The organism is Thiomonas islandica, assembly GCF_055383445.1.
Window position 1 is genome coordinate 2,820,495 of the sequence record NZ_AP042391.1, and the last position, 57,671, is coordinate 2,878,165.

47 protein-coding genes and 2 tRNA genes (2 of these 49 cut by a window edge) are annotated in these 57,671 nt (G+C 67.4%); 27 read left to right on the plus strand and 22 right to left on the minus strand.

The window, feature by feature from the left end; all coding sequences use genetic code 11:
- The 7 genes from ACZ47F_RS13660 to ACZ47F_RS13690 all read right to left on the minus strand — a co-directional run.
- Positions 1–264, minus strand: the start of a protein-coding gene (locus ACZ47F_RS13660; protein ID WP_464925210.1) for a tyrosine-type recombinase/integrase. 915 nt of this gene lie to the left of the window's left edge; 264 of the gene's 1,179 nt are visible here — the first part of the coding sequence; it begins with the start codon at positions 262–264; the stop codon falls past the left edge of the window.
- Positions 265–424: 160 nt separating this feature from the next.
- A tRNA-Ser gene (locus tag ACZ47F_RS13665) sits at positions 425–512 on the minus strand.
- A gap of 51 nt (positions 513–563) precedes the next feature.
- A complete protein-coding gene (gene hemW / locus ACZ47F_RS13670; RefSeq protein ID WP_464925211.1) occupies positions 564–1,832 on the minus strand; it encodes a radical SAM family heme chaperone HemW in 1,269 nt (422 codons plus the stop codon).
- A 28-nt stretch (positions 1,833–1,860) separates the two neighbouring features.
- A complete protein-coding gene (gene rdgB, locus ACZ47F_RS13675; RefSeq protein ID WP_464925212.1) occupies positions 1,861–2,490 on the minus strand; it encodes an RdgB/HAM1 family non-canonical purine NTP pyrophosphatase in 630 nt (209 codons plus the stop codon).
- Positions 2,491–2,492: 2 nt separating this feature from the next.
- Positions 2,493–3,227, minus strand: a complete 735-nt coding sequence (rph, locus tag ACZ47F_RS13680) for a ribonuclease PH (protein ID WP_464925213.1) — start codon at positions 3,225–3,227, stop codon at positions 2,493–2,495.
- 10 nt (positions 3,228–3,237) lie between these two features.
- Positions 3,238–4,161: a PP2C family protein-serine/threonine phosphatase gene (locus tag ACZ47F_RS13685; protein ID WP_464925214.1), complete on the minus strand. Its 924-nt coding sequence runs from the start codon at positions 4,159–4,161 to the stop codon at positions 3,238–3,240.
- Entirely contained in the window at positions 4,158–5,225 is a 1,068-nt protein-coding gene (locus ACZ47F_RS13690; RefSeq protein ID WP_464925215.1) for a serine/threonine protein kinase, read from the minus strand. Before ACZ47F_RS13690 ends, ACZ47F_RS13685 begins: the two co-directional genes overlap by 4 nt.
- Positions 5,226–5,307: 82 nt before the next feature.
- Between ACZ47F_RS13690 and ACZ47F_RS13695 the strand changes: the two genes are divergently transcribed.
- The 4 genes from ACZ47F_RS13695 to ACZ47F_RS13710 are packed head-to-tail and all read left to right on the plus strand — an operon-like array spanning position 5,308 to position 9,459.
- Positions 5,308–6,186, plus strand: coding sequence for a YicC/YloC family endoribonuclease (locus ACZ47F_RS13695; RefSeq protein ID WP_464925216.1), 879 nt, complete (start codon positions 5,308–5,310; stop codon positions 6,184–6,186).
- Positions 6,183–6,827, plus strand: coding sequence for a guanylate kinase (gene gmk / locus ACZ47F_RS13700; protein WP_464925217.1), 645 nt, complete (start codon positions 6,183–6,185; stop codon positions 6,825–6,827). The genes ACZ47F_RS13695 and gmk overlap by 4 nt, the downstream gene beginning before the upstream one ends.
- A 17-nt stretch (positions 6,828–6,844) precedes the next feature.
- The gene (gene rpoZ / locus ACZ47F_RS13705) at positions 6,845–7,048 is read left to right on the plus strand and encodes a DNA-directed RNA polymerase subunit omega (protein WP_464925218.1); all 204 of its coding nucleotides are present in this window, start codon (positions 6,845–6,847) and stop codon (positions 7,046–7,048) included.
- A gap of 8 nt (positions 7,049–7,056) precedes the next feature.
- The gene (locus tag ACZ47F_RS13710; protein WP_464925219.1) at positions 7,057–9,459 is read left to right on the plus strand and encodes a RelA/SpoT family protein; all 2,403 of its coding nucleotides are present in this window, start codon (positions 7,057–7,059) and stop codon (positions 9,457–9,459) included.
- A gap of 8 nt (positions 9,460–9,467) precedes the next feature.
- On the opposite strand, the gene greB is transcribed toward ACZ47F_RS13710, so the two are convergent.
- The 5 genes from greB to ACZ47F_RS13735 form a co-directional block, all read right to left on the minus strand.
- Entirely contained in the window at positions 9,468–10,028 is a 561-nt protein-coding gene (greB, locus tag ACZ47F_RS13715; RefSeq protein WP_464925220.1) for a transcription elongation factor GreB, read from the minus strand.
- Positions 10,025–11,986, minus strand: a complete 1,962-nt coding sequence (gene recD / locus ACZ47F_RS13720) for an exodeoxyribonuclease V subunit alpha (protein ID WP_464925221.1) — start codon at positions 11,984–11,986, stop codon at positions 10,025–10,027. The genes greB and recD overlap by 4 nt, the downstream gene beginning before the upstream one ends.
- Positions 11,983–15,564 carry an exodeoxyribonuclease V subunit beta gene (recB, locus tag ACZ47F_RS13725; protein WP_464925222.1) on the minus strand — a complete coding sequence of 1,194 codons (3,582 nt, stop codon included), beginning with the start codon at positions 15,562–15,564 and terminating at the stop codon, positions 11,983–11,985. The genes recD and recB overlap by 4 nt, the downstream gene beginning before the upstream one ends.
- A complete protein-coding gene (recC, locus tag ACZ47F_RS13730) occupies positions 15,561–18,989 on the minus strand; it encodes an exodeoxyribonuclease V subunit gamma (protein ID WP_464925223.1) in 3,429 nt (1,142 codons plus the stop codon). Before recC ends, recB begins: the two co-directional genes overlap by 4 nt.
- 107 nt (positions 18,990–19,096) lie before the next feature.
- Positions 19,097–19,174: transfer RNA gene (locus ACZ47F_RS13735), tRNA-Arg, on the minus strand.
- A 72-nt stretch (positions 19,175–19,246) separates the two neighbouring features.
- On the opposite strand from ACZ47F_RS13735, the gene ACZ47F_RS13740 reads away from it, so the two are divergent.
- From ACZ47F_RS13740 to minE, 15 genes are all read left to right on the plus strand, one after another.
- Complete coding sequence (locus ACZ47F_RS13740) at positions 19,247–20,737, plus strand: lipid II flippase MurJ (protein ID WP_464925224.1); 1,491 nt, start codon at positions 19,247–19,249, stop codon at positions 20,735–20,737.
- Positions 20,738–20,810: 73 nt separating this feature from the next.
- Positions 20,811–21,638 carry an aldolase/citrate lyase family protein gene (locus ACZ47F_RS13745; protein ID WP_464925225.1) on the plus strand — a complete coding sequence of 276 codons (828 nt, stop codon included), beginning with the start codon at positions 20,811–20,813 and terminating at the stop codon, positions 21,636–21,638.
- Positions 21,639–21,659: 21 nt separating this feature from the next.
- Complete coding sequence (locus tag ACZ47F_RS13750; protein WP_464925226.1) at positions 21,660–22,217, plus strand: sugar transferase; 558 nt, start codon at positions 21,660–21,662, stop codon at positions 22,215–22,217.
- A 19-nt stretch (positions 22,218–22,236) separates the two neighbouring features.
- Positions 22,237–24,039 carry an asparagine synthase (glutamine-hydrolyzing) gene (gene asnB, locus ACZ47F_RS13755; RefSeq protein ID WP_464925227.1) on the plus strand — a complete coding sequence of 601 codons (1,803 nt, stop codon included), beginning with the start codon at positions 22,237–22,239 and terminating at the stop codon, positions 24,037–24,039.
- Positions 24,036–25,322, plus strand: coding sequence for a UDP-glycosyltransferase (locus ACZ47F_RS13760; protein WP_464925228.1), 1,287 nt, complete (start codon positions 24,036–24,038; stop codon positions 25,320–25,322). Before asnB ends, ACZ47F_RS13760 begins: the two co-directional genes overlap by 4 nt.
- Entirely contained in the window at positions 25,319–26,038 is a 720-nt protein-coding gene (locus ACZ47F_RS13765) for an acylneuraminate cytidylyltransferase family protein (RefSeq protein WP_464925229.1), read from the plus strand. The genes ACZ47F_RS13760 and ACZ47F_RS13765 overlap by 4 nt, the downstream gene beginning before the upstream one ends.
- Positions 26,035–27,156 (plus strand): N-acetylneuraminate synthase, encoded by a 1,122-nt coding sequence (neuB, locus tag ACZ47F_RS13770; protein WP_464925230.1) that lies wholly within the window; start codon positions 26,035–26,037, stop codon positions 27,154–27,156. The genes ACZ47F_RS13765 and neuB overlap by 4 nt, the downstream gene beginning before the upstream one ends.
- A gap of 64 nt (positions 27,157–27,220) precedes the next feature.
- Complete coding sequence (gene neuC, locus ACZ47F_RS13775; RefSeq protein ID WP_464925231.1) at positions 27,221–28,423, plus strand: UDP-N-acetylglucosamine 2-epimerase; 1,203 nt, start codon at positions 27,221–27,223, stop codon at positions 28,421–28,423.
- Positions 28,424–28,448: 25 nt separating this feature from the next.
- Positions 28,449–29,102 carry a NeuD/PglB/VioB family sugar acetyltransferase gene (locus tag ACZ47F_RS13780; protein ID WP_464925232.1) on the plus strand — a complete coding sequence of 218 codons (654 nt, stop codon included), beginning with the start codon at positions 28,449–28,451 and terminating at the stop codon, positions 29,100–29,102.
- Complete coding sequence (locus ACZ47F_RS13785) at positions 29,099–30,601, plus strand: aminotransferase class I/II-fold pyridoxal phosphate-dependent enzyme (protein WP_464925233.1); 1,503 nt, start codon at positions 29,099–29,101, stop codon at positions 30,599–30,601. The genes ACZ47F_RS13780 and ACZ47F_RS13785 overlap by 4 nt, the downstream gene beginning before the upstream one ends.
- Positions 30,598–32,433: a polysaccharide biosynthesis protein gene (locus ACZ47F_RS13790; protein ID WP_464925234.1), complete on the plus strand. Its 1,836-nt coding sequence runs from the start codon at positions 30,598–30,600 to the stop codon at positions 32,431–32,433. The genes ACZ47F_RS13785 and ACZ47F_RS13790 overlap by 4 nt, the downstream gene beginning before the upstream one ends.
- A gap of 17 nt (positions 32,434–32,450) precedes the next feature.
- Positions 32,451–33,131 carry an ABC transporter ATP-binding protein gene (locus ACZ47F_RS13795; RefSeq protein ID WP_464925235.1) on the plus strand — a complete coding sequence of 227 codons (681 nt, stop codon included), beginning with the start codon at positions 32,451–32,453 and terminating at the stop codon, positions 33,129–33,131.
- A 94-nt stretch (positions 33,132–33,225) separates the two neighbouring features.
- Positions 33,226–33,996 (plus strand): septum site-determining protein MinC, encoded by a 771-nt coding sequence (gene minC / locus ACZ47F_RS13800; protein WP_464925236.1) that lies wholly within the window; start codon positions 33,226–33,228, stop codon positions 33,994–33,996.
- Between the two features lie 19 nt (positions 33,997–34,015).
- Positions 34,016–34,828: a septum site-determining protein MinD gene (gene minD / locus ACZ47F_RS13805; protein ID WP_464925237.1), complete on the plus strand. Its 813-nt coding sequence runs from the start codon at positions 34,016–34,018 to the stop codon at positions 34,826–34,828.
- Between the two features lie 12 nt (positions 34,829–34,840).
- Positions 34,841–35,107, plus strand: a complete 267-nt coding sequence (gene minE / locus ACZ47F_RS13810; RefSeq protein ID WP_464925238.1) for a cell division topological specificity factor MinE — start codon at positions 34,841–34,843, stop codon at positions 35,105–35,107.
- Between the two features lie 64 nt (positions 35,108–35,171).
- On the opposite strand, the gene ACZ47F_RS13815 is transcribed toward minE, so the two are convergent.
- The 9 genes from ACZ47F_RS13815 to ACZ47F_RS13855 form a co-directional block, all read right to left on the minus strand.
- Entirely contained in the window at positions 35,172–37,604 is a 2,433-nt protein-coding gene (locus tag ACZ47F_RS13815; protein WP_464925239.1) for an adenosylcobalamin-dependent ribonucleoside-diphosphate reductase, read from the minus strand.
- Positions 37,605–37,636: 32 nt separating this feature from the next.
- Positions 37,637–39,166: a DNA recombination protein RmuC gene (locus ACZ47F_RS13820; protein ID WP_464925240.1), complete on the minus strand. Its 1,530-nt coding sequence runs from the start codon at positions 39,164–39,166 to the stop codon at positions 37,637–37,639.
- Between the two features lie 4 nt (positions 39,167–39,170).
- Complete coding sequence (locus ACZ47F_RS13825; RefSeq protein ID WP_464925241.1) at positions 39,171–40,157, minus strand: 2-hydroxyacid dehydrogenase; 987 nt, start codon at positions 40,155–40,157, stop codon at positions 39,171–39,173.
- On the minus strand, positions 40,154–41,584 hold the full coding sequence (locus tag ACZ47F_RS13830) for a sodium:proton antiporter (RefSeq protein WP_464925242.1): 1,431 nt from the start codon (positions 41,582–41,584) through the stop codon (positions 40,154–40,156). The genes ACZ47F_RS13825 and ACZ47F_RS13830 overlap by 4 nt, the downstream gene beginning before the upstream one ends.
- Positions 41,574–42,236, minus strand: coding sequence for a LutC/YkgG family protein (locus ACZ47F_RS13835; protein ID WP_464925243.1), 663 nt, complete (start codon positions 42,234–42,236; stop codon positions 41,574–41,576). Before ACZ47F_RS13835 ends, ACZ47F_RS13830 begins: the two co-directional genes overlap by 11 nt.
- Before the next feature lie 35 nt (positions 42,237–42,271).
- Positions 42,272–43,489: a nicotinate phosphoribosyltransferase gene (pncB, locus tag ACZ47F_RS13840; protein WP_464925244.1), complete on the minus strand. Its 1,218-nt coding sequence runs from the start codon at positions 43,487–43,489 to the stop codon at positions 42,272–42,274.
- Positions 43,486–43,755 (minus strand): DnaJ family domain-containing protein, encoded by a 270-nt coding sequence (locus tag ACZ47F_RS13845; RefSeq protein ID WP_464925245.1) that lies wholly within the window; start codon positions 43,753–43,755, stop codon positions 43,486–43,488. Before ACZ47F_RS13845 ends, pncB begins: the two co-directional genes overlap by 4 nt.
- Entirely contained in the window at positions 43,752–44,510 is a 759-nt protein-coding gene (locus ACZ47F_RS13850) for a nitroreductase (protein WP_464925246.1), read from the minus strand. Before ACZ47F_RS13850 ends, ACZ47F_RS13845 begins: the two co-directional genes overlap by 4 nt.
- Before the next feature lie 105 nt (positions 44,511–44,615).
- Entirely contained in the window at positions 44,616–48,410 is a 3,795-nt protein-coding gene (locus ACZ47F_RS13855) for a DUF748 domain-containing protein (RefSeq protein ID WP_464925247.1), read from the minus strand.
- A 108-nt stretch (positions 48,411–48,518) separates the two neighbouring features.
- Here ACZ47F_RS13855 and ACZ47F_RS13860 point away from each other — a divergent pair, with 108 nt between their 5' ends.
- Positions 48,519–49,796, plus strand: a complete 1,278-nt coding sequence (locus tag ACZ47F_RS13860) for a putative Na+/H+ antiporter (RefSeq protein WP_464925248.1) — start codon at positions 48,519–48,521, stop codon at positions 49,794–49,796.
- 25 nt (positions 49,797–49,821) lie between these two features.
- A complete protein-coding gene (locus ACZ47F_RS13865) occupies positions 49,822–50,727 on the plus strand; it encodes an NAD(P)-dependent oxidoreductase (protein WP_464925249.1) in 906 nt (301 codons plus the stop codon).
- A 125-nt stretch (positions 50,728–50,852) separates the two neighbouring features.
- On the opposite strand, the gene ACZ47F_RS13870 is transcribed toward ACZ47F_RS13865, so the two are convergent.
- A complete protein-coding gene (locus tag ACZ47F_RS13870) occupies positions 50,853–51,704 on the minus strand; it encodes a DMT family transporter (RefSeq protein ID WP_464925250.1) in 852 nt (283 codons plus the stop codon).
- 345 nt (positions 51,705–52,049) lie between these two features.
- Here ACZ47F_RS13870 and ACZ47F_RS13875 point away from each other — a divergent pair, with 345 nt between their 5' ends.
- The 6 genes from ACZ47F_RS13875 to ACZ47F_RS13900 all read left to right on the plus strand — a co-directional run.
- Positions 52,050–52,472, plus strand: a complete 423-nt coding sequence (locus ACZ47F_RS13875) for a winged helix-turn-helix domain-containing protein (protein WP_464925251.1) — start codon at positions 52,050–52,052, stop codon at positions 52,470–52,472.
- A gap of 151 nt (positions 52,473–52,623) precedes the next feature.
- Complete coding sequence (locus ACZ47F_RS13880; protein WP_464925252.1) at positions 52,624–54,969, plus strand: TonB-dependent receptor; 2,346 nt, start codon at positions 52,624–52,626, stop codon at positions 54,967–54,969.
- 90 nt (positions 54,970–55,059) lie between these two features.
- Entirely contained in the window at positions 55,060–55,776 is a 717-nt protein-coding gene (locus tag ACZ47F_RS13885; RefSeq protein WP_464925253.1) for a MotA/TolQ/ExbB proton channel family protein, read from the plus strand.
- A 92-nt stretch (positions 55,777–55,868) separates the two neighbouring features.
- Positions 55,869–56,276, plus strand: a complete 408-nt coding sequence (locus tag ACZ47F_RS13890; RefSeq protein WP_013122684.1) for an ExbD/TolR family protein — start codon at positions 55,869–55,871, stop codon at positions 56,274–56,276.
- Positions 56,273–57,037, plus strand: coding sequence for an energy transducer TonB (locus tag ACZ47F_RS13895; RefSeq protein ID WP_464925254.1), 765 nt, complete (start codon positions 56,273–56,275; stop codon positions 57,035–57,037). Before ACZ47F_RS13890 ends, ACZ47F_RS13895 begins: the two co-directional genes overlap by 4 nt.
- On the plus strand, positions 57,037–57,671 hold the 5' portion of the coding sequence (locus tag ACZ47F_RS13900) for an ABC transporter substrate-binding protein (protein ID WP_464925255.1). The gene runs 397 nt beyond the window's last position; 635 of the gene's 1,032 nt are visible here — the first part of the coding sequence; the start codon lies at positions 57,037–57,039; its stop codon lies beyond the right edge, outside the window. Before ACZ47F_RS13895 ends, ACZ47F_RS13900 begins: the two co-directional genes overlap by 1 nt.

A 57,671-nucleotide genomic window follows, 5' to 3' on the forward strand; every position in this document is an offset into this window, starting at 1 on the left:
TGCGATCTTCGCCGCTGGCCTGTCGGCCGAGACCGAGGCTGGCGCGGCTTTGGCCTGCGCATGCGCAGCGCGGGCTTGCGCCAACGTCATGGCCGGGTAGCGGCCATAGGTTCGCGTGCGCTGTTTGCCGCCCACCATGTAGTTGGCACGCCAGCTTTTCAGCCCGGTGGGCGCCACAAAGAGGTACAGGCCGCCGCCGTCGGTGAGTTTGTAGGGCCGCTCCTGCGGCTTGGCGGCCTCGACAGCCTTCACGGTAAGACTCATGGTATCGCCCTTCTGAATGCCATGGACGATACCACGATTGGCACCTGGCTGGCGTGGTATCACCCCGGATGCAATGGGACGATTTGGGACACTCCGCCCAATGAAAAAGCCCCGCCGCTGGGATTGCGTGGGGCTTTGATGGATCAACTTGGATGAATTCTGGCGGAAGCGGTGAGATTCGAACTCACGAACGGTTGCCCGTTGCCGGTTTTCAAGACCGGTGCAATCGACCACTCTGCCACGCTTCCGTTGCTGGCCTCGGTTTTGGCCGAGGCCGCATTCTAAGCAAGCGGGGCCTGTCACTGCGGCAAAAAGCGCTCGAGCAGGTCGTTGAGCATGTCGAAACCAAGGGGTGTGGCCTGCAGCACCGCAGGATCGAGCACCAGCAGGCTCTTGTCCCGTAGAGTCTGCAACGGCTGGGCGATGGCGGAGGGTGCAAGCCCGGTGCGCTCGGTGAACAGTGTGGCTGGCACGCCGTCGCGCAGGCGCAGGGCGTTGAGCATGAATTCGAACGGCAAGTCACGACGTTTGACGTCGTGCTCGTTCTCGATCGCGTTGCCCCGCATTGCCAGGTCGATGTAGCGCTGAGGATGGCGCCAGCGCACCTGCCGCACGATGCGGTGTGCGAAGCTAATCTTGGAATGCGCGCCAGCGCCAATACCCAGATAGTCGCCGAACTGCCAGTAGTTGAGGTTGTGGCGACAGCGGTGGCCGGCGATGGCGTAGGCAGACACTTCATAGCGCTGCAATCCCGCGGTCTGCGCCAGTGCGGCCACACGCTGTTGCATGTCGGCGCTCAGGTCCGCGTCGGGCAATGGCGGCGGGTGGACGGCGAACAGGGTATTGGGTTCGAGGGTGAGCTGATAGAGCGACAAATGCGGTGGCTGATGCGCCAGCGCGGCATGCAAGTCGGCCTCGCAGGCGGCCATGTCCTGCTGCGGCAACGCGAACATGAGATCGAGGTTGAAGGTCGGAAAGTGCCGGGCCGCCTCATCCACTGCGGCGTGGGCCTGGCGCGCGTCGTGCACGCGGCCCAGATCCCGCAGTCGCGCGTCGTCGAAGCTCTGCACGCCAATCGACAGGCGGTTGACCCCTGCCTGTGCGAACGCCGCGAAACGGTCGCGCTCGAAGGTCCCGGGGTTGGCCTCGAGGGTGATTTCCACATCGGGCACCAGCTGCAGCCGCGCACGCACGTCGGCGAGTAGCTGGTCGATCGCGTCGGGCGAGAACAGGCTGGGCGTGCCGCCGCCGATGAACACCGAGATCACCCGCCGTCCCCAGATCAATGGCAAGGCGGCATCGAGGTCGGCGCGCAAGGCGGCGAGGTAAGCCTGCTCGGGAATCGTGCTGCTGTTGCGCCATGTATGCGAGTTGAAATCGCAATAGGGACATTTTTTCAGGCACCAAGGCAGGTGCACATACAGGCTCAGCGGCGGCAAGGCTGACAACTGCAGGATTCCGGGGCGCATGTAATGCAGCAGGCTCTGCGCCGCCTGCTGTAGCGCCGCATCGCCGCCTGGAGTGGCTGACGATGCAAGCGGTGTGATCGGGATGCGCGGGGAGGTCATGCAGCGATGCGCGAGGCAAGGCACCCCATCAGGCCGTGCCGTCGCGCGCCCAGACGCTTTGCAGCAGCGGCAGCAGCGCGCGCATGGCCTGGGCGCGGTGGCTGATGCGGTTTTTTTCCCGCGCGTCGCACTGCGCAAGCGTGCGTCCATCCGGTAGCACGAACAGCGGGTCGTAGCCGAAACCGCCCTGCCCTTGCGGCGACAGGCCGATCTGGCCGGTGAGCTCTCCGGTGGCAATCAGCGGCTCTGGATCCGCGGCGTGGCGCAGTGCGACGATCACACAGACAAATCGCGCTACCCGGCTAGACGCGGTGCCCAGTTGCCGCAGCAGCAAGGCGTTGTTGGCTGCGTCTTGTTGCGAGCGCGTGGCGTCGACCAGCGGCGCAAATCGGGCGGAACGCACTCCAGGCAGCCCGCCCAGGGCCTCGACGCACAGCCCGGAATCGTCGGCCAGCGCGGGCAAGCCGGTGTGAAAACTGGCGTGGCGCGCCTTGGCCAGTGCGTTTTCGACAAAGGTGGGGTGCGGCTCGTCGGCCTCCGCGAGCTGGAACGCGCTTTGCGGCTGCACCTGCCAGCCGAGCGACGACAGCAGCGCGGACAGTTCGGCCAGCTTGCCCGGGTTGCCCGAGGCGAGAACGATGCGCCGGACCTGCGACATGCTCACAGCCCGAGGGCGGCGCGTTGCAAGGCGATGAGCTCGGCAATACCCTGCTGTGCCAGATTGACCAGCGCGTCGAGCTGCGGCCGGGTAAACGGGGCGCCCTCGGCGGTGCCCTGCACTTCGATCAGCGCGCCGCTGGCGGTGCCGACCACGTTCATGTCGGTGTCGCACTGGCTGTCCTCGGCGTAATCGAGGTCGAGGCGGTATTCGCCGCTGGTCAGGCCGACCGATACCGCAGCGACCAGCTCGCGCATCGGGTGCTGGGTGACACGACCGGTGTCGATCAGCCACTGGCAGGCATCCCAGGCAGCCACGGCAGCACCGGTGATCGCTGCGGTGCGTGTGCCGCCGTCGGCCTGCAGCACATCACAGTCCAGGGTGATCTGGCGTTCGCCCAGCGCGGCGAAATCGAACACCGCGCGCAGCGAGCGCCCGATGAGCCGCTGGATTTCCTCGGTACGGCCCTGCTGCTTACCGCGCTTGGCCTCGCGCTCGCTGCGGGTGTGCGTGGCGCGCGGCAGCATGCCGTATTCCGCGGTGACCCAGCCCGTGCCGGTGCCGCGACGATGCGGGGGCACGCGTTCCTCGACCGAGGCCGTGCACAGCACGCGCGTCTGCCCAAAGGCAATCAGCACCGAGCCCTCGGCATGGCGGGTGAAATGGCGATCGATGGTCACGGCGCGCAAGGCGTGGGGCCCGCGCCCCTCGCGCGCGGGAGAGGAGATCTGTGTCATGCTCAAACGGTCATTTGCGCCCCGCGCTCTGGCGGATGGCGGCGTTGATTTCGGCGATCGAGCGCTCGATCGCGGCGTCGTCCATTTCCTCGACCTGCAGATCGACGAGTCCGCTCTGGATGGTGGACTTGAAAGCGCCTTGCTGCATGCTTTCGGTTTCGATGCGCAGCGCGGTTTCCAGTTCTTCCGGGTCGGCCTCCCACTCCACACCCAGCGCCGTGACGTTGTCCGAGTCGGCCCCGCCCTGGCGCAGCGCCATTTCGACCACCTCGGGCACCGCATCGGATAGCACCTGCTGGCCGAACTGCCGCACCAGCACCGACTCGGGAATCTGCCCCCACAACCCGTCGGAACACAGCAAGATGATGTCGCCGCGCCGCATGGCCTGCGGCAGGCCGACCTCGATCATCGGCAACTGCGTCGAGCCTAGGCAAGTGAACAGCATATTGCGGGTCGGGCCCTCGGGCTGCAGCAGCGCCAGACCGTGCATCTCGTCTTTCCTGTGCTGCTGCTCGACATGCGAGTGATCGCGGGTGCGGGTGAGCATCGCGCCGTTGCGAATGAAGTACAGCCGCGAATCGCCGACATGCGCCCAGTGCGCCGCACCGTTTTGCAGCACGCACGCCACGACGGTGGTGCGCGGCGAATCGCTGAGCCTTTGTTCCTGCGCATAGCGCTGGATCTGCTCGTGCGCACGGAAAATGGAGCGCCGCAGGAATTCCTGCGGGTCGCGCAAGGCCGGGCGCGCCTCACGCTGAAAGATGTTGGCAATGGTCTGCAGCGCCAGATGCGCGGCCACCTCGCCCCGCGGGTGCCCGCCCAGCCCGTCGGCTAGGGCGAACAAGGCGCTGTCTCGGGTATAGCAATACCCCATGCGATCCTGATTGGTCGTGCGCGCGCCACGACGGCTGACCTGATAGACCGAGAACTTCAATTGCGCTCCCTGGCGGCGGGCTTGCCCGACCCCGGCACCGCCTGCACAGGGGCGCCGAACCGGGTCACCTCACGCACTTTCTGCACTTGGGACTTGGTGTCGTTGACCAGCTCATCGAGATGCAGCCGCAGCTTCTCGCCCATGGTCAAATTGGTGTAGCGGCGCGCGCTTTCGGCCCCCAGCTCGCGCTGCAGGTTGAACACGCTCTGCGGCCGCGCCATCGGGTCGAGCGACATGCACCACTCGACGATTTCGAGCAGGTTGTCCGAGTACACCCCGCGCAGCTTGGCCAACTGCGCCTGCAGCCGGTCTTTTTCCAGCCGCTGCGGCGCCTCGTAGGGCGGGTAGCCGGTCATGCAGGCATAGATGCAGGCACCGACCGCGTAGATGTCGGTCCACGGCCCGAACGCACCTTCGCGCTTGTACATCTCAGGCGCGGCAAAGCCTGGGGTGTACATCGGGCGGAAGCGCTTGTCCTGCTGGTTGAGCACCTCGCGCGCGGCGCCGAAGTCGATCAGGATGGGCTTGTTGTCGTCGGTGATGAAAATATTGGCCGGCTTGATGTCCAGGTGCAGCATCTTGTGCTGATGCACTACGCGCAGCCCCTGCAGGATGTCGTCGAACAGCGAGCGGATGGTCGATTCGCGAAAGATTTTTTTGCGCTTGAGCTCGCGTGCGGTGATGACGAACTCCTGCAAGGACGCGCCTTCCAGGTAGTTCATCACCATGTAGACCGTGTCGTTTTCGCGGAAGAAATTGAGCACGCTGACGACGCTGGGATGCGAAATCTGCGCCAGCGACCGGCCTTCCTCGAAAAAGCTCTTCAGCCCCAGGCGATACAGCGCCAGCTTCTCGGGCGACACCACAGGCGAGGACTCTCCCGGGCCGCGCTCGACCAGCGAGGCCGGCAGGTATTCCTTGATCGCGACCTTTTGCCCGTCCGGGCTGAGCGCCAGGTACACCACGCCGAAGCCGCCGCTGGCCACCTTGCGCACGATGCGATAGCCGCCGACCTGCGTCTCGGGCGCAAGCGGGGCGGGTTTGGACTTGTGCGAGGTGGCCATGAAACGCTGGCGAGCAGCCGACGGGGCAATCGAGTGTGGAAAAATGCACGCAAAGGGGATGCGAGTGAAGCCAATTTATAGCATGACTGGCTACGGCCAAAAGAGTGTGCAACTGCCGGGCGGCGCCAAGGTCCACATCGAGTTGCGCTCGGTCAACAGCCGCTTTCTCGACATCGCCTTTCGCCTGCCCGAAGAACTGCGCGGCTGTGAGGCGGCGATGCGCCATACCCTCACCCAAGGGCTGCGTCGCGGCAAGATCGAGTGCCGCGCGGTGTTCGAAGCGCCGCCGGCCACGCTGGCATTGCCCGATGCCACCGCCGCAGCGCCGCTGCTGGCTGTAGAGGCCGCGCTGCGCGCGCTCGCGCCGCATCTCACCCCGCTTTCCGTTGGCGAAGTGCTCCGCCTTGTCGGCAGCGCGCAGCAGGCACAGACCGACGCCGCCGAGCTTGCGCAGGCCGCCCAATCCGCGCTGGAGCAGGCACTGGCAGTGCTGACTGAGGCACGCGCGACCGAGGGCGAGCGTCTGCGCGGCTTGCTGCTGGATCGCGCCGAGCAGATCGCGCGGCATGTCGCCCGCGCACGCGAGATCGTGCCGCTGGCGGTGGAGCGCCAGCAGGCGCGGTTCATCGCCCGCTGGGAAGAGGCGCTGCGTGCGCTGTCCGCAGGCGAGATCAGCGCCGAAACCCTGCACGACCGGCGGCTGCAGGAGGCCGCCAGCTTTGCCATCCGCATCGATGTGGCCGAAGAACTTGACCGTCTGCAGGCCCATCTGCAGACGCTGCGCGAGCTGCTCGATCAAGGCGGAGAGCTGGGCAAGCGCCTGGATTTTCTGATCCAGGAACTGCACCGCGAGGCCAACACCCTGGGATCGAAGTCCGCCGCGCTCGAACTCAGCGAAATCGCGCTCGAACTCAAGGTGCTGATCGAGCAGATGCGCGAACAGGTGCAGAACATCGAATGAGCACGGGAGCCAAAGTGTCGGCCAACTTTCCCGGAAACCTGTTCGTCGTCGCTGCGCCCAGCGGTGCGGGCAAGTCCAGTCTGGTCAACGCCCTGCTGGCGCAGGACGAGCGTATCCGGCTGTCGGTGTCATGCACGACGCGGGCGCCGCGAGGCGCCGAGATCGACGGCGTGCACTATGTATTCATCGACCGCGAGGAATTCCAGCGCCGCATCGACGCTGGCGAATTCCTCGAATGGGCCGAGGTGCACGGCAATCTCTACGGCACCTCCAGGCGCTGGCTGGAGGAGCGCATGGCCGAAGGCGTGGACGTGCTGCTGGAAATCGACTGGCAGGGCGCGGCGCAGGTGCGCGCGCAGTTCGCCAACGCGGTGAGCATTTTCATCCTGCCGCCCTCGTTCGAGGAGCTGCGCCGGCGTCTGACCAGCCGGGCCGAGGACGCGCCCGACGTCATCGAACAGCGCCTGCGCGAGGCGCGCATCGAGCTGGCGCAGGCGAAGAATTTCGACTTTATAATTGTGAATCAAGACTTTACGACCGCCCTGAACGATCTGCGACAGATCGTCGGGGCGCAGCGTCTGCGCTACGCGGCGCAACGCCTTTCCCATCCCGAGGTCTTTCGCGCCCTCGGCATTTTCTGAACCGGAACTCTGACATCATGGCTCGCATCACCGTTGAAGACTGTCTGGAAAAAATCCCCAATCGTTTTCAGCTCGTGCTGGTCGCCGCATACCGCGCCCGCATGCTGGAACAGGGCCACTCCCCGAAGATCGAAACCAAGGACAAGCCGACCGTCACCGCGCTGCGTGAAATCGCCGCCGGTCTAGTCGGGCTGGAAATGCTGAGAAAAGTACCCACCTGATCTGCATCATGCCCGGCAGCACCACCGCCTCGCCAAGCCCGCAGGCTGCGGCTTCGGGAACAGTCGTGACTGCTGCCGTGGCCAAGCCCGCCAGGCGGGCACGCGGGCGAGCCGCAAACCCTGCCGCTGCGGCCGAACCTGCGCCACCGGGCCAGACGGCGGCTGACGACGCACCGTCAGCCCCCCCGCCCCACGCGACTGACGACGCCGCCGCACGGCACGGCACGGTCAGCCTTGCCAGTCTTCTCGCCAAGCTGCAGACCTATCTGCCCGAAGCCGATCTGCAGAAAGTCCGCGAAGCCTACCGCTTCGCAGATGCCGCGCACCTGGGGCAATACCGCGCCAGCGGCGAGCCTTACATCTCGCACCCGGTGGCGGTGGCCGAGCTGTGCGCCGACTGGAAGCTCGACACCCAGGCCATCATGGCCGCGCTGCTGCACGACACGGCCGAAGACAAGGGCATCACCCAGGCCGAGCTGATCGAGCATTTCGGGCCGACGGTGGCCGATCTGGTAGACGGTCTGACCAAGCTCGACAAGCTGCAGTTTTCTAACCGCGAGGAAAACCAGTCGGAGAGCTTTCGCAAGATGCTGCTGGCGATGGCGCGCGACATCCGCGTCATCCTGGTCAAGCTGGCCGACCGGCTGCACAACATGCGCACTCTGGGCGCCATGGCGCCGAGCAAGCGGCAGCGCATCTCGCGCGAGACCATGGAAATCTACGCGCCGATCGCCCACCGGCTCGGACTCAATCTGGTGTACCGCGAGCTGCAGGACCTGGGCTTTGCCAACAGCTACCCCAACCGCTACGCAGTGTTGTCGCGCGCGGTGCAGGCCGCACGCGGCAACCGGCACGGACTGGTGGAAAAAATCCTTGCCGCTGCGCAGGCTGCGCTGGCCGAGGCACAGGTGCCGGCGCAGCTGTCGGGCCGCGAAAAGACGCTGTATTCCATCTACCGCAAGATGCGCAGCAAGCATCTGAGCTTTGCGCACATCCAGGACATTTTCGGCTTTCGCGTGCTGGTTCCCGACGTGCTCGACTGCTACCGGGCACTGGGCGTGCTGCACGGTCTGTACAAGCCCATGCCGGGCAAGTTCGAGGACTACATCGCCATTCCCAAGGCCAACGGCTACCAGTCGCTGCACACCACGCTGATCGGCCCGAACGGCAACCCGATCGAGTTCCAGATCCGCACCGAGGCCATGCACCGCATCGCCGAAAGCGGCGTGGCCGCACACTGGCTCTACAAGTCGGCGAAAGACGGCCCGGCCCCGCAACAGTCGCTGCAGACCAACGCTTGGCTGCAATCGCTGCTCGACATCCAGACTGAAACCCGTGACTGGGCCGACTTTCTGGAAAACGTCAAGATCGACCTGGCGCCGGACGCGGTGTATGTGTTCACCCCCAAGTCGCGCATCCTGGCGCTGCCACGCGGCGCAACTCCGGTGGACTTCGCCTATGCGATCCACACCAATCTGGGCGACCAGACCGTGGCCGCCAAGGTGAACAACACCCTGGTGCCGCTGCGGACCGAGCTGCGCAGCGGCGACGTGGTCGAGATCATCACCGCGCCGACCTCCCGGCCCAACCCGAACTGGCTGAGCTTCGTGCGCACCGGCCGGGCGCGCTCGAAGATTCGCCATGCGCTGCGCACCACGCAGCAGGCCGAATCGATCGAACTGGGCCGGCGCCTGCTGCACAACGCGCTACGGCATGAGCATCTGGAGCTGGCCAGCCTCGACCCGACGGTGTGGGACAAGCTGCTGCGCTGGACCGGGTGCAAATCGCGCGAGGAGCTGTTTGCCGACATCGGCCTGGGCAAGCGCGTGGCCGACATCCTGGCCAAGCGCGTGGTGGCGCTGGTTTCGCCGAAGGACGCGCTGTCCGACCCGCTGCTCGACACCATCGAGCGGCTGGCCAGCCGTAACCAGACCGGCACGCAGTCTGTGCTGCAGCTCGACGGCAGCGAGGGCGCCTCTGTGCAATATGCCACCTGCTGCCGGCCGATTCCCGGCGACAGCGTCATCGGCTATCTCGGCAAGGGCGAGGGATTGATCGTGCACCAACAGGACTGCGAGGTCGGGCGCCGGCTCTACCAGAAAGACCCCGAACGCTGGATCGATCTGAGCTGGGCTGCCGAATGCACCCGCCCGTTCGAAACCGGCCTGAGCGTGATCGTGGAAAACTCTAAGGGCGTGCTCGCCCGCGTGGCGGCGGCCATCAGCGAGCACGACAGCGACATCGCGCATGTGACCATGGACGAAGACATGCAGCAGGCCACCACCGAGCTGCGCTTTGTCGTGCGGGTACGCGATCGCAAGCATCTGGCCGATGTGCTGCGGGCGCTGCGCCGCCTCAAGTTCGTGGTGCGCGCCAGCCGGGCGAAGAACCGCAGCGCGTCCGGCAACTGACCCCGCGTTCAGCTGCGCGGCGGATAGCTCACCTCCAGGATGTCCAGCGTGGCCATGCCCGCAGGGGTGGGCAGGCTGACCGTGTCGCCCTCGCGCGCCTTGAGCAGCGCGCGTGCCACTGGCGAAATCCAGCTGATGCGGCCCTGCAGTGGCTCGGTTTCGTCGATGCCGACAATGGTGACGGTGTGCTCCTCGCCCGCGTCGTTGACATACCGCACCGTGGCGCCGAAAAAAATCTGGTCGTTGCCGTGCTGCAGGCTGGGGTCGACCACCACGGCGATGTCCAGACGCTTGGTCAGAAAGCGGATGCGCCGGTCGATCTCACGCAACCGTCGCTTGCCGTAAATGTAGTCGCCGTTTTCCGAGCGATCGCCGTTTTTGGCTGCCCATGACACGGCCTCGACCACCTTGGGGCGCTCCACCTCGAGCAGCTGTCTGAGTTCGGCGCGCAGCCGGGCAAAGCCCTGCGGAGTGATGTAGTTCTTGCCGCCCGCAGGCAGCGGGGGCAGCTGGGCGCCGTCGTCATCGTCGGCGTCTTCGGACGGTTCGCGGACAAAGGCTTTGTTCATGGCGTGGATGCACAGTGGATGCGTTCGAGCAGGCCGCTGGCGCGGCGGGTGGTGTGTGCGATGCCCTCGCACAGGGTCTGGATATCGGCACAGGCCAGGGTGAAGGCGCTGCGCGCGCGGGTCAGGCCGGTGTAGATCAGTTCACGGCGAACCGCGGCGCTGCGCTCGGGCAGCACCAGTACCACATGGGCGAATTCGGAACCCTGCGCCTGATGCACGGTCATCGCAAACGCGGTCTGCACCTCCGACAGGCGGCTGATGCTCACCGTACGCAGCGCCAGGCCGCTGCCGAACACCACGCGCAGGCCGCCATCGGGCGTGGGCAGCACCAGACCCACATCCCCGTTGAGCACGCCCAGCGCGTGATCGTTGCGCGTGACCATGACCGGCCGTCCGGCGTACCACGCGCCGCGGCAGCGCAGCAGCCCCAGCGCATCCAGCCGCTCGGCGATCGCGGTATTGAGCGCGTCCACCCCCCATGGGCCGTCACGCACCGCGCACAGTACACGGCATCGCTCGAACGCGTCGAGCACTTCCTGCGCCCAGTGCTCCCAGGCGGTGCGCTCGGACGGCTGGCGCTGCAGCAGACTCGCGTACTGCGCAAAGCCCGCGGCCTGATCGCGCCCGGCAACCGCCAGGCCGACCAGCTGGTCATGCAGCTGCGGCGACGGCGGCAACTGGCGTACCGCCGCATCCGGCGGATCGCCGAGCAAGGCCAGCGCCGCCTGCGCATCGCCCGCGTGCACCGCGGCGGCGAGCCGGCCGATGCTGCCGCCGAACCGGTGGCTGCGGCGCAGCATGACCACCTGCTGCGCCAGCGCGCTGCCGGCAGGGTCGATCAGTTGGGGCGGAATGCGCTGACCGCTCAGCATCAGCAGCGCCTGTGCGGTGTCGGGGCGGTAGCGACCGTACTGGGCATCGGCGCACAGATCGCCCAGCACTGCGCCGGCCTCGACCGAGGCGAGCTGATCCTTGTCGCCCAGAAGGATCAACCGAGCAGATGGCGGCAGAGCGGCGAGCACCGCAGCCATCATTTCCAGATGGATCATCGACGCCTCGTCGATCAGCAGCACATCGACCTGCAGCGGATGTGCCGCATCGCGGGCGAAGCGCCGGGTGTCGGGCCGCGCGCCCAGCAGGCTGTGCAGGGTGCGCGCCGGGCCGATGTGCCGCGCCAGATCGTCCACGCCGTCGATCGCCGGCAGGGTTTGCAGCGCCTGGTCGATCGACTGCTTCAGCCGCGCCGCGGCCTTGCCGGTGGGGGCGGCCAGCGCCACGCGCAGCGCGGCAGGCTGCTCGGCAGTGGCCAGCAGCAGCGCCAGCATGCGCGCGGCAGTGAAGGTCTTGCCGGTGCCGGGCCCGCCGGTGAGCACGGTCAACCGTGCGCGCAGCGCCGCAGCGCAGGCCAGTTTCTGCCAGTCCACCTCCGGGCCAGCCGATGCTGGAAACAGCCGCGCCAGCACCGCGGCGGCGCGGTCGGAATCGACCCCGACCTCTGGCCGCAGGCGCTGTCGCACCTGCGCGGCCACCCGCAGTTCGTCGCGCCAGTAGCGGCGCAGGTACAGCCGTGCTGCGCCGAGCACCAGCGGAGCGCCGGCGTCCGCCCTGCCCTCCTCGTGCACCGCGGTGCACTCCCGCAGCGCGGCGTCCCAACCCTGCGGCACGGCATCGAGCAGGGTTGACGTCGGCAGACCGGCCTGCGCCGCCTGCTGCCGCAGCGCGGCGATGTGCTGCGGCAGTTCGTCGAGCAACACGCAGGTGTGGCCCTGCGCTTCGAGATGGGCCAGCACGGCCACGGCAAGCAGCACCTGCGGCGAGGCCTGCGGGCACAGCTCTGCGATGAACCGCGCCAGCGCCGCGTCCAGCCGGCGCAGCGCGCCGGCGTCGGCCCAGGCGTGCAACAAGTCGAGCAACTCCTGGCTGCGCGGATCGACCCCGGGCAAGCGCGGCGGGTTCATGGCGCCACCTCCCTGGCGGGGGCGAACAGGGCGTCGAGCGCGTCGAGCAGTGCCGCATCCGGAGCAATGTGCACACAGCCCGACTGCGGCCCGCGAATCCCGCGCAAAAACAGGTCGAGTGCACCGCCCAGATGCTGCAGCGGACGATAACCCGCGCCCAGGCGTGCGCGCAGCAGGCGGTGCAGCGCCAGTAGGTACAGCGCGCACTGCACGTCGTAGCGATGCGCGAGGACTTCGGCTTCTAGCGCCTGCCGGGTGTAGTGGGCATCGTCAGGCCCGATGGCGTTGCTCTTGTAGTCGAGCACCCAGTAACGTCCGCCGAAGGCGAACACCAGATCGGCAAAGCCCATCACCATGCCGTGCAGCATGCGCTCGGTCAGCGGCGGGCGCGGCTGCCCCGGCAGGATGTGACGGCGGCACAGCGCGTCGATCTGCGCGGCAGCCACCCGCTCGACCGGAAACCAGAATTCCATTTCCGGCAAGACGTGCGCGAGTTCGGGCAGCGCCGCGCCCAGCGGCGGCAGCACGGTGCAGACCACCTCGCGCAGCCACTCCAGCAGGTCCTGCGCGCCGGTCTCGTCCCAGCCCTGCCAAGCGCAGCGCTGCAGCAGACGGCTCTGCAGCGTGGGGTCGGCCTCCAGCGCGAACGCATGTTCGGCCAGCCAGGCGAGCTGCTCATGCACGAACTTGCCGGCCAGCGCGCCGCGGGCGAAGCGGTGGCGCGCGGCGTCCTGCAGCGGCTGGGCCACGGGCGGCAGCGGCAGGTCCGGCAGTTCGTCCTGCAGCGTGGGCGCCGCCGCAGGCTGCTGCGTGCTGCGCGGCGCCAGATCGCGCACCAGCGCGGAAAAGCTGCCGATGCCCCAGTCACGCTCGAAATCGCCGCGGTAGGTCGGCGCAGGGCGCAGCGGCGGCGCGGATGCGTACTGCAGACGATCGGACGCGGGCATGGGCGGTGCGTCATCGATCTGCACGCCTGGCTGCCCGGCGAACACTTGTTCGAGCAGGCTGCGGATGTCCGCCTGCGGACTCGGTCCGCCCAGCAAATAACCAATGGCACAGCGATGGAACGGGCAGCTCTTGCTGTGCTCTTTGATCGCGCCCACACCGACCCATAGCGCGTGACGGGCGCGGGTGAGCGCCACATAGAGCAGCCGCAGATCCTCGCGCAGCCGCTCCAGATCAAGCGCGGGATCGGGTTGCGACTTGCAGGCGGTGGCAAACGGCAGCAGCACCACCGGATATTCCAGGCCCTTGGACTTGTGGATGGTGACCACGCGCACCAGATCGGCCTCGCTTTCCAGACGGACGATGCGCTCGTCCCCGCCCTCGCCCTGCAGCTGCGCTTGCAGCCAGCGGATCAGCGCCTGTTCGCCGTCAAGGCCGCTGCTTGCGGTCTGCAGCAGTTCGGCCAGATGCAGCACATTGGTCAGGCGCCGCTCCCCGTCGTCAGCGCCCAGCCAGCGCGCTGGCAGGTTCAAGCGGAACAGGGTCTGGCGTAGCATGGGCTGCACGCCCTGGCGCTGCCAAATGCGCTGTAGCTCCTGCAGCAGCGCCAGGCGCTGCTCGAACACGGTGTCGTCGGTGGCCAGCGCGGCCAGCTCGGCCAGATTGAACCCTAAGGTGGCGGTGGCGAACGCGGCGCGGACCAGCCGGGCGTCGCGCGGCGCGGCCACCGCGCGCAGCCAGCGCAGCAGATCGGCCGCCTCAGGGGTAGCGAACACCGAGTCGCGGTCGGACAGGAACACCGAGGCCACGCCGCGACGCGACAGCGCCCGGCGCACCGCGCCAGCCTCGTTCCCGTCACGCACGAGCACCGCCACATCGCTCGGGCGCAGGCGGCTGAATACCCGGTCGCCTTGGCGGACGAATCCGGCCTGCGGATCGCCGAGCAGCTCGACCACGCGGGCTGCGGCGAGCTCGGCAAAGCGCTGCCGGACTGCTTCCTTGGCCTGCGGCTGTACATCCACGCTGAACTGCAGCGCGGGCAGATCGCCGCTGGCGCAGACCAGTTGCTCGGGCCGACCGTGGGCCCGCACCTCGAGGAAGGGCAGCGGGTTGGCCGCGGGCGGGCCCGCCTGCCAGTACAGAAAGGCGCCGGCACCGTCTGCGCGCTCGCGGGTGCAGAACAGGCGGTTGACCGCATCCACCAGCGCCTGGGTGGATCGCCGGTTGACGCCGAGCACCGCATGCCGGCCCTCGGTGGCGGTGCGGGCGCGCAGGTAACTGGCAATGTCCGCCCCGCGAAATGCATAGATCGACTGCTTGGGGTCGCCGATGAGCAGCACCGCGGTGGGCACGGGCGGCGCAGGCGGCGTGTCGGTGATGGCGTACAGCCGGTCGAACACCTGAAACTGCAGCGCCGATGTGTCCTGGAATTCGTCGATCAGTGCCACTGGGTATTGCTGCAGGATGCGCGTGCGCAACTGCGCGCCCCGAGGTCCGGCTAGGGCCGCGTCCAGACGCTCGAGCAGGTCGTGAAAGCCCAGCTGCCCGGCCGCGGCCTTGAGTTCGCGCAGGCGCGATTGCACCTGCGCCGCGGCAAAAGCCTGCAGCGCCGGCGCCGGATCGGGCAGCGCGGCCAATCCGGCGCGCAGCTCGGCCACCCTTTCGAACGCGGCGGGCGGGTTGACCTGCCTGCCCTTGTTGCACCTGTTGCGCAGCCCCTGTGGGGTGAGTTTGTCCCAGTCGTCGCCTTTCAGCGCAGGGTGTAGCTGCGCTGGGTCGTTCAGCCAGGCGTTCAGTGCGTCGAACCAGCGTTGCACACTGCCCGGTGCATACGACTTCTTGTTTAGCGGACAGTCTGCCGACTGCAGCAGCGGCAGCAGCCAGTCGCGCATTTCGGCGATCGTCGCAGCATGCGTGGTCTTGAGCGCTCGCAGCGCGGCCTGCTGCTGCGCGTGCAACCGGTCGTACAACGCCGCCAGCGAAGTGTCCGCAGGCAAGGTGGACTGCGGCTGGGCGCGCTGGCTGGAGAACACGGCAGTTTTCAGCGCATCCGGGTTGGGCCATAGCGCGAGCACGCCATCGAGCGCGGTGGCCGGCAGCGGATAGACCTGCTGCCGCCAGAAGTCGCGCGCGGCCTGCAGCTGCAGCGGTGTTTCTTCGGCCAGCAGCTCGTCATCGAAGCCCTGCCCGCTGTCGAACGCATGCTCGCGCAGCATGCGCTGGCACCAGGCATCGATGGTCAGCACTGCGGCATCGTCCATCGCCTGCGCGGCCGTCGCCAGCCGCCATGCGGCACCTTCGCGCACCGCGCCCGGGGGGTGGTCGGCGAGCAGCTGCTGTAAAAAGGCGTCGTCCTCCGCGGGCGGGCACTCGCCGCGGAAGCACTGCGCGGCATCGACCAGACGCGTGCGGATGCGCTCGGACAGTTCGCGTGTCGCCGCGCGGGTGAAGGTCATGACCAGAATCTGCTCGGGCGGCAGCGGCCGCCCGAAGCCGCTGCCCGCCGTGCCATGTCCGAGCACCAGCCGCAGATAGAGCGCAGCGATGGTCCAGGTCTTGCCGGTGCCGGCGCTGGCTTCGATCAGCCACTTGCCCTGCAGCGGCAGCCGCAGCGGGTCGAGCATCCGGGTCATGCCGCCACCTTGCTGGGATTGGGCTGCGGTGCATGGGGCTGCGCCTGGCAGGTCTGCGCCCAGTCGTGCAGCGGCCGAAACAGCGCGTGCAGGTAGTGGTCGAAGCGGCCGTCTGCGCGCAGCGCGGCAAAGTCGGGAAACACCCGGGCCAGACAGGGTTCCTCGACCTCGGCGGTCCGGTTATAGCCGCCGTCATAGGCGGCAGCGCCCTTGCCGTCCCGCAGTTCGGCCAGCGCGGTGCGCGCGGTGAACGGCAGCGGGGCCTGCATGCCATCCTGCCAGGCGGCGAGCAGCGCCTGCAGATGCGTGGCTGCCTGCGACGACTCCAGCGCCGGCAGCCGCACCGAGGCATCCACGCCGATCAGCCAACCCTGCACCGCGTGGCCGCAGGCGCTGGCAGCGAGCTGCTGCACCCAGGCGTCGACTAGCTTGTCCGCCCGCAGCGCGCCCCCGTCGTCCAGCAGGCGCGACGCGGTCAGCTCGATCCAGGCGCGGCCCTGCGGCCCGGCACGCAGCCCGCCGAGCCAGTCGTCGATCTGCACCTGGGCATGCGCAAAGCGCAGCGCAATCCGCGACGCCTCCTCGGGATGTGCCTGCTGCTGCGCGGCCCAGCAAGACAGCACCTGCTGCGCCTGCTGCTGCAGCATCTGCGCCTGGCGCTCGCCCAGCGCGCGCATCGGCAGCACGCCACTGCCGCGCAGCCGGTGCAGGCGGCGGGCGATACCCTGGGGCACACCGTCCTGCACGGCAGCCTGCGGGTCGTCGAGCAGCACGGCCAGCAGGCCGTGCTGCGACAGGGCGTCGAGCGTGAACACCTCGTCGTCGTCGGGCGTCTGCTGCGCATCGAACACCACGCCCAGACGGATGCGGAAAAATGTCTTGACCGGATTTTTCAGGAAACGGCCGAGCTGGTCCAGGCGCAGCGGCTCGTCCAACGCGTCGAACACGGGCGTCGCTGGCGCACGTGGTGCATCGTCTGCATGCGCCATGCGCCACTCGCTGGCGTAGGTCAATAGCGCCGGGTCTTCGCTTGCGCCTTGCTCGAAATAGCGACGGCTGAACGGCTGCAGCGGATGCACCGTGGTGCGCTGCGCCAGCAGATCGCCCCCGCCCTCGCCTTGCCAGCCCGCGCAGAGGTAGTCGCGCAGCTGCGCGACCAGCACCGAAGGCGGCTGCTCGGTGTTGTCGCGCGGGCTGCGCCCGGCCCAGCTGATGTAGAGCATGCGCCGCGCCGACAGCAGGGCCTCGAGCATCAGATAGCGATCGTCCTCGCGGCGGGCCCGGTCACCCGGGCGGTACTGACCGCTTTGGCGCATCAGGTCGAAGTCGTTGCGCGGACTCTGACGCGGGTAGTCGCCCTCGTTCATGCCCAGCAGACACACCACCTCGAACGGAATCGAGCGCAGCGGCATCAGAGTGCAGAAGGTCACGCCGCCGGCGAGAAAGCGACCGCCACCGGGCATGTCGTCCAGCGCGCCCAACCAGCCGTCGCGTAGCACGCAAAGCGGCACCGGCTCGTCAAACGCGGCTGCGGCACAGTGGTCCAGCCAGGCGGAAAGCGCCTCATCGATGCGAGCGCGGGTCTGGCGCTCAGCCAGCTCCTGCGGCTGGGTCAGCGCATCGAGCAGGTCACGGGCATGCCGTGCCCATTGCTGCGGCGTGGCTGTGGTGCAGGCCACAGCCCACCATCCTTGCAGCACGCCCAGCAGATCGGCCAGCGGGCCGACCAGCGCAGCATCCAGACCGCCGATCTCATCATACGGCACGATGTCGGCAAAGCCCGTTTCCCCGGCACCGGCGTAGCCGAGCAACATGCGGCGCAGGCCGAAGCGCCAGCTGTTCTGCTCGCCGCAGGCGCCCAGGCCCAGATGCGCGCGCTGCACGGCATCCAGCCCCCAGCGCACCCCGGCACCGGCGATCCACTGCGTCAGGCGCGGCCTGTCCCCGGGCTGCAGACCGAAGCGGCGGGCGATGGCGGGCACGTCGAGCAGATCGCCGATCTGCGCAGCCAGCACCCGCTGATCGGGCAGGCGCAGCAGCCAGTCCAGCGCGAGCAGCAGCGGCTCGGTGGCGCGCGCCGGCAGGTCGGCGATGTCGTAGGGAATGTGGCGCGCATCGCCCGGAGGGTATTGCCCGAACACCGCGCGGATCGCCGGGGCGAACGGGGCGATGTCGGGCACCATGACCACGATGTCACGCGGGCGCAGCGGACCGTGCGCATGCGGTTGCGCCAGCAGATGAAGCAGTTGGTCGTGCAGCACCTCCACCTCGCGCTGCGCGCCGTGCGCAATGTGAAACACCACCGAGCGGTCGGCCGCGGCGATGGCGTGGCGCGGGTGCTCGTGCAGCGGCAGCAGATCGCGCACCGCAGCCTGCACCTGCTGCAGCAGTGTCATGCCGGGCGCGTCGTCGAACAGCCCGGCGCGCGGCAGCGGAGGCTCGTCGTGCGCGCTGGCGCGGGTATCGAAGGCGTCGAGCTGGCGCATGAAGTCGCGGCCCTGCCGTCCCCAGGCGGCCAGCAGCGGGTGGGCATGCGCATGCATCGCCTCCAGGCCGATGGTCGCCAGATCGACCGCCTTGCGCGCACTGCGGCGGCGGGGGACATCGCGCAGCAGTTCGCGACCCTCGATGATGTCGGCCCAGTGATAGCGGCAGGGGTTGGGCAGCGCCACCAGCACCTGCACATGGCGCGACAGGGCGGCCAGCGCCTGCAGCATGGACCCGGGCAGGTGCGCCGCGCCGAACAGCACCACCCGGCGCGGCAGCCCGGCCGGTGGGCTGTCCGCTTCGGCCAGGGCTTGCAGCATGGCCCGCTGCACCTGCGCGCGGGTGCCTGCGTGCGCGGCGCTGTCCAGTTCGTCCAGCACAGCGCGCCACAGCAGTGCCTGCCAGCGCTGCTCTTCGGCCAGCGGCACCGCATTGCCATGCGCGTCCAGCAGCACCTGCCGACCCTCGGCCCAGGCGTCCAGCCAGTCGGCGCGGTAGATCTGGTATTGGTCGTACAGATCGGCCAGCTTGCGTGCCAGTTGCAGCCGGCGCTGGGCCCCGGAACCCTGCAGGTAATGGGCCAGCGGGGCAAAACCCGGCTGGCCCAGCAGCTGCGGCAGCAACCGCATCAGCCGCCAGGTCAGCACCGCCTTGTCCAGCGCAGATTGCGGCGGCACCGCGTCGCGGCCCAGCACCTGCCGATAGGTGCGCCACAAAAAGCGTGCCGGCAGCTCCACACGGGTCGCCGCACAAATGCCGCGCTGCGTAGCCAAGGCCATTTTCAGCCACTCCGCCGCGCCGTTGCTCTGCACCAGAATAACCTCCTCCTCCAGAGGAGCCAGCGGCTGCTGCGCCAGCCAGTGCAGCACGGCATCGCGCAACAACTCCAGGCGGTTGCCCTCGAGGACGAGCAGACCGGGACGGATGGACTGGGTCATGGCTTGATGGAAAAATCGCAACCCCGTATTGTGACCTGCGGCAACGCCCGGATAGCGCGCAATGAAAAAGGGGATGGGCAAATGCCCATCCCCTGATTCGGTCAAACTGGTGCGCCCGGCAGGATTCGAACCCACGACCCCTTGGTTCGTAGCCAAGTACTCTAATCCAACTGAGCTACGGGCGCTAAAAGATTAAAGTATAGCCGCGGTTTGACATCGGCGTAAAGCCCCCCTGCCCGCAGGCACAATGCCAGCCCATGTCGCTGCTGCGTGTGTTCTCGTGGAGTCTGTTGCTGCTGGCCGCCAGCCGCCTGCTCGGGCTGGTGCGCGATGCAGTCGTCGCCACGCAGTTTGGCGTGAGCGGCCATGCGGACGCGGCGCTGCTGGTGCTGTCGTTCCCGGACCTGGCCGTGACGCTGCTTTGGGGGGCTGCGGTGCCGGCGGTGATGGTGCCGCGCATGGCCGGGCGCAGCGCCGAGCTGATCGCCGCCGAGAGCGCGCGCTGGACGCGCTTTGCCGCGCTCTCCTTCGCCGTGGTCGGCGCCCTGGTATGGTGGCAGCGCGATCTGTTGGTGCAGTGGCTCGCGCCGGGGCTTGGGACTGAAGAGAGGCGGCTTGCAGCGCAGGCGCTGGGCTGGTCGGCGCTGGTGGCGCTGCCTGCCGGTGCGGTGGCGATGGTCGGCAGCGCAGTGTTGCAGGCGCAAAGTCGGCTGCAGTGGCAATACACCGGGCAGGTGGTGTTCAACCTCGGGCTGATCGGCGGCCTGCTGCTGGCGGCACACACCGGCCAGTTCGTCTGGGTGACGCTGGGAGTGGCCGCCGCGGCGCTGTTGCGGCTGGCGCTGATGCTCGCCGTCAGCCGTGCAGCTATCGCGGGGCGGCCTGCAGCCCGCCCCGCGCTGCCCGACGGCGCGAGCCTGCACGCGCTGCTGTTGGCGTTGGCGGCCTCGGGTCTGACCGTGCTCTACACCCTGGCGGCGCGCGCCTTGATGTCGGATGCTGGACCGGGCCGGCTCGGGGTGTTCCAGTATGCGCAGCGCGTCGGCGAATTACCGCTGCATACGCTGTTTGCGGTTGCCTCGGCGCTGGCGCTGGCACGGCTGAGCGCGGCGCAGGCCCGGGGCGACGGCGCTGGCGCACAGGATGAAGCGCGGCAGTGGCTGCGCGCGATGCTGTGGCTGGCGGCGCTGATCGCGGCGGCCGGGCTGTTTGCCGCGCCGGCGGTGGTGCGGCTGCTGTTTGGCTGGGGGCGGATGACCGCCGAGGCGCAGGCGCAGGTGGTGCTGGCGATGCGCTGGATCATGCTGCTGCTGCCGCTGCAGGCGGCTCAGCTCGTGCTCGCCGCGCGGCTCAATAGCCAGCGGCGCCTCGGCGATCAGGTGCTGGGCTTTGGTGCGGGGCTGGCGGCGCTGGCACTCGTCGGCCTACTCGCCCCACCGGGTGAAAGTAGTAAGGGGCTGTGGGCATACGGCGCGGCCTGGGTGACGGCGGTGGGCGTACTGTGGTGGCGGCTGGCGCGGCACCAGCGCGACCCGCAATGGGGCAATGCCGCCGTGCTGCTCGGTGCCCTGCTGCTGCTGGCAGGGTGTTTTGCACTGTTGCACGCGGTTGCGATGCCGTGGCCGCTGGGTCTGGCAATCGCGCTCGCGGTGTTTGGCGCAGGAGGCTGGGCGATGCTACGGCTCGATCCGATCGGGCGGCTGCTGCGCGATCGCTACACTTCGCGCAGGCTGCGGCGAGCAGCATAGTTCCTGCCCGCGCGCTGCACCGCTCCCGTTCTTTGCGACGCGGGGGCGCTTTTGCCATGTTCTCACCCTTTCGATGGACTTCATCCAAATCACCAACGATCCCGACTTTGCCGCCTTCGCCGTGGCCTGCGGCGTGACGCGCCTCATGGTCGATTTGGAGCGGCACGGCAAGTTCGAGCGGCAGGGGGGGCTTGGCACCTTCATTTCGGATCATCGGCCCGAAGACGTGCCGCGCGTGCGCCGCGTCGTGGCGCGCGTCGGGTTGATCGTGCGCGTCAACCCGCTGCATGCAGGCAGCGCGGCGGAGATCGACCAGGCGATCGCTGGTGGCGCAGGTCACCTGATGCTGCCAATGTTTCGCCGCGTCGAAGAGCTGACGCAATTCCTCGACCTGGTCGCGGGCCGGGCAGGTACGATCGCGCTGCTCGAAACCCGCGATGCCTTAGAGACGGCTGCGCAATGGGCGGGGCTAGCCGGGCTGGACGAGATCTACATCGGCCTCAACGATCTGCACCGCGAGCTCGGCATGCGTTTCATGTTCGAGCCGCTAGCCGCCGGGGTGGTCGATCGGGTTGCGGCGCTGGCGCGGCAGCATGGCCGGCGCTTCGGCTTTGGCGGCATCGCCCGGCTCGACGAAGGGCTACTGCCGGGGCGGGTGGTGCTCGGCGAGCATCTGCGGCTGGGTTCGAGTAGCGTGATTCTGTCGCGCACCTTCAACCGCGAACGCATCGAGGCTCCGCAGTCCGACTGGCGCGCGATTTACGCCCGCGAGATCGCGCGGCTCGCGCATGCCGCGCAGGTGCTGGCTCAGCGCACGCCGCAGGAAGTCGAGAGCGACCGGCGGCTGGCGGTCGAGCTGATCGGGCGGATTACGCAGACGCTGGCCGCCCCCGCGCGCTAGCGCCCCCGAGCGGAGCTCGCCTTGGCAAAACGTCTGTTCGACATCGTCGTCGCGCTTGCGCTGCTGGCCGTGCTGTGGCCGCTGATGCTCGCGGCGGCGCTGGCGATCTGGCTAGAGTCGGGCTGGCCGGTGTTGTTCGTACAGGAGCGCGTCGGCCTCGGCGGCAAAACCTTTCGGCTGCTCAAGTTCCGCAGCATGGTGGCCGATGCCGCGCAGCGCGGCCCCTACCGCACGGCGCAGGACGACCCGCGCATCACCCGCGTCGGCCGCGTGCTGCGCCGCACCAGCATCGACGAGCTGCCGCAGCTGATCAATGTGCTGCGCGGCGACATGAGCCTGGTTGGCCCACGCCCCGATGTGCCGGCGCAGCGCGCGAACTACAGCGAGGCGCAATGGGCGCTGCGCCACAGCATACGCCCCGGCATCACCGGACTGGCGCAGGCGCTTTACCGCTCGCGCGCCACCAGCATGCAGCGACTACAGGCCGACCTGGACTACGCGCAGAACCACGGCTTGCTGCGCGATCTGCGCATCCTCGGCCTGACCGTGATGCAACTGTTTCGCGCCAGCGGCAACTGAAGCGGCGACAATCTTCCCCATGTGTGGCATTTACGGCTATTTCGACCGCGCGGGCAACACCCTGCCCGACGTGGCGCTGGCGGCGATGGACGCGGCGCTGCGGCACCGCGGCCCGGACGACAGCGGCAGCTTGCGCAGCGCAGGCGCAGCGGTGGGCAACCGGCGGCTTTCGATCATCGACCTTGCCGGCGGGCACCAGCCCTTCGTCAGCGACGACGGCTGCATCGCCCTGGTGCAAAACGGCGAGATCTACAACCACGTCGAGCTGCGAGCCGAACTCGCTCGCGCCGGCGTGCGCTTTGCCACCGACCACAGCGATACCGAAGTGCTGCTGCGGCTTTACGAGCGCGAGGGGCTCGCCTTTCTGCCGCGGCTCAACGGCATGTTCGCCATCGCGATCCTCGACCGCAGCGACCCAGCCGACCCCAAGCTGCACCTGGTACGCGACCGTATCGGCGTCAAGCCGCTGTTCGTCGCCGACGACGGCCAGCGGCTCTTGTTCGCCTCTGAGATCAAGGCGATTCTTGCCGCGCAGCGCGCGCAGCCGGCGCTCGATCTGGCCGCGCTTGCGCATTACCTGACCTTCAACTTCGTCCCGCCACCAGCCACGCTGTTGTCGGGCATCGCGCATCTGCCGCCTGGCAGCGCGATGAGCATCAGCCGAAGCGGTGCCCGACGCTGGCGCTGGTGGCGGCTGGCCGAGCAGACGCCGCAGCCGCAGCGCTTTGCCGCCTGGCAGGAAGAGCTGCTCGCGCTGCTCGACGACGCGGTGCGGCTGCGGCTGCGCGCGGACGTGCCGTTTGGCGCCTTTCTCTCCGGCGGGGTCGACTCCAGCACGGTCGTCGCGCTGATGCGCCGGCATGTACGCGAGCCGGTGCGTACCTACTGCATCGGCTTTGCCGACCCGCGCTTCGACGAGTCGCCTCACGCCCGCGAGGCCGCGCAGCGCTTCGGCGCACGGCACACCGAGCGCATCGTCGCCCCCGATCTGCTCGATGGCTGGGAGGAGGCATTGTGGTTTTGCGACCAGCCGCACGGCGATGCCTCGTTCCTGCCGACGCGCGAGGTGGCGCGGCTGGCGGCGCAGGACGTCAAGCTCGTGCTCACCGGCGATGGCGGCGACGAGCTGTTCGCCGGCTACGACAAATACGCCAGTTTCGCCGCAGACCCGGCGCGGCTGACGCTACCGGCGGCGGCGTTTGCGCGGCAGTACGTCGAGCACACCGCGCTGTTTGCCGCACCGCTGCGCGCCAGCCTGCTGCAGCCCTGGCTGCGGCAGCGGCTGCGCGAGGTCGACAGCGTGCGCGATATGGCGCAGCCGTGGCTCGACGAGGCGGCGCATCTCGACCGCATCAACCAGATGCTCTACCTCGACATGATGCTGCTGCTGCCGGGCAACAACCTGGTCAAGCCCGACCGCATGGGCATGTCTCACTCGCTCGAGGCACGCACGCCGCTGCTCGACTGGCGGGTGATGGAGCTGGCGTTTCGCACCCCGGGCGAGGCCAAACTCGTCGGTGGCGACAAAAAACACTGGTTCAAGCGCGCGGTCGAGCCGCTGATCGGCGCCGATCTGGCGCACCGCAGCAAGCAGATGTTCACCGTGCCGGTCGGCGAGTGGTTTCGCGGCCCGCGCCGCGACTGGCTGGCGCAGCTGCTGTTTTCGCCCGAGGCGCTCGGCGCGCAGCTGTTTGCCCCCGAGGTCGTACGCGGCCTGTTCGATGCGCACATCGCCGGCAGCGCCAACCACACACGCGAGCTGCGCGCGCTGGCCGCGCTCGAACTCTGGGCGCAGCGCTTTGCGCCGCAGGTGCCGCGATGAACACCCCACGCGCTGCGCATCTGCTCGCCGTGGCGTACGGCGGCGGGCATATCGCGATGATCCTGCCGGTGCTGCGTGCGCTGCGACAGCGGCAGCCGCGGCTGCGCATCACCCTGCTGGCGCTGACCACGGCAGCGCGCGCGGCGCGCGCCGCAGGCGAATCGCCGCTCGGTTACGCCGACCTCCAGCATCTACTCGACGCCAGCGAGCGCGGGCAGGCGCTCGCGCTCGGACGCGCGCTGCTAGCCGGCAACACGCACCCGGACGTGGCCGAAGCCGAGTCGATCGCGTACCTTGGCATCAACGCCTGGGATTTGCAGCAGCAAGTCGGCACGCAGGCAGCGCAGCGACTGCTGACCGAAAAGGGCCGCCACGGCTTTTATCCCTTGCATTTTTTCCGCCGCGTCATGGCCCATCTCCGGCCCGATCTGCTACTGACGACCAACTCGCCGCGCAGCGAACAGGCGGCGATCGACGCCGCCACTGAAGCCGGCGTCCCCAGCCTGGCCCTGCTCGACCTGTTCGCGCTGCCGGGCGATGCCTTTGCCGCGCGCACCCGTCGCCCCAGCAGGGTCTGCGTGCTGTCCGAAGCGGTGCGCAACAACCTCGTCGTCGCCGGCTGGCCGGCCGATCGCATCACCGTCACTGGCAACCCGGCGTTCGATGCGCTGCATGCGCACGAAACGCGCGCCGCGGGCGCTGCGCTGCGTCGCACGCTGCTTGGCCCGGCACGACGTCTGCTGCTGCTTGCGCTGCAGCCCGAGCCTGCCGCGCACCCGGCCGCCCCCGGTCGTCGTGGCGACCCGGCGCTGCCCGAGCGTATCGTGCAAGCGGCCGTGCAGGCGGTGCGCGCGCATTCCGACTGGCGGCTGATCGTCCGCCCGCACCCCTCGCAGCCGCTGCCGGCGCTGCCGGCCGAGCCGCAGCTGCGGCTGTCGCTGCCGGCCGAGCCGCTACACCCGCTGCTGCACGCGATCGACCTCGTCATCACCGGCACCTCGACCGTCGCGCTCGAGGCGCATCTGGCCGGCTGCCGCGTGCTGCAACTGCGCGACTCGATCACCGCCGCAGCGGTGCCGTACAAGGCGCTTGGCATTGCCGACGCCGAGTGCCTGGCCGCCGAGCTGCCAGGCGCGCTGCCGGCGCTGCTCGCCGCAGGCCGCAGACCGCCGACCTCGAACGAGACCGCGCCTGCGGCGGAAAAGGTTGGTGCGATCGCGCTCGATCTGCTCGACGCGCGCAGCGCGCCCGCCCTCGACACAACACAGCAACAGACCGTATGACGACGATCGCCACGATTTGTGCGCGCGGCGGCAGCAAGGGGCTGCCGGACAAGAACATCCTGCCGCTCGGCGGCGTGCCGCTGATCGTGCACAGCATCCGCTTTGCGCTCGCACACCCGGCGATCGACGGCGGTGTGTTCGTCTCGACCGACGATGCGCGCATCGCCGCCATCGCGCAGCAAGCCGGCGCAATCGTGCCGTACCTACGCCCGCCCGCGCTGGCGCAGGACGACACGCCCAAGCTGCCGGTGATCGAGCATCTGGTCGCGCATCTGCAGGCGCAGGGGATGCGCATCGAGCGCATCATCGATCTTCAGCCGACCTCGCCGCTGCGCCTGCCGCAGGATCTGGACGCCTGCTTGGCGCGGCACGCCGCCGCCGACGCGCCCGATCTGGTTCTGACCGTGTTCGACAGCGGCTTCAACCCGTATTTCAACCTGGTCGAGGAGCAGGGCGACGGCAGCGTGGCGATCAGCAAGGGCGGTGGACTCGGCCGCCGCCAGAGCGCACCGCAGGTCTGGGCGCTCAACGGCTCGATTTACGTCTGGCGGCGTGCGGCGCTGAAGCAGGCCGCGCGCGACGGGATGTGGAGCGTGCGCGTGGTCGCGCAGCCGATGCCGGCGGAGCGCTCGGTCGATATCGACACCGCCGATGACTTCGCGCTCGCCGAGTGGCGCCTGTCGCACATGGGCTCCAAGCCGCAGGCGGCGCGATGAGCCCGGCGCGCACCTTCATCATCGCCGAGGCCGGGGTCAACCACAACGGCCGACTGGACCTCGCGCTCGCACTGGTCGATGCCGCCAAGGACGCGGGCGCCGATGCGGTCAAGTTCCAGACCTTTCGCGCCGAAGACCTGGCGCTGCCCGGAGCGGCGACCGCTGCCTACCAGCAAAGCGCCACCGGCCAGACCGACCAGCTGGCGATGCTGCGCGCGCTCGAGCTCAGCGCCGAACAGCACGAACGGATCGCCGTGCATTGCGCGCGGGTCGGTATCGAGTTCATGTCGACACCGTTTTCGGAAGAAGCGGTCGATCTGCTCGTGCGCCTTGGCGTGCGGCGGCTGAAGATCTCGTCGGGCGAGATCGTCAACCGCCCGCTGCTCGCCAAGGCCGCCGCCACCGGCCTGCCGCTCATCCTCTCCACCGGCATGGCCACGCTCGAGGAGGTCGAGCAGGCGGTCGGCTGGGTGCGGGCTGGGTGGGAGCCGCAAGGCATGCACGCACCGTGCGCGCCTGCAGAGGATAGGGATGGGGATGGGCAAGCCAGCCTGCGGGAGAACACCCCGGCAAAGGCCCCGTGCCTTGTCCTGCTGCACTGCACCTCGGCCTACCCTGCGCCGGATGTGGCGCTGAACCTGCGCGCAATCCTTACGCTGCGCGAGGCGACGGGACTTCCGGTCGGCTATTCCGACCACAGCCTTGGCAACACCGCGGCGCTCGCTGCGGTGGCGCTTGGCGCCTGCGTGATCGAAAAACACCTCACCCTCGACCGCAGCCTGCCCGGGCCCGATCACCGCGCGTCGAGCGAGCCGGCCGAGTTCACCGCGCTGGTGCGCGACATCCGCCGCGTCGAGGCCATGCTCGGCGACGGCGTGAAGGCGCCGCGTCCCGACGAGCTCGAAGTGCAGCAGGTAGCGCGGCGCAGCGTCGTGCTCGCCGCCGCGCTGCCCGCAGGCGCCATGCTCGCGCGCGAACACCTGCTCTTGCGCCGTCCGGCCAGCGGCATCCCCGCCGCCGAGTTCGACCGCGTGCTCGGCCGGCGGCTGGCGCGCGCGCTGCCAGCCGGCGCCGTGTTGCAATGGGCCGACCTGGGCGGCGGCGACGGCGGCGGCTGAACGCGCGCAGCCGCTCCAGCAGCGCGCCCGGCTCTGCCACAATAAGCGTTTGCCCGCCCCGTCCATGCCGCGTCGCATCCTGTATCTGTCTGGAACTCGGGCCGACTTCGGCCTGATGCGCCACACGCTGCGCACCGCTGCGGCGCATCCCGAGCTCGAGGTCGCGGTCGTCGCCACCGGCATGCATCTGTGCGCCGAGTTCGGCCAGACGGTCGACGAGATCGCGGCCAGCGGACTGCGCATCGCCGCACGCATTCCGAGCGATGTCGCCTCGCGCGACGCCGCGGGCATGGCGCGCGCAATCAGTCAGACGCTTGCCGGGCTGCTGCCGGTGCTGCAGCTCGAGCAGCCCGACGCGCTGCTGCTGCTCGGTGACCGCGGTGAGATGCTCGCCGGGGCGATCGCCGCGCTGCATCTGGGCATGCCGTCGATCCATCTGCACGGCGGCGAACGCTCGGGCACGGTGGACGAACCGGTGCGGCATGCGATCAGCAAGCTCGCCGCGCTGCACTTCTGCGCGACACTACAGTCGCGCGAGCGGCTGATCGCGATGGGCGAGGAGCCCGAGCGCATCCATGTGGTGGGCGCGCCGGGGCTAGACGACGTCGGCAAGGCGCTGCACACCCCGCGCGAGGCGGCGCTGCGCGCGCTGCAGGCGGCGCTGGCGCGGCAATCTCTCCCCCCCAACCCTTCCCACGCATGGGCAGAGAGCACGTTGCGTGACGATCGGCCCTACATCCTCGCACTGTTCCACCCGGTGGTGCAGGAGGCGGGCGAGGCCGCTGCACAGACGCAGGCGATGCTCGACGGCCTGCGCGCCGCCGGCGCTGGTGCAGACTTCAGCCTGGTGTGGATGGCGCCGAACGCCGACGCCGGCTCGAGCGCGATCGAGGCGCTGCTGCACGCGCAGCGCTGGCCGGGGTTCGTTCGCCTCACGCATCTGCCGCGCGCCGACTACCTGCTCGCGCTGCGGCATGCCGCAGCGCTGGTCGGCAATTCCTCGTCTGGCATCATCGAGGCGGCAAGCTTGGGTACGCCGGTGGTCAACGTCGGCAGCCGGCAGCTGTTGCGCGAGCGCAATGCCAACACCGTCGACGTGCCGCCGCAGGCGCAGGCGATCGCCGCTGCGGTGCGCGGGGCGATCGCGCACGGGCCCTGGCCGCCGCACAATGTCTATGGCAGCGGCGGCAGCGCCGAGCGCATCGCGCATTTGCTTGCCACCCTGCCACTGTCGGCGGCACTGCTGCACAAGGTCAACCGCTATTGAGCGCGCCGCGCAAGGTGATTCCCCGATGGACGACTGCCCTTTCCTTCGACCGCTGCTAATCGTGTTCGGTGCCGGTGGCCACGGCCGCGTCGCAGCCGATGCGGCCGTGCGCAGCGGCACGTTCGCGCGCGTCGTCGCCTCCGACCGTAACCCGGCCACCTGGGGCGGCGAACTGCTGCCCGGCGTGCCCGTGCTGCCACCGCAGGCGCTGGCTGATCTGCCTCAGCCGCGCGCGGTGCATGTAGCGATCGGCGACAACACCGCGCGGCGCGAGGAAGCGACGCGGTTGACCGCACTCGGGCCGCTGGCGAGCATCCAACACCCGCTGGCCAGTGTGGCCGCCAGCGCCCGTGTCGCCCCCGGCTGCCTGCTCGCGGCGCAGTGCGTGGTCGCACCGATGGCCGAGGTCGGCGTGGGCGTCATCGTCAACCATGGTGCGGTGGTCGATCACGACTGCCATGTCGCCGACTGGGCGCACATCGCCCCCGGTGCGCGGCTTGGCGGCGCGGTGCAAGTCGGCGAGGCCGCGCTGGTGGGCGCCGGCAGCACGGTGCTGCACGATCTGCGCGTCGGCGCCGCCGCCACCCTCGGCGCTGGCGCGGTGCTGTTGCACGACCTGCCCAACGGCGAGTCCTGGGCCGGCGTGCCCGCCCGCCTGCTTCGAGGAGTTTGCGCATGAATCTCGATACGTTCAACGCCCTTTGCCTGCCGCCCACTGCCACGCTGCGCGATGCACTGGCGCGGCTGGATGCCACCGCGCAGGGCATCCTGCTGGTCACCGACGTGCAGGGTCGCCTGCTGCGCACCGTGACCGACGGCGACCTGCGCCGCGCCGCGCTGGCTGGCATTGCGCCCACCGCGCCGCTGTCGGCCCTGCCGACGGTGCATGCGCCGCACACCGTAGGCCTGCAGGCCAGCCAGCGCGATGTGCTGGAGCTGATGGACGCCCGTCGCATCGACCATGTGCCGGTGGTCGATGCCGAAGGCCGCGCGGTCGATCTGATCACCCGCCGTGAGCTGTCGCAGCGGGTTTATCTGTCGGCCCCGCATCTGGGCGAGGACGAGGTGGCGCTGGTACAGGAGGCGTTCAGCAGTAACTGGATCGCGCCGCTCGGCCCGCATGTCGATGCCTTCGAGCGCGAACTCGCCGCGCTGGTCGGCGTGCAGCATGCCGCAGCGACGAGCTCGGGCACCGCGGCGATCCATCTGGGCCTGCGGCTGCTCGGCGTCGGCCCGGGCGATGTCGTGCTGTGCTCGAGCCTGACCTTCGTCGCCAGCGCTAACCCGATCAAGCAACTCGGCGCCACACCGGTGTTCATCGACTCGGAGCCGCGCGGCTGGAATATGTCGCCGCAGGCGCTCGAACGCGCGCTGGCCACGCTCGCCGCCGAAGGCATCCGGCCGAAGGCCGCGGTCGTCGTCAACCTTTACGGGCAAAGCGCCGAGATGGACGCAATCGTCCCCCTGCTCGATGCCTATGGTGTGCCGATGCTCGAGGACGCCGCCGAGTCGCTCGGCGCAAGCTACCGCGGCAAGCCCAGCGGCAGCTTCGGCCGGCTGGCGGTGTTTTCGTTCAACGGCAACAAGATCATCACCACCTCCGGCGGCGGCATGCTGGTGGGCAACGATGGCGCGCTGATCGCGCATGCGCGCAAGCTCTCCACCCAGGCGCGCGAGCCGGCGCGGCACTACGAACATGTCGAGGACGGCTACAACTACCGGCTGTCAAATGTGCTCGCCGGCATCGGCCGCGGTCAGTTGCGCGTGCTCGAGCAGCGCGTGCAAAGCCGCCGCGCAGTATTCGTGCAGTACCGCGACGCGCTGTCCGCTGCGCCCGGTCTGCGCTGGATGGACGAGCCCGAAGGCCACCGCTCCACCCGCTGGCTCTCGGCCTTCGTGCTCGAGGGCGATGATGCGCAGGCGCGACGCGACGCGCTGCTCGACTTTCTCGAACGTCACAATGTCGAGGCCCGCCCGGTGTGGAAGCCGATGCACCTGCAGCCGCTCTACGCTGGCTGCCGCTATTTCGCGCATGCACCGCACCAGGACGTCAGCCGCGCGCTGTTCGAAGGCGGCGTGTGCCTGCCGTCCGGCTCAAACATGAGCGCGGCGCAGCGTAGCCGGGTGTGCGAGCTGGTCAGACGCGGGCTGGGCCCGGCGGTGCGGAGCGTCGCATGAGATTTTTCAGTCGCGCCACCTGGCGCCCCGCCGCAGCCGACGCCGTTCTCGTCGCCCTCACCTGGCTGCTCGCCTTTCTGTTTCGCTTCAGTCTGCTGCGCAACAATGCGCCGGCCAATCTGGCGCAGATTCTGTGGATGAGTACGCCGCTGGCCGCTGCGGTGTGGGTGGCGGCGCTGGCCGGGCTAGGCGCGTACCGCACACCGTGGCGGCACACCGGCGTGCCGGAGTTCAAGCGCCTGGCCTCGGCGATGCTGGTGGCGGCGCTGGCACTGGCTGCGGTCTTGCTGCTGCTGCGACTGCCCAACTTTCCGCGCTCCATCGCGCTGCTGCATCCGCTGTTTGCCGCGGCAGCGCTGCTCGGGCTGCGGCTGGGCGCGCGTATTTTGGCCGATGGGCAGCTGACCCGCTCGGCTGCGCAGGGCAAGCCGCTGCTGGTGCTGGGCACGCTGGACGACGCCGCGCGGGCGCTGCACAGCCTGCGCTCGAGCCCGGGCTGGCAGGCGGTGGCCCTGATCAGCCCGCACCGCAGCGAGGTGGGCCGCAGCGTCCAGGGCGTGCGGGTGGCCGGCAGTGTGGACGAGCTGCCGCAACTGGCGCAGACGCTGGGCGCCAGCCATGCGCTGATCGCCGCCGAGCCCGGCAGCAGCGAGCGCCGCGCGCTGTTGCTCAAAGCCGCCGATGCGCGGCTGTCGCTGCTCACTCTCCCCCGCGCGGACGACTGGCTGCACGGCGGCGTCGGCGGCAACGCGCCGCGCCAGGTCGAACTCGCCGACCTGCTCGGCCGCGAGCCGGTGCAGCTCGACGTGCGCGGCCTGTCCGGGCTGCTCGCCGGACAGGTGGCGCTGGTCACCGGCGCCGGCGGCAGCATCGGCTCGGAGCTGTGCCGGCAGATCGCGCGCTTTGGCGTGCGGCAGCTTGTCTGCATCGACGTCTCGGAGCTAGCGATTTACGCGCTCGAGCAGGAGTTCAAGGCGCGTTTCCCCGAGCTGGATGTGCGCTACTACACCGCCAACGTGCGCGAAGCCGAGCGCATGCGCACGCTGTTTGCGCGGCATCACCCGGCGATCGTGCTGCACGCCGCGGCATACAAGCATGTGCCGTTGATGGAGCACGACAACGCCATCGAGGCGCTGCACACCAATGTGCTGGGCACACTGGGCGCCGCGCGCGCAGCCACGGCCTGCGGCGCGCAGCGCTTCGTGCTGATTTCCACCGACAAAGCGGTGAACCCGACCAATGTCATGGGTGCAAGCAAGCGTCTGGCCGAACTCGCCTTGCAGGCGCACGCCGCGCAACACCCCGACACGCACTGCTGCGCGGTGCGGTTTGGAAATGTGCTCGGGTCCAGCGGCAGTGTGGTGCCGCGCTTTGCCGCGCAGATCGCCGCCGGCGGGCCAGTCACGGTCACGCACCCGGAGATCGTGCGCTATTTCATGACCATCCCCGAGGCGGCGCAGTTGGTGCTGCAAGCCGGGCTGATGGGCCAAAGCGGCGAGATCTATGTGCTCGACATGGGCGAGCCGGTGAAGATCGTCGATCTGGCAAGGCTGATGATCCGGCTGTCGAATAAGACCGAGGACGAAATCCCGATCCACTTCACCGGCCTGCGCCCGGGCGAGAAGCTCTACGAGGAACTGCTCGCCGACGACGAAACGACCCTGCCCACGCCGCACCCCAAGCTGCGTGTGGCGCGGCAGGCGGCGCAGGCGCCGATCGACCTGGACGCGCTGCAGCAGTGGATCGCCTGCAGCGGCACCGACAGCCCGGAACAGCTCAAGGCCGTGCTGCATGCGCTGGTGCCCGAATACGCGCCACAGCAAACCCTTTGACCCCTTGTGATCTCGACATGACCTCTCTCATCCTGCTGGCCGAACATGTGCGCAAGCGCTACACCGAAGGGCCGCAGCCGGTCGACGTGCTCAAGGACGTGAATCTGCGCCTGGACGGCGGGCAGACTCTGGCGATCATCGGCGCCTCGGGTTCGGGCAAAAGCACGCTGATGCATCTGCTGGGCGGCCTGGACCGGGCCGATGGCGGCAGCGTGCAGGTCTGTGGGCGCGACTGGGCACAGATGAACCCCAAGGAACAAGGGCAGTGGCGCAACCGGCATGTGGGCTTCGTCTATCAGTTCCACCACCTGCTGATGGAGTTCAGCGCGCTGGACAATGTTGCGATGCCGCTGCGCATTCGCCGCACCCCGGCCGATGCCGCGCATGCGGTGGCCGCGCAGATGCTGCAGCGCATGGGCCTGGGCGCGCGGCTGCAGCACAGGCCGGGTGAGCTCTCCGGCGGCGAGCGCCAGCGCGTCGCCATCGCCCGTGCGCTGGTCACGCAGCCGCAGCTGGTGCTGGCCGACGAGCCCACCGGCAACCTCGACAGCGAGGCCGCAACAGTGGCGCTGGACATGCTGCTCGACGTGGCCGGCACGCAGGGCCCGGCGGTGATCATCGTCACCCACGAGGCCGCGGTGGCCGCGCGCTGCCAGCGGCAGTTGCGACTGGCTGGCGGCGTGCTGCATCCAGTTTGAGCCCTCTTGCGTCGCGGCAAGCGGGCCGCCCGCGCCGATCCACTACGATTGCTGGATTGCCATTATCTCTGTCACGCAGCCGCCCCGCCTGTTCATGTCCCGATTCAAAACCACCTTGTTCGAACTGCGCAGCGGCGCCATCGACGCCGTGCATCTGGTGGTGAAAACGCCCGACTTCGCTGCGCTGACCGACGCGCTGCAGCAGCGCTTCGATGCCGCGCCCGAATTCTTCTCCGGCGAGGCCGTGGCCATCGACTTGCGCCGTCTGGACGGCGATGCCCGCCTCCCTCTGGACGATCTGATTGCGCTGCTGCGTCGTCTCAATATGCGGCCATTCGGCGTGGTGGCACAGACTGCGCAACACGCCTGGGCCGCGTCCTGCGACCTGCCTTTGCTCGACAGCCGCGACACCCGCAAACCCGCCGACTGCGCCGCACCGCCCGCCCCGGCGCAGTCAGAGCCGGCGACAAGCGATGACGCCTCTGCCCCCACTGCCCCGCCCGCACGACAAACGGCCACGAACCCGTCGCCGACCACCGTGCTGATCGACCGCCCGCTGCGCTCGGGCCAGCGGGTGTATTCCGCCGGCGATCTGATCGTGCAGGGCGTGGTGAGCTTTGGCGCCGAGGTCATGGCCGAAGGGCATGTGCACATTTACGGCGCGCTGCGCGGCAGGGCGCTGGCCGGGGCGCGCGGCAACACTGCGGCACGGATTTTCTGCACCAGCTTCGAGCCGGAGCTGGTGGCTATTGCCGGCATCTATCGCACCGCCGAACAGGAGCTGCCCGCCGGTGTGCGCGGCCAGCCGACCACCGTGCGGCTGCAGGGCGAACAACTCCTGATCGAGCCGCTCAGTCTCAAATAATTCTTTCAAGGACAAACCCATGGCAAAAATCATTGTGGTGACTTCGGGCAAGGGTGGCGTGGGCAAGACCACCACCAGCGCCAGCTTCGCCTCAGGGCTGGCGCTGCGCGGTCACAAGACCGCGGTCATCGACTTCGACGTGGGCCTGCGCAACCTCGACCTGATCATGGGCTGCGAGCGTCGCGTGGTGTATGACCTGATCAACGTCATCCAGGGCGAGGCCAAGCTCACGCAGGCGCTCATCAAGGACAAGCAGTGCGAAAACCTGTTCATCCTGCCCGCCTCGCAGACCCGCGACAAGGACGCACTGACCAAGGACGGTGTGGAAAGCGTGCTCAGGGAACTCGACGAGATGGGGTTCACCTACATCGTTTGCGACTCCCCAGCCGGCATCGAAAGCGGGGCGCTGATGGCCATGCACTTCGCAGATGAAGCCCTCATCGTCACCAACCCGGAAGTCTCGTCGGTGCGCGACTCCGACCGCATCCTGGGCATGCTCTCGAGCAAGACCAAGCGCGCGATCGAAGGCGGCGAACCCATCCGCGAGCATCTGCTCATCACCCGCTACAACCCCAAGCGGGTCAGCGATGGAGAGATGCTGTCGCTCACCGACATTCAGGACATTCTGCGCATCCCGCTCATCGGCGTCATTCCCGAGAGCGAAGCAGTGCTACAGGCCTCCAACCAGGGCACCCCGGCCATTCACCTCACCGGCACCGACGTGGCCGAGGCCTATCAGGACGTGGTCGCCCGCTTCCTCGGCGAAAACAGGCCCATGCGCTTCACCGACTACCAGAAACCCGGCCTGTTCAAGCGCCTGTTCGGCGGCTGAGGGAGAGCACATATGTCATTTCTCTCTTTCTTTCTGGGCGAAAAGAAAAAAACCGCCACGGTCGCCAAAGAGCGGCTGCAGATCATCCTCGCGCATGAACGCGGCGGCGCCGGTGCCCCGGCCGAGTGGCTGCCGGCGCTGCAGCGCGAGCTGGTCGATGTGATCTCCAAATACGTCAAGATCGACAGCAACGACATCCAGGTCAAGCTGGAACGCCAGGACACGCTCGAAGTGCTGGAAGTCAAGATCGAAATCCCGCCGCGCGGCGAGGGCCTGTGAACGCTATTTGTGCACCCGCGTTGCCCCCAGCTGGGCCGGGGTGTATCAATTGCGTGAACAGATCCTAGCCGCAACTGCCGATATACCCGCAGTTCTCGCAGCGGTCGCAGCCATCGACCCGACGCAGGAAAGGCCCGCCGCATTCGGGGCAGATGCGCCCGCCCGGCAGCAGATCGGGGCAGGGCTCGGCAGTCTCGAGATCGATGCGCAGCGCCTCGGCGGTGGGGTTGCGCTGTGCCAGCACCGACAGCGGCTGCTCGCGGCCTGCGGCGTCGAGAAAGCCGCGCCGCCGCAGCAGTTCCTGCAGCGCGTAGGCGATGGCCGCCACCTCGGACGGGTGGAAGCGCGGCACGCGGCTGCCGTCGGACTTGATGACTTCGCCGCAGCGCACCGGCCCCTTGTCCCAGACCACTTCGCGCATGTTCTGCAGGCTCTTGGCGATCGAGCCGCCCGAGCGCGCCACCAGGGAGAGCAGCCGCATGTTGGAGGCGATCCATTGCTGGCCTTCGTCGCGTTGGCCCGCGGGCATGAAAAATTCGATCGGGCGCTCGATGCACACCGGCTTGCCGCCCACCCGGCCTTCCACCTCGGCGAAGGACACCGAAAGATAGACCGTCTTCTGCCCCTCGGCGGTCATGTAGCTGATCTTGCTAGTGACGGCCTGCAGGTCACCTGCGGGGCGGCCTTCGATACGGCGGGTCAGCGGGTCGATGTCGCCCGCAGTGGCGCCGGACGCGGGCGCTGCGGACTGCGCCGACGTCGCCTGCAGCACCGCGCCGAGCACGGTGTTGGGACGGTAGGTCGCCAGGCCCTTGAGACCGGCCTTCCATGCCTGCAGGTACAGATCCTTGAAGTCGTCGTAGGGGTAGTCGGCCGGGACGTTGACCGTCTTGCTGATGCCAGTGTCGATGAATGGCTGCACGGCCTGCAGCATGCGCATGTGGTCAAGGGCCGAGAGTTCCAGCGCGGTGACGAAGGCCGGAGGCAGTCGGGTGGTGTCATGGCCCAGGCTGCGGTAGAGCCGCCAGGCGTGGTCAGCCACCTCATACGCGCGGGTGGTGTTGTCCGGCATGCGCTTCTTGCGGGTGTAGACCCAGGAGAACGCGGGCTCGATGCCGTTGCTGGCGTTGTCGGCAAACGCCAGGCTGATGGTGCCGGTTGGCGCGACCGCCAGCAGGTGCGAGTTGCGGATGCCGTGCGCGGCAATTGCGGCGCGCAGGTCGTCGGGCAGCCGCCGGGCAAAGCCGCTGGCCAGGTATTTTTGCGCGTCGAACAGCGGGAATGCGCCCTTTTCCTTGGCCAGATCCGCCGAGGCCCGGTACGCGGTGTCGCGCAGGGTGCGGGCCATGTCGGCGGCAAAGCGCCGGGCCTCGTCGCTGTCGTAGCGCATGCCGAGCATCACGCAGGCATCGCCCAGGCCGAGAAAACCCAGCCCGATGCGGCGCTTGTTCTGCGCCTCGTCGTGCTGCTCGAGCAGCGGCCAGTAGGTCACGTCGAGCACGTTGTCGAGCATGCGCACCGCAGTGCGGGCAACGGCCTGAAAGCGCTCGAAGTCAAACCGCGCCTGTGGGGTGAACGGCGCGTGCACGAAGCGGGTGAGGTTGATCGAGCCCAGGCAGCAGCAACCGTAATCGGGCAGGAATTCCTCGGCGCAGGGGTTGGTGGCCTCGAAAGTCTCGCAGTACCAGAGGTTGTTGTCGGCGTTGGCGGTATCGAGAAACAGGATGCCGGGCTCGGCATGGTCGTAGGTCGAGCGCATGATCTGATCCCACAGATCGCGCGCGCGCACGGTGCGGTACACCCACAGGCCATCTGCGCGCTGGTGCGCGCCTGCGGCGATCTGGTCCTCGCCCGGGCAGGCCTTGTGCACCAGATCAATTTCGGCATCGGCCTGCACCGCCTGCATGAAGGCGTTGCTCACGCCGACCGACAGGTTGAAATTCTTGAATGCGCCCTGGTCCTTGGCGTGGATGAAGGCTTCGATGTCCGGGTGGTCGATGCGCAGCACGCCCATCTGCGCCCCGCGGCGGCTGCCTGCCGATTCGACGGTTTCGCAAGAGGCGTCGAACACCCGCATGAACGACAGCGGGCCGCTGGCACGGCTGTGCGTGCCGCGTACCGCAGCGCCTGCGGGGCGGATGCGCGAAAAGTCGTAACCCACGCCGCCGCCGCGGCGCATGGTCTCGGCGGCCTGCGCCAGCGCCTTGTAGATGCCGGGCTTGCCCTCGCTGTCTTCGGACACCGAATCGCCCACGGGCTGGACGAAGCAGTTGATCAGGGTAGCCTGGATGTCGGTACCCGCAGCCGACATGATGCGCCCGGCGGGGATGAAGCCGCCCTCCAGCGCCTGCAGGAACAGCGCCTCGCTGCGCGCCGGGTCGACCTCTTCGGCTGCCAGCGCGCGGGCGACGCGGGCATGGATGTCGGCGATGGTGCGCTCGCCTGCCTTGGCGTATTTTTCCGCCAGTACGTCGAGGCTGATGTCCTGGGCTCGCATGATGGGAACCGCTGATGAAGAGATGACGGCGGTTATAGCGCGCTTTGCGGATCGTCCGCTTCGACCTCGGTCAAGCCCAGCAGGGTGTGGGTCTGGTCGGCAGGCAGCGCCTCCACCTGCTTGAGCTGGCGAGTCATCGCACGGGTGCGGGTTTCCGCCTGGCCGATGGTGTTGCTGGCTTCGTCGAGCTTTTTGCGGGTTTTGGCCAGAATGTCGCCGAATTTGGTGAATTCGGTCTTGACCGCCCCGAGCACTTTCCACACCTCGGTGGAGCGCTGCTCCAGCGCCAGGGTGCGAAAGCCCATGTGCAGGCTGTTGAGCAGGGCCAGCAGGGTGGTCGGCCCGGCGAGCATCACGCGGTGTTCGCGCTGCAGGCTCTCCACCAGACCAGGACGGCGCAGCGCCTCGGCGTACAGGCCTTCGGTGGGCAGGAACAGAATGCCGAAGTCGGCGGTGTGCGGCGCGGCGATGTACTTGGTCTGGATGGTGCGGGCCTCTTCGCGCAGGCGCAGCTCCAGCGCTTTGGCTGCGGCGTCGGCGGCCACCTTGTCGGCGTTCTGCTGCGCGTCGAGCAGGCGCTCGTAGTCCTCGCGCGGAAACTTGGCGTCGATCGGCAGCCACACCGGGCCATCGCCCTTGCCGGGCAGGCGGATGGCGTATTCCACCCGGGCGTTGCTGCCGGGCACGGTTTCGACGTTCACGCCGTATTGCTCGGGGGTGAACACCTGCTCGATCAAGCCGGCGAGCTGGATTTCGCCGAATACCCCTCGCGCCTTGACATTGCTGAACACCCGCTGCAAATCGCCCACGCCCTGTGCCAGGGTCTGCATTTCGCCTAGGCCCCGGTGGACCAGTTCGAGCCGCTCGGCCACCTGCCGGAAGCTCTCGCCCAGACGCTGCTCCAGCGTGGTGTGGAGCTTTTCGTCGACGGTGGCGCGCATCTGCTCGAGCTTCTTCTCGTTGTCGGCCTGCAGTTCGCGCAGGCGCAGTTCCACGGTGCCGCGCATCTCGTTGAGGCTTTTGTCGGTGGACTGGCGCAGTTCGCTCAGGCGTGCTTCAGTGGCTTCGCGCATGGCGGTCTGCCCCTGCTCGGCGCTCTGGCGCGCTTCGATCAAACGCTGATCGGTCGTGGTGCGCAGCGCATCGAGCCGCTCGACGAGCTGCGCCTGCAGCGCGCGCAGGGTCTGGGTGTTGGTCTGGGTGAGATGCCCGACCTGCTGCACCAGGGTATCGCCCACGGCCTTCTGCAGGTGTTGCAATTGCAGCGCCACGGCGTCGAGCTGGGCGTTTTGCGTGCGAGTGCTCTCGCCCTGCTGGTTGAGCAGCATCTGCTGGAACTGCGCCAGTTGCCCGGCCTGCTCGGTGCGCAGGCTCTGGCCGCTGGCCTGCACTGCGCCGCGCAGTTCGCGCTCCAGGCGTTCGAGCGCGGGTGCGAGTTCGGTGGCAATGTCGCGGTGCAAATCTCCCAGACCACGCAGACGGGCAAGCAGCGTCCAGCCCGTGCCCAGCAGCACGAGCAGCAAGAGTGCAATGACGAGAAGCAGGACGAATTCGAGCGACATGGGTTCAGGTGATGACGGGAGTGAGCGGCGGTCGGCCCTGCAGCACCGCGATGAGGTTGTCCACTGCCAGCTGCGCCATCGCGCGGCGGGTGGGTATGCTGCTGCTGGCAATGTGCGGGGTGAGCACGCAGCGTGGCGCAGCCAGCAGCGCCGGATTGACCTGTGGCTCGCCCTCGAACACGTCCAGCCCAGCAGCGCCCAGATGCCCGCTGTGCAGCGCCTGGGCGAGCGCTTGTTCGTCGACCACGCCGCCGCGGGCGATGTTGACCAGGGTGGCGCCGCGGCGCATCAGCGCGATCTGCCCGGCGCCGATGAGGTGATGCACCTGCGGGCTGTACGGCAGCGCCAGCAGCACATGATCGCTGTCGCGCAGCAGGCTGGGCAGGTCGCGGTAGTCGGCGCGGAGCTCGGCTTCGATCTGCGGCGTCAAGCGGGTGCGGTTGTGATAGAGCACGCGCATACCAAAGCCCAGCACGGCGCGGCGGGCGATCGCCTGGCCGATGCGCCCCATGCCGACGATGCCCAGCGTGCTTGCGTGCACGTCCGCCCCGGCGAATAGATCGACACTCCACTTACGCCACTGTCCGGCGCGCAGATAGCGCTCGGCATCGCCGATCTGGCGCGCGGCGGCCAGCAGCAGCGCAAGGCCAAAGTCGGCGGTAGTCTCGGTCAGAACATCGGGCGCGTGGGTCACGATCACGCCGCGCTCGGCGCAGGCGGCCAGATCGATGTGATCGACACCAACGGTCATGGTGCTGATGACCTTTAGATTGGGGCAGGCGTCGAGCAATGCGGCATCGATGCGCTCGCTGCCGGTGATGAACGCGCCATGCTTGTCGGCCAGCCGCTGGCGCAGCTGATGCGGGGTGGCGATCGCGTCGTCCGGCGTGGTGTCCACCTCGGCCACGGCGCGGAGTTGATCGATGATGTCGGGAAACACCGCCCGCGCCACCAGCACGCGCAGCGGCCCCGCGGATGACAGACTGCTCATCGGAAGAACACCAGGGTGAGAACCGCAAGGCACGGCAACAGCACCGCGAACGACCAGCCCATATAGCCGAAGAACGACGGCATGCGCACGCCGCGATGCTCGGCGATCGCCTTGATCATGAAGTTGGGCGCGTTGCCGATATAGGTGACCGCGCCCATGAACACCGCGCCGGCCGAGATCGCAGTCAGTGTGGTGGCCTGCGCCATCAGGTGCGCCGCGTCGCCACCAGCAAGATTGAAGAACACCAGATAGGTCGGCGCGTTGTCCAGAAAGGACGACAGCGCGCCAGTGAGCCAGAAGTACGCCGCGGCAATCGGCTGGTCCTGCGCATCGGTGGTCAGCTTCACCAGCGCCGCCAGCGCCCCGTCGGGGCCGGCGCGCAGGATGGCGATCACCGGGATGATGGTGAGGAAAATGCCCAGGAACAGTTTGGCCACCTCGATCATCGGCGCCCAGGTGAACTGGTTTTCATGCCGCGCCCGCCACGGCGTGGTCGCTAGCGACAGCAGCGCAATGCCGATCAGCGCCACGTCACGGGTGAGGTTCTGCAGCTCCAGTTGCTGCCCGAGGATGGGCACGGTCACCCCGGGCATCCAGATGCCGCTATGCAGCACCGCGAGCACGATGGCGAGCAGCCACAGCACATTCCATGCCCCGATCAGGCCAAGCGGACTGTCGGGCGTGGGGTCACGCGGCTTGCGCTCGCCTTCCTGGCTCCAGTACCAGCGATCGAGCAGATAGAACAGCGCCAGCAACAGCGCGCACAGCAACGCGGTGGGCGCGGCCAGATGTTGCACCGTCCAGAAAAAATCCACTCCCTTGAGGAAGCCGAGGAACAGCGGCGGGTCGCCCAGCGGAGTGAGCGCGCCGCCGGCATTGGCCACCAGAAAGATGAAAAACACCAGCACATGCGCGTTATGGCGCCGCGCGTCATTGGCGCGGATGACCGGGCGCACCATCAGCATGGCCGCGCCGGTCGTGCCCATGACACTGGCCAGCACCGTGCCAATGGCCAGCAGCAGGGTGTTCTGCGCCGGGCTGCCGTGCAGATTGCCGCGCACCGCGATTCCGCCGCTGACCGTATAAAGCGCGGTCAGCAAAATGACGAAGGGCAGGTACTCGTGCAACAGGGTGTGCAGCACCGTGTCGAGCGCGTCCTGCAGGCCGAAGCGGTAGGCGAACGGCAGCAGGAATAGCGCCGTCCACAGCGCCGCAATCTTGCCCTGATGCTGATGCCACACCCGCGCCGCGAACAGCGGCATCAGCGCAATCGACAGCAGCATGGCGGCAAACGGCAGCCCCCACCACAGGCTGAGGGTGGACGGGTCGGGGCCGGTTGCAGCGAAAGCAGTCGCCGGGAGGACGCTGGTCAAAACACCCAGCAGCAGCGTCCAGCGCCGAGCAACACGGTCGCGTTCAGTCCGCATCGACCAGCACCACATGCACACGGTATGGGCCATGCGCGCCAAGCACGATGGTCTGCTCGATGTCTCCGGTACGCGACGGGCCGGACACGGTGGACAGCGCCCGCGGCAGTTCGCCCAGCTCGGCGCGCAGTAGCGCATAGGCGTCTTCCAGCGTTGCGACGATGCGAGCCGCCGGCACGATGGCGACGTGCGTTTCGGGCAGCAAGTGGGTCGAGGCTGGGGTAGCGGGTGAACTGGCCAGCACCAGCGAGCCGGTCTCGGCCACGGCGCAAAAACATCCGGTGATGCCGAGTTTGTCTTCGTCGCGCGGCGGGCGGAACGCGAGCGCCAACCCCGCATCGGCCCAGGGCAGATCGGCCAGAGTCTGCCAGGCCACGCCTTGCGTCTGGAGAGACTGCTCGCGCAGATACACCGCCACAGCCCGCGGCACGTCACGCGGGTTGGCAGCACGCGCCACCGTGGTTTGCAAAGACAGTGCCTGCGCCGTGAACGCAGCAACCAGATCATCACCCAATGTAGGCTGCGGGCCACGGACATGTCGCCCAATGTCAGCCTCGGCATCCTGCATTTCCATCGCATGCAGCGCATCGGGTCGCCCTTGCCGGGCACGGATTTGCGCCAAGATCGCGGCGCGGGCGGAGTTGGTGTTCATTGCGGGATACGTCCGATCTCGTGTCAGCCGAAAGCTTACCCATCCTCCGCATCATGCTCCACGAGCTGGCTGTCGGGGATCTGGAACACTTCGCGCAGGTAGGCGAGGTAGGCCGGGTCGTCGCACATATTCTTGCCTGGGGCGTCGCTCACCTTGGCCACGGGCTGGCCGTTGCAGCGGGTCATTTTGATCACCATCTGCGGGGCGTCATGGCCGAGATCGTGCATGAGATTGGTGCCGATGCCAAAGGCCAGACCGACGCGGGAGTGGAACTGGCGGTACAGCGCGATGACCTTGGGAATGGTCAGCATGTCGGAGAAGACCAGGGTCTTGGTGCGTGGATCGACGCGGTGCCGGATGTAGTGCGCGATCATCTGCTCGCCCCACGAAAACGGGTCGCCTGAGTCGTGCCGGGCGCCATCGAACAGCTTGCAGAAGTACAAATCGAAGTCGCGCAGGAAGGCCTGCAGGCCATAGACATCGGCCAGCGCGATGCCCAGGTCGCCGCGGTATTCGCGTGCCCACATCTCGAAGGCGAACACCTGCGTATCTTGCAGGCGGGGGCCAAGTGCCTGGCAGGCCTGCAGGTATTCGTGTGCCATGGTGCCCAGGGGCGTGAGACCCATCTCCTTGGCGAGCAGCACATTGCTGGTGCCGGCCAGCTGCGGGCCGAGACCCGCCTGCAGCCGGGCGAGCACCTGCGCCTGCCAGCGGCGCGAGTAGCGGCGACGGGTGCCATAGTCGGCGATGCGGCAGCCCTGCAGTTCGGGAGTGCGCAGCAGCGCGATTTTGTCGTCCAGGCGCTGTAGCCCGGCGCGCAGGTCGGCGTCGGCGTGGGCGTGGCGGGCATGGACCTCGCCGACGATGGCCAGCACCGGTACCTCGAACAAAATGGTGTGCAGCCAGGGGCCACGGATGGTGATGTCGATCTCGCCGCGGTCGCGCGCCGCCTGGTCTGCGGCCGGCGTGGCGCTGATGCGCTGGCGGTTGAGGCGAAACAGTTCGAGGAAATCGACAAAGTCGCTTTTGATGAAGCGCAGGCTGCGCAGGTAGTCTAGTTCGTCGGGCTGCAAGCGCAGGGTGCACAGGGCGTCGAGTTCGGTGTTGATCTCGTCTAGCCGCGCCACCAGGTCGATCCCAGGCGTGCGGCATTTGAAGCGGTACTCCACCTGCGCACCGGGAAAGTGGTGCAGCACCACCTGCATCATGGTGAACTTGTACAGATCGGTGTCGAGCAGCGAGGTGATGATCATGGCGTATTGCGGTCGCGGCGCTGGCCGATGATCGCCTTGGCCCACAGCAGACGCAGCACGGCGCGTTCGCGCTGGCCCTGAGCGGTGTTGGTTGGTGCGCGGCAGGCACGCTCGAGCAGCTCCAGACCGAGCCGGACCTGGGCTTCGAGCGCGGCGTCGCGCAGCGTGAGGTCGAGCGGGCGTCCGGCGCCGGGCAGGTTGTCGAGCTTGCCGTCCTGTACCGCCTGCGCGATGCGGGTCTCGCCGATCCAGGCCAGCGCGTTCATTGGTCGAGGAAGCGGGCGAACTCGGACACCGGCGCGCGTTCGGTGACCAGGGTGTTCTCGATCGCATCCGGGTCGGCCCAGCCCAGCGCCATGCCGCAGACCACTTGCTGCGTGCTCGGGTCCAGCCCGAGCTCGTCCTCGATGATGCGGTGGAATTGGTTGAACGCTGCTTGCGGGCAGGTGTCGAGCCCGCGACCGCGCGCAGCCACCATGATGTTCTGCAGGAACATGCCGTAGTCCAGCCAGCTGCCCTGCGCCATGATGCGGTCGATGGTGAAAATCAAGCCGACCGGCGCATCGAAAAACAGGTAGTTACGGCCATGTTGCGCATGCATCGCCGCCTTGTCGCCTTTCTGGATGCCGAGCAGGCCGTACAGATCCCAGCCCACCTTGCGACGGCGGTCGATGTAGGGCGAGCGCCACTGCAGCGGGTAATAGGCATAGTCCTCAGTGTGCTGCGCCGCCTGCGCCGGGTCGTCGTACGCGGCGAGGATACGTGCGGACAGCCGCGCCTTGGCCGCACCGGTGAGCACATGCACCTGCCAGGGTTGGGTATTGGTGCCCGAGGGCGCGCGCGAGGCCACCTGCAGGATGGCTTCGATGGTCTGGCGCGACACCGGCTCAGGCAAAAAGCGGCGGATGGAACGGCGCGAGGTGATCGCGGCATCGACCGCCGCGGCCCGCGACTGCTGGTCGCACAGGCTGGCGCCAGGACCAGCCACCGCGTCCGCAGTGGGGTTGGGGGGTGGGTTCATGTCAGTCGGCTGATCAGGTTTTTCGGCAGTCTATTGCGCCCAGCGGACATCAGGGAAAGCGGCGGCTTGCTCGGGCCCACGCGGATTGCCTGACGAAGCGGTCACTCACTGTCCCGTCTGTGGCGCCGCAGCTTGCGCTGCAGCGCCCAGGCCCAGCTTGAGCACGACATCCTTCTGCGTCCCGCTCTGCGGCTTCGCGGCAGGCCCGATCTGCACCCGCAAGGCCGGCAGCGCCTTCGCACCGGTAGTCAGCGCGGCAACCACGGCCCGGGCCCGCGCCAGCGCCAGGGCATCGAGCGTGGCCTGGGGAATGACCACGGCCTGCGCTAGCTGCGCGAGCATGGCACGCTGCAACGGGTGTTGCTCCTTGCCGTCCTTGGGCAGAGCGTTTTTCAGCGCGTCGAGTGCGCTGGTCGGGTGCTGCTCGAGGTAGAGCGCATCGATGGCATTGCGGGTACGTGCGCTGTCCAGGTCGAGCGGGCCGGGGTTGGCGCCGGACAGCAGGCTCACACCCAGCCGGGCCAGCACCTGCCGGCGCACCGCAGCCTGTTGCAACGCGGCGGTATCGAGCACGGGGTCGACGGTGGGTGGCACCTGCAGTTCCAGCCGCGGACGCTCGGCCAACACCTTGGCGATCTGCAGCAACTTCTCGCGCTCGGGCGGCGCGAGTTCGGCGCTGCCCGGCGCGAATTGCACCTCCTGCGGTGCCTGCCCGGCACTGCCGCCGAACAGCGCCCCCAACGCGCGAAACGGCGCGGTGACCACCTTGGTCAGCGCATTGACCATGGCCTGCCAGATGATGAGTCCATAGCTAAACTGAGGGTTGTCCAGGTCGCCATGCACCGGCAGATTCAGGTCGATCACGCCCTTGCTGTTTTCCAGCACGGCAATCGCCAGATCGAGCGGCAGATTCAACGCGTCGGGGCTGTCGACATGGGGGCCGAGCTTCAGGCGGGTGATGGTGAACTGGTTGTCACCCTGCATCTGCGCCTGCTGAATCTTGTATTCCAGCCGGGCGTCGAGCCGGCCCGACTCGATGGTGCGGCCAGCGAACTTGCCCGAATACGGCGAGATCGCCGCCAGGTCGAGGTTGCGCAGATCGAGCGTGACATCGGTGGCGTCGGTGACGTGAAACGGCTGCAGCCGCCCGCGCACCGTCGCCTGCCCGTAATCGTTCACCTGGCCGTCGAGCTCGATCTGCGCGCTGCTGTCGGGTGCGTCCGACAGGCCATTGATCACCCCCGAGAGCTGCTGCATGCGCACGTGGAATTCGGGTTTGATCGACTGGTCGGTGAAGTCCACGTCGGCGTTGTCGATCGCGGTGCGGTCGATGCGCAGCGTCAGCGGCAGCGGCTTGTCCTGGCCGGGCTGGCTGCTCGTCGCAGGCGCGGGTGCTGCAGCCGGTTTGCGCGTGAGCAAAATGGCCTGCACATTGAGGGTACGGTCCGGGTTGAGGACGATGCGGCCATACGGCTGCACCGCATGCAAATCGGTGATCGTTACCGACAGCGGTGCGGTGCCCACGGTCATGCCGCTGGCGGCGAGCTTGCGCCAGCCGAGAAACGGCGTGCGCCCATCGGGTTCGACCAGCGTAAGGTCGTCCACCTGCGCCTTGCCTTGGTAGTCCAGCTGCGGCGTGCCACCCTTGGTGGTCTGCAGTCGCACTGAACCGTCCGCCGAGGCCGTGCCGCTGGTAAGCAGCAGACGCACATATGGCTTGAGCAGACTGCCCAGCGGCGCCAGCGCGAAGCGCTGCATCTGCACCTGCAGCGTGCCCGTCAGCGGCTGCGGCGCCACCTGCCCGCGGGCGCTGAACTGCCCGCCCTGCGCGAGCGCAAAGCGCAGCTGCAGCGGCACGGGTTTGCGCAGGTCGAGGCTGAGGTTGTGCGCACTCGCCTGGCCCTGGATCAGGTCGAGGCGGATCGGCTCGGGCGCGGTGCTGTCGGTCAGGCCAGCGGACAGATTGCGCAGGATGAGGCTCTTGAGCTGGAGGTCGGGCGGTGCAGCCGGCTTGCGCGCGGCAGCGTTGGCGGTGCCGGACGCCGCCGCAGTCGCCACCGGCGCGAACGCCTGCACCCAGTTCAGCCCCTCCTTGCCCAGCAGCACCTGCGCATGCAAGCCGTCCACGTCAAGCGCTCCGGCGCGGATGCGCGGTGCGCCAGAACCGGGCAGATCGATCTGGGTAGGGCCGAGTTGCAGGCGGCTCCAGCGTGCGAGCGGTTGGCCGCTGCTTTGCGCCTGCATCGCGCCGAGCTGGAGTTGCAGATCGCTGGCCTGAAGCTGCGCCGGGGCGCTTGCGGGCAGCGTGGCCCGCAGTGCGGCATCCAGCGTGGCATCTTTGAGTTGCAGATGCAGCGGCGCCTTGAAGCTCTGGTCGGTGTAGTCCACGGTCTGCAGCCGGGTGGCGACACGCTGCACCGCCACAGTCCAGCCTGCCGCTGGGCGCGATGCGGTCTGGTCTGCCGTCTGGGGCTGTGACGCAGGCGCTGCAGTACTGGCTGTCCTTGCGCTCAGGGCCTGTAGCAGATCGATCTGCCCGCCTGGCAGCCGCGCCAGCCGCACGCTAGCGGCATCGATCTGCACTGCGCCGATCTGCACGCGATGTTGCGCCAGATCGGTCTGCAGCGCGTCGATTTCCAGCGTGGGCAACAGCAGCCACGGCGCGGCTCTGCCTTGCTGCGGCTGCAGCCGCAGATCCTGCAGTGTGGCTTGAGGTAGCTGCAGCGTGCGCGCTGTCAGCTTCACTGCGCCCGGCTGGGTTTGCAGACTGGCCGCCTGCAGCGCCGCCTGACCGACTCTCCCCTGGATGCCCTGCAAGCGAAGCGGCCCGAAACCGGCCTGCCGCCTGCTCCAGTCGAACTGCGCTCCCTGCAGCTGCGCGTTCTGCAATGCCATCTGGTCGACGCCCGACCGCGCACGCAGGCCAGTGATCGTGAGCGCCTGCAGCGACGCGGTCTGCGCCGAGCCGTCGATGCGCGCTTTGTCCAACTGGAGGGCCTGTAATTGCAGGTCAGCGCCCGCCGCTTTCGCGCTGAGGCCCTGAACCTGTACACCCAGATCGTTGACCGCCCATTGCAGACCGGTATTGCCAAGCACCGCGCTGTAGGCAACGTGGATCGCCGCAGTGCCGCCGGCGATCTGCAGCGTTCTGGACAGTTTCGGCACCGCGCGCGCCGTGTCGGCCAGGTCGAGTCCGGTGAGTTCGGCCTCACCGCCGGACACCAGAGGATTGATGCCGATGTAGCCCTTCCACCGCAGCGTGGCCTTTTGCTGTGGCAGCAGCAGGCTGAGCGCGTATTGACCGCGCGCCTTGGGCAAGGTGGACAGGTCGCTGATCTGCAGGTTCAGCGGCGCAAGACGCGTGGTGTACGGATGATCGCGGTTGGCGTCGGCATAGATCACCGTGCCGCCGGTGATCTGCAACTGCTCGATCACCACGCGCGCAATGGTGTCGGAGGGCTTGGTCGGCTTGGGATGGCGCTGCAACGCGCGCACCAGAGCGTCCCAGTTCATCGCCCCGCCCCTGGCGATGGCCACATTCACCTGCGGCTGGTCGATGCGAATCTGGTGAAAGGTCCAAGCCCAGCGCCACAGGCTTGCCGGGGCGAAATCGATGAACAGCTTGTCGAATCCGGCCAGCGGCACGCCCTGCGGGGTGCTCAGCTGCAGCCTGTCCACCGTCAGATCGAGCCGCAGCGGGTCGAACGCCACCTTGCCCACGGTCGCACGGCTGTCGAGCTGTGACTGCGCCAGCCGGGGAATGTAATGCGCGGCCAGCGGGCCGACGGCCAGATAGCCCAGCGCCACATACAACACGAACAGCCCGACCGCGATCAGCACCGGCAGGCTGATCGCGATGCGCCGCAGTCTCGTCCAGACGGGATGGGCAGTGATGGACATGCGAGCAGGGATGAGCGGAGATGTCCTGCACATTATGGCGCTGCTGCCGCCTGCCCGGCCGCGATGCCGATACCATCGGCCACATTCGTCGCAATACCGGCCTGAAGCATGCCCGAATCCTTCCCCACATCCATCCAGTATGTCGGCGCCGCGCTGTTTGCCATTGCGGTGATCCACACCTTCTCGACTGGGTTCTTCGAGCGCCTGGCGCAGCGGCAGGGCGCGCACGCTGGACTGTGGCATCTGCTCGGCGAGATCGAGGTAGTGTTTGGCTTCTGGGCCATGGTGCTGATGGTGTTCCTGTTCTTCTCCCTGGGCCAGCATGAGGCAGTGGCGTATCTCGATTCGCGCAATTTCACCGAGCCACTGTTCGTGTTCGTCATCATGGTGGTGGCGGGCACCCGGCCGATCCTGCAGCTCGCAGGAGATGCGGTAAATCTGCTGGCCCGCGCGCTACCGCTGCCCGGCGCGCTGATGTTCTATCCCCTGGTGCTGATCGTGGTGCCGCTGCTGGGCGCATTCATCACCGAGCCGGCGGCGATGACCCTGGCCGCGCTGTTGCTGCGCGAGCGCATCTTCGGCGCCGCGGTGCCGCTGCAGATGAAATACACCACCCTTGGCGTACTGTTCGTCAATGTATCCATTGGTGGCACGCTGACCCATTTTGCCGCACCGCCGGTGCTCATGATCGCCTCGACCTGGCAGTGGGATCTGCGCTTCATGCTCACCCAGTTCGGCTGGAAGGCAGCGATTGCGGTCGGTATCAATGCCCTGGGCGCCACGCTGCTGTTTCAGCGCGAACTGGCCCGGCTGCAACAAGCCAAGCCCGCTGAGACCGAGCCGGCCACGCTGCGCGCACCGTCGAGCGTCATCGTTGTCCATCTGCTGTTTCTGGCTGGCGTCGTGGTGTTCGCACATCATCCGGTGGTGTTCGTGCCGCTGTTGCTGTTTTTCCTGGGCTTCATCAATGCCTATGCACGTTATCAGGATCCGCCGATGCTGAAAGAAGGCATGCTGGTCGGTTTTTTTCTCGGTGGGCTGGTGGTGCTCGGCGGCCTGCAACAATGGTGGCTTGAGCCACTGCTCACCCGCATGGATGCCGCATCGGTGTTCTTCGGCGCCACGGCGCTGACCGCAATCACCGACAACGCTGCGCTCACTTACCTCGGCTCGCTGGTGCAGGGCCTGAGCCCGGAGTTCAAGTACGCGCTGGTTGCTGGCGCGGTCAGCGGCGGCGGGCTCACCGTCATCGCCAACGCGCCCAACCCTGCGGGCATCGCCCTGCTGCGCAGCCACTTCGCCGGCGGCGCAGTGCATCCGCTGGGCCTGCTGGGCGCGGCCCTGCTGCCTACGGCGGTGGCGATGGGCTGCTTCTGGCTGCTCTGATTCTTCTCTTCTCTGTCTGTCCGCCATGAGCACACACCCCCCTGCAAACTCTACCCCTTCCTCCGTCGCCTTCCTTGGCCTGGGCGTCATGGGCGCGCCGATGGCCGCGCATCTGGCCCGCGCCGGACATCGCGTCCACGTCTACAACCGCACCGCGAGCAAGGCGCAGGACTGGGTGCGACGTCATGGCGGAGCAGATGCCGTCTCGCCGCGTGAAGCCGCCGCCGACGCGCAGTTCGTGTTCTGCTGCGTCGGCAACGACGACGACGTGCGCGAGGTCACGCTCGGGCCGAGGGGCGCATTCGCCGGCATGCCAGCCGGCGCCGTGTTCGTCGACCACACCACGGCCTCGGCGCGGCTGGCGCGCGAGCTCGACACACAGGCGCGGCGCCTGGGCCTGTGGTTCATCGACGCGCCGGTCTCGGGCGGCCAGTCCGGCGCCGAAAACGGCACGCTGACCATCATGTGCGGCGGCGACGCGCAGGCCTTCGCCCGCGCCGAGCCGGTGATGCGCGCCTACGCCCGCGCGGTGACGCATCTGGGGGCAAGCGGCGCAGGGCAGTTGTGCAAGATGGTCAACCAGATCGCCATCGCCGGGCTGATCCAGTCGCTCGCCGAGGCGATCGCGTTCGGCGAGCGCGCCGGGCTCGACATGCGGCAGGTGCTTACCGCGATCGGCCAGGGCGCAGCGCAGAGCTGGCAGATGGACCACCGCGGGCCGACGATGATCGAGGGCCGTTTCGACTTCGGCTTTGCAGTCGACTGGATGCGCAAGGATCTGGCGCTATGCCTCGACGAGGCGCGGCGCAACGGCGCACGGCTGCCGGTGGCCGCGCTGGTCGACCAGTTCTACGCCGATGTGCAAGCCGCCGGCGGCAACCGGCTCGACACCTCATCGCTGATCCTGCGGCTGCGCGATCCGGGGCGGTAGCGTTTGGCCGCCCGATCGATCCGACACATTGCCAATGGCGGGTCGGGCGTCGGCGAGGGCACATCGCTCCTCCCTCACCGTGTAGGGAAGGCTGGGAGAGACAGCGCAAACCTTTCCGTCCCAGATCAATCGTCCCCGGCCCGCATCGCCAGCAGCGCCGCGCCGACGATCAGCAGCGCTGCCAGTCCGATCCAGACGCTCAGCACCCGCCCGGTGAACACGACGAGCAGCAGCGTCGACAAGAGCGGCGTGAGGTAGGCGAGCACGCCGATGGTGCGCGGATCGCCGAGCTTGAGCGCGCGGTCCCACAGCAGGAAGGCGCCGCCGAGCGGCCCCAGGCCCATCACCGCGATCAGCAGTCCGTCGCGCAGACCGAGTTGCACTGGCGGTTCGAGCAGCGCGTGGCAGAGCAACGCCAGCACACCCGACACCAGACCGAACAGGCCGAGCGCCGCGGTCGGGAACCCCTGCCCCGCCTGCGCCAGCCGACGGCTGCCGAGCGAAAACGTCGCCCAGACCAGCGCGGAGCCAAGTGCCGGCAGATACCCCCAGGCCCAGGCCGCATCAAGCGCGCGCCCGCCGAGGATCGCCAGCGCCGCCCCGGCAAAACCGAGCAGCGCGGCCAACACATGCGCCGCGCGCAAACGCACCTCAGGCAGCAGCAACGGCGCAAGCACCACGATGAACAGCGGCCACAGGTAGTTCACCAGATTGGCCTGGACCGGCGGCGCACTGCGCAGCGCGACGAACAGCAACAAGTGAAAGCCGAACAGCCCGTACACCCCGAGCGCCAGCGCCACCCCTGACACCCGCCACTGCCGCCACTGCGCCCAGGTCGGCACACTGCCGATGATCAGTGCCAACCCGGTCAGCGCGAAGGCCGGCACCTGAGAAAGCGCCACCCCTAGGGTAGCGAGCGTTGCCCACAGGGCAATGGCGCCGAGGGCGTAGAGATTGGCTTGGGTGCTGAGTTTCATCGCTGCGCATGGTAGTGGGCCGACCTGTCACGCTTTTGTCAAAACGGTTACGCACACTTGGCTCTCATTAGCGGACCACCTGCCCAGATCGTGCCGATCAAACATTCTGTTCTATCGCTTCAATTCGCCTCAGCCCCCACACCCTGCCAGGACAGGAACAGCCAGCCTGTCGATGCCGATGAGGCCCTACGGCGGCTGAAAGTCGGTGACGCCTGGGCCGTACTGGCTATCAGCGGCGAGGACGTGCATGAACTGACCAACTGGCTGATGCGACTGCGACATCCTCTCGGAGGCCAAACGTCCCGAGTCATCGCCTTTTTGCCAGACTGCGCCTCACCCGGCGCCATGGCTGCGCTAAACGCGGGCGCCGATGCCCTGCTGCCGATCGACAGCCCGCCGCAGCTCATACGCGCCCAGCTCGCTCGCCTGCGTGAACGCCTCGCGCCGCAGACTGGAGACCGCGTCCAGCTGGAACCCTTTCTGGAGCTCGACGGACAAACCCGGACGCTCCGCATTCAGGATCATTGCCTCAGCCTGCCCTCGCAGCAGTTTCTGCTGTTGTGGGCTCTGGGCGCACGTCCGGGCGACATCCTGAGCCCGCAAGAGCTGCGATTGGCCATGGACATTCCCGCACGCGCGCACGCCGAAACCGTACACACTGCGGTGGCTCGCCTGCGTCGGCACCTTCGTCCACATGATCTGCATCAGCGTGTGCAAACCGTGCATGGCGCGGGGTATCGCTGGGCCACGGAAAAGTCGATGCAGTGAAGCGAAGCATTCGCACTGTCAAGATTTGTTTACATCTTTGGCACGGCTGGACAGGATTCAGACAGGTTCTTGCAACCCCGCGGACATATCGCAGGAATGGAATGACAGCTTTCGTCAACCCACCCGCCACCGCCCAAGGGAGCAATCAGTCATGTCTCGCCATCGACCCACCTTCAAGCCATCGCGACTCACCCAGTCCGTCCTGGCCGCCCTGCTCGTCATGCCGTTTGCCGCAGCCCACGCGCAGACCTCTCCCGAGAGTCTGGGTACGGTGCAGGCGGGCGGGCAGGAAGGTCAGAAACCTCAGCCGGCGAAAAGTCACGAGGCAACCAAGCTTGAACAAACCCATGTATTCAAGTCGGACCAATCGATCAAAGTACTCAGTAAGCGAGAGTTACAAGCAGCAGGCCCCGTCGGCGGCAGCGCGCAAGCCCTCTCGCTGGCCCCCGGAGTTGGCGTAACGGGCTATGGAGCGACGGGATCGACCAAAACCTCCATCAGTATCAATGGCATCAAACAGGGTTGGGGCGGGTTTTCAGGCGGCCAAATCGACAACGGCAGCATTGCCGTGACCTTCGATGGCGTCCCCATGTCGAATCCATCGACCGGATTGTGGGAATCGCCGCAAGTGCCGCAGCTTGGCCTCCTACAGGGAATCGGCATCACCTATGGCCCAGGCAGCGCCAAAGATCGTTGGTACAACAACATCGGCGGCGAAATTGCTTTCGTGCCGCTGCAGCCCACAGCCAAGGCTGGCGGCACGGTCGGTCTGAGTGTCGGCAGCTACGGCGCACGCAATCTGTCGTTGAGTCTGCAAAGCGGCATGCACGACGGCTGGGCCACAGTGCTCGCCGGAGGAGTAGGTTCCTCCGACAATTATCGCACCAGCAGCGACGGTTTCAAAAACCATAGCCATAACTACGCCTGGTTCCTGAAAACACGCAAGACATTCGAAAAAGGCGATTTTTCCTTGGGCTTTTATCAGGCTGAAGGTCAGGGATATCGCCCAGTGCCGATCCCTTTGCAGCCGATCAGTGGCGTCACACTGGATGGCACTCCGAACACACCCTTGTACAGCCAATCCACATCCGGCTATTACAGTTCAATCCCTGCCAACGTCTGGTTCAAAGACGACACCAACAAGACGCGCATCATTTATGGCAAGGCCAATATTCAGGTGGACGAGACCTTGTCACTGCACAATCTAGTATGGTATCGAATGGGTGAACGCCTGCATTATCACTACAATAATTATGGCCTGAGCAATCCTGCGAATCTTTACGAATACAACAACCCAAACACGCAGGTTTATGGCGACAAAGCCTGGGCAGATATTTCATTACCTTATAATCTTGTGAGTCTAGGTGGTTTTTTCCTGAAAAGCCATTACAATTCCAGAAACGCATTCTACAATACAAATCCGCCTTATAACGGCAGCCAGGGCGTGCCAAACGCAAAATATCGCAGTGATTATTGGGATCAGACCGATCTAGCGCTGTTCATGCAAGATAAGATCAGTCCCATTGCGAACTTCGACATCACTCCAGGTATCCGGTTTATCAACTATCAAACAAATTACTACCCTGCTGGGCAGAGCGATTTCAGCCAAGCCTACGCACTGTATCCGCAGCACGACCAAGGCAAATTGCCTGCGGCGAACGTGACACATCATGAGACCGAACCGTCGATCGCCGCCAACTGGCGCATCACACCGACGCTGGCGCTGTTTGGAAACTATGCAGTGGCGTACAAAGAGCCACAGGTCGGCGGCGGCGGGGGTATTTATCAGTCCACGCCCCCGGTTTACAACCTGGAAAAGAGCACGGACTACAACCTCGGGTTCAAGATGCATGTGAAAAACGATGGCATGCTGCGCAACTTCTTGCTGAGTGTGTCGTATTACCACCTGCACTATACGAACCAGTACATCACGCTGAGTGACGCAAACGGTAATTTCCTCGGCGACGCCAATGGCGATTCGTTTTACAAGGGCTTCAACATCACGGTAGCGGACGACATACTGTACAACCTGCACGCGTTTGCCAACATGAATTTTGAGAGCGCCGATTTCAATAACTACACAACAGGCGGTGTGAGTTATGCAGGACTTCCCGTCTCAAACGTACCCAACAAGACTTTCAATGTCGGATTTGCCTACGAAGACTACATCTCTGGAATATTGTTAACACCTCGCATATGGTATCAATATGTCGGCAAACAGCATATGTTCGACAATAATATCGGAGCCCCAAGCCAGAAAACCATCCCTGCCTATGGTCTGCTGAATGTCGGGCTCGATGGCGAAGTACCCTTCAGCCATGCAGCAGTGCACGACGTACGTTTCAGCGTGAATGTTCTTAACGTGCTGAACAAACAATACAACCCGTTTGAGGAAGTGACCAGCGGTGGCCTGCTAGGCGGCAATTCGCAAGGGCAGATTCTGGGGCTTCCGGGTGCGCCGCGCACGCTTTACGCCAGTCTAAGTGCTAGTTTTTGACGTTAATCCGGTTGCTCGCAATCCGTCATCGGCTCTTCACCTGGGCCGGTCAAACTGCACACTTGTTCCTTGAACATCTGGAGTTAGATCATGTCTCTCGACACCCTCACCCACCTGGCCCAGACCTCGGGCGGGATTCTCTACATCATGGCCTTGCTGCTGTTCATCGCGCTGGCCGTCAGCGTGGAGCGCTTCTGGGCGATTTCGCGCATGCTGGCTTCGGCCAAAGGTTGGATCCGCGAGCTCAAGAGCCACGCGCATGTGGACGTGAAGCAGCTCAAAGCCAAGGTGGACGATGACGCCGATTCGCCCGCGGCGCAGGTGGTCGCCGTGGCGCTACAGCACGACCTGGCCGACCCGCTCGATCACTTCGCCGACCGGCTGGAAGAAGCGGTGATGGATCAGGCCCCGCGCATCGACCGCGGGCTGTGGATGCTCGACACCATCGTCACCCTGGCGCCGCTGCTCGGTCTGCTGGGCACCATCATCGGCATGTTCAACACCTTCTCGGCGCTGTCCAACCCGGGGGCGGCCACGCAAGCGGTCACCGGCGGCGTAGGCGAAGCGTTGCTGGCCACGGCCGCGGGGCTGTTCATCGCCGTGCTCGGGTTGGTGGCCTTCAACGCGCTCAACCAGCGCGTGCGTCTGGTGATGCATCAGCTCGAGCGCATCAAGCTCATGCTGTCCAACCGCATGTACCCGCATTACCGCGAGGGCGGCGTGCGCCCGGTGGTCGTGGCGCAGAACGGGCAGGCCGTGCGCCCGGCGGCACAGCCGGCCGCAACTCTGCAGCAAAAGATGGCCTGACGCCGTTCGCACAACTTCTCCAGGTCGCGTGCGCTGGAGTTCGCACGCTTGGGCTGCGGCGCAATCGCCGCGGCATTTTTGTTTGATCCGCCATGAAATATTTTGAAGCGAAAAAAGCGCGCATCGAGATCATTCCGATGATCGACATCATGTTTTTCCTGCTGGTGTTTTTCATCATGGTCACGCTGCACATGATTCCAGACGCTGGCATCGCCTCGCGCCTGCCCACCAGTTCCACCGCGCAGAGCATGCCCAAGCCGCAGATCACCCTGGCGGTGGACAAGTCCGGCGCCATTCACTACGACAGCAAGGTGCTGTCGCCGCAGCAACTCACCGCCCTGCTCAAGAGTAAGCCGGACACCGATGCGATGCAGGTCACCATCGCCGGGGAAGATGACGTTTCTCTGCAGCAACTCATGACGGTCATGGACGCCTGCCGCGTTGCCGGGGTCACAAAAATCGGGCTAGCAGCCCGGCAAGCCGGGGACGGCGGGCAATGAGCGCCGTGCTGCATCACCCCCCCGCCCCGTGGCGCGAAGACCAGGACGGCAAACGCTGGCCCCTGGCTGCGCTGGCGGCGCTGTTGCTCGAAGCGGCACTGATCGCGGCCATTGTCTGGTGGAGCAGCCACCCTGCGCCACCACCCCCGCCGCCGCCCGTGCAGATCGTGCTCGAAGCGCCCAAGCCCGCCCCCAAGACCGTGACCCCGCCCACGCCGAAACCGCCGGAGCCCAAACCCTTGCCCAAGCCGGTGGTCAAGCCACTGCCAAAACCTATCGTCCACAAGGTGCAACCCAAGCCGGTGCAGCCACCGCCGCCGCAGCCTGCTCCACAGCCCGCGCCTGAACTCACACCCAAGGTGCAGGCGCCGCCTGCACCCGCACCCGACACCAAGCCCGCCATGCCGGTGGCCGCGCCCACGCCGCCCGCACCGCCGCAGCCCCCTACTCCCCCAGCGCCGGATGTGGCCTCGATCAAGGCCACTTTCGAGGCTGAGTTGCGCAGCGCCATCCAGGCCGCGGTGCGCTATCCGCAGGCCGCCCGCATGATGCAGCTCACCGGCAAGACGCTGGTGGGCTTCGACTTCCGCGACGGCGCCGTCAGCCATCTGCGCGTCGTCACCTCCAGCGGCGCCGACCTGCTCGACCATGCCGCGCTGGAAGCCGTGCGCAACGCCCCCTACCCCGCAACACCCAAGGAACTGCAAGGCAAGAACATGGCCTTCACCATCTGGGTGCGGTTTCACCTGAGCGATTCCTGATGTCAGTCTCCACCCGTTCTTTCGTCAACAAGCTGGCGCGCCTGCTGACCAGCACCGCGCTTTGCGCCGTCGCCCTCGGCACGGCACACGCCGCACCCCTGACCGTCTATAGCGCCATGGGCTATGACCAGCATGTGGCGCAGGCCTTCACCCAGGCCACCGGCATTCCGGTCAACCTCATTCACCTGAGCACCGGCCCGCTGCTTGCGCGGGTACAGGCCGAAAGCCGCAACCCGCAGTGGGACGTGCTCTGGCTCGACGGCAACCAGGCCATGCAGACCTTTGCCGCGCAGGGCCTGCTGCAGTGCGGCTGGACGCCCGGGGTGCGCTACACCGCGCTGGGCCAGCAACTCGTGCCGCCCAGCCATTGCTGGCAGCCAGTGGGCGTGACCTATGCCGGCGTCATCCTCTACAACCCCAAGGCCATCGCTGCGGCCGACTGGCCCAAGACCTGGAACGATCTGGCCAAGCCCGCGCTGCGCGGCAAGGTGGGCATGGACAACCCGGCCATCTCCGGGCCGACTTATCCGCTGGTCGCTGGTCTGCTGCAACACCTGGGCGATGCGCCTGGAAAGGCGTTTTTCGCGCGCCTCAAGGCCAACGGCCTCAAGGTCTTTCCCACCAATAGTGTGAC

Bases quoted from the DNA above. Each gene is read 5' to 3' on its own strand.
- hemW (WP_464925211.1), bottom strand. From the start codon at position 1,832: ATGACCTCCCCGCGCATCCCGATCACACCGCTTGCATCGTCAGCCACT.
- rdgB (WP_464925212.1), bottom strand. From the start codon at position 2,490: ATGTCGCAGGTCCGGCGCATCGTTCTCGCCTCGGGCAACCCGGGCAAG.
- rph (WP_464925213.1), bottom strand. From the start codon at position 3,227: ATGACACAGATCTCCTCTCCCGCGCGCGAGGGGCGCGGGCCCCACGCC.
- ACZ47F_RS13690 (WP_464925215.1), bottom strand. From the start codon at position 5,225: ATGGCCACCTCGCACAAGTCCAAACCCGCCCCGCTTGCGCCCGAGACG.
- ACZ47F_RS13695 (WP_464925216.1), top strand. From the start codon at position 5,308: ATGACTGGCTACGGCCAAAAGAGTGTGCAACTGCCGGGCGGCGCCAAG.
- gmk (WP_464925217.1), top strand. From the start codon at position 6,183: ATGAGCACGGGAGCCAAAGTGTCGGCCAACTTTCCCGGAAACCTGTTC.
- rpoZ (WP_464925218.1), top strand. From the start codon at position 6,845: ATGGCTCGCATCACCGTTGAAGACTGTCTGGAAAAAATCCCCAATCGT.
- ACZ47F_RS13710 (WP_464925219.1), top strand. From the start codon at position 7,057: ATGCCCGGCAGCACCACCGCCTCGCCAAGCCCGCAGGCTGCGGCTTCG.
- greB (WP_464925220.1), bottom strand. From the start codon at position 10,028: ATGAACAAAGCCTTTGTCCGCGAACCGTCCGAAGACGCCGACGATGAC.
- recD (WP_464925221.1), bottom strand. From the start codon at position 11,986: ATGAACCCGCCGCGCTTGCCCGGGGTCGATCCGCGCAGCCAGGAGTTG.
- recB (WP_464925222.1), bottom strand. From the start codon at position 15,564: ATGACCCGGATGCTCGACCCGCTGCGGCTGCCGCTGCAGGGCAAGTGG.
- recC (WP_464925223.1), bottom strand. From the start codon at position 18,989: ATGACCCAGTCCATCCGTCCCGGTCTGCTCGTCCTCGAGGGCAACCGC.
- ACZ47F_RS13740 (WP_464925224.1), top strand. From the start codon at position 19,247: ATGTCGCTGCTGCGTGTGTTCTCGTGGAGTCTGTTGCTGCTGGCCGCC.
- ACZ47F_RS13745 (WP_464925225.1), top strand. From the start codon at position 20,811: ATGGACTTCATCCAAATCACCAACGATCCCGACTTTGCCGCCTTCGCC.
- asnB (WP_464925227.1), top strand. From the start codon at position 22,237: ATGTGTGGCATTTACGGCTATTTCGACCGCGCGGGCAACACCCTGCCC.
- ACZ47F_RS13760 (WP_464925228.1), top strand. From the start codon at position 24,036: ATGAACACCCCACGCGCTGCGCATCTGCTCGCCGTGGCGTACGGCGGC.
- ACZ47F_RS13765 (WP_464925229.1), top strand. From the start codon at position 25,319: ATGACGACGATCGCCACGATTTGTGCGCGCGGCGGCAGCAAGGGGCTG.
- neuB (WP_464925230.1), top strand. From the start codon at position 26,035: ATGAGCCCGGCGCGCACCTTCATCATCGCCGAGGCCGGGGTCAACCAC.
- neuC (WP_464925231.1), top strand. From the start codon at position 27,221: ATGCCGCGTCGCATCCTGTATCTGTCTGGAACTCGGGCCGACTTCGGC.
- ACZ47F_RS13780 (WP_464925232.1), top strand. From the start codon at position 28,449: ATGGACGACTGCCCTTTCCTTCGACCGCTGCTAATCGTGTTCGGTGCC.
- ACZ47F_RS13785 (WP_464925233.1), top strand. From the start codon at position 29,099: ATGAATCTCGATACGTTCAACGCCCTTTGCCTGCCGCCCACTGCCACG.
- ACZ47F_RS13790 (WP_464925234.1), top strand. From the start codon at position 30,598: ATGAGATTTTTCAGTCGCGCCACCTGGCGCCCCGCCGCAGCCGACGCC.
- ACZ47F_RS13795 (WP_464925235.1), top strand. From the start codon at position 32,451: ATGACCTCTCTCATCCTGCTGGCCGAACATGTGCGCAAGCGCTACACC.
- minC (WP_464925236.1), top strand. From the start codon at position 33,226: ATGTCCCGATTCAAAACCACCTTGTTCGAACTGCGCAGCGGCGCCATC.
- minD (WP_464925237.1), top strand. From the start codon at position 34,016: ATGGCAAAAATCATTGTGGTGACTTCGGGCAAGGGTGGCGTGGGCAAG.
- minE (WP_464925238.1), top strand. From the start codon at position 34,841: ATGTCATTTCTCTCTTTCTTTCTGGGCGAAAAGAAAAAAACCGCCACG.
- ACZ47F_RS13815 (WP_464925239.1), bottom strand. From the start codon at position 37,604: ATGCGAGCCCAGGACATCAGCCTCGACGTACTGGCGGAAAAATACGCC.
- ACZ47F_RS13820 (WP_464925240.1), bottom strand. From the start codon at position 39,166: ATGTCGCTCGAATTCGTCCTGCTTCTCGTCATTGCACTCTTGCTGCTC.
- ACZ47F_RS13825 (WP_464925241.1), bottom strand. From the start codon at position 40,157: ATGAGCAGTCTGTCATCCGCGGGGCCGCTGCGCGTGCTGGTGGCGCGG.
- ACZ47F_RS13830 (WP_464925242.1), bottom strand. From the start codon at position 41,584: ATGCGGACTGAACGCGACCGTGTTGCTCGGCGCTGGACGCTGCTGCTG.
- ACZ47F_RS13835 (WP_464925243.1), bottom strand. From the start codon at position 42,236: ATGAACACCAACTCCGCCCGCGCCGCGATCTTGGCGCAAATCCGTGCC.
- pncB (WP_464925244.1), bottom strand. From the start codon at position 43,489: ATGATCATCACCTCGCTGCTCGACACCGATCTGTACAAGTTCACCATG.
- ACZ47F_RS13845 (WP_464925245.1), bottom strand. From the start codon at position 43,755: ATGAACGCGCTGGCCTGGATCGGCGAGACCCGCATCGCGCAGGCGGTA.
- ACZ47F_RS13850 (WP_464925246.1), bottom strand. From the start codon at position 44,510: ATGAACCCACCCCCCAACCCCACTGCGGACGCGGTGGCTGGTCCTGGC.
- ACZ47F_RS13855 (WP_464925247.1), bottom strand. From the start codon at position 48,410: ATGTCCATCACTGCCCATCCCGTCTGGACGAGACTGCGGCGCATCGCG.
- ACZ47F_RS13860 (WP_464925248.1), top strand. From the start codon at position 48,519: ATGCCCGAATCCTTCCCCACATCCATCCAGTATGTCGGCGCCGCGCTG.
- ACZ47F_RS13865 (WP_464925249.1), top strand. From the start codon at position 49,822: ATGAGCACACACCCCCCTGCAAACTCTACCCCTTCCTCCGTCGCCTTC.
- ACZ47F_RS13870 (WP_464925250.1), bottom strand. From the start codon at position 51,704: ATGAAACTCAGCACCCAAGCCAATCTCTACGCCCTCGGCGCCATTGCC.
- ACZ47F_RS13875 (WP_464925251.1), top strand. From the start codon at position 52,050: ATGGCTGCGCTAAACGCGGGCGCCGATGCCCTGCTGCCGATCGACAGC.
- ACZ47F_RS13880 (WP_464925252.1), top strand. From the start codon at position 52,624: ATGTCTCGCCATCGACCCACCTTCAAGCCATCGCGACTCACCCAGTCC.
- ACZ47F_RS13885 (WP_464925253.1), top strand. From the start codon at position 55,060: ATGTCTCTCGACACCCTCACCCACCTGGCCCAGACCTCGGGCGGGATT.
- ACZ47F_RS13890 (WP_013122684.1), top strand. From the start codon at position 55,869: ATGAAATATTTTGAAGCGAAAAAAGCGCGCATCGAGATCATTCCGATG.
- ACZ47F_RS13895 (WP_464925254.1), top strand. From the start codon at position 56,273: ATGAGCGCCGTGCTGCATCACCCCCCCGCCCCGTGGCGCGAAGACCAG.